55 protein-coding genes (1 of these 55 running past the window's edge) are annotated in these 56,489 nt (G+C 71.1%); 19 read left to right on the top strand and 36 right to left on the bottom strand.

Annotated features, from left to right (window positions below):
* Positions 1–119: 119 nt before the first annotated feature.
* The gene (locus tag ACWD4B_RS08950) at positions 120–416 is read right to left on the bottom strand and encodes an MTH1187 family thiamine-binding protein (RefSeq protein ID WP_414167928.1); all 297 of its coding nucleotides are present in this window, start codon (positions 414–416) and stop codon (positions 120–122) included.
* Positions 413–757, bottom strand: coding sequence for a DUF3817 domain-containing protein (locus ACWD4B_RS08955; protein ID WP_336413518.1), 345 nt, complete (start codon positions 755–757; stop codon positions 413–415). The genes ACWD4B_RS08950 and ACWD4B_RS08955 overlap by 4 nt, the downstream gene beginning before the upstream one ends.
* Positions 758–1,009: 252 nt before the next feature.
* Between ACWD4B_RS08955 and ACWD4B_RS08960 the strand changes: the two genes are divergently transcribed.
* From ACWD4B_RS08960 to ACWD4B_RS08975, 4 genes are all read left to right on the top strand, one after another.
* Positions 1,010–1,603, top strand: a complete 594-nt coding sequence (locus ACWD4B_RS08960) for an AIM24 family protein (protein WP_451420202.1) — start codon at positions 1,010–1,012, stop codon at positions 1,601–1,603.
* Positions 1,603–2,253 carry an AIM24 family protein gene (locus tag ACWD4B_RS08965; protein WP_390776591.1) on the top strand — a complete coding sequence of 217 codons (651 nt, stop codon included), beginning with the start codon at positions 1,603–1,605 and terminating at the stop codon, positions 2,251–2,253. Before ACWD4B_RS08960 ends, ACWD4B_RS08965 begins: the two co-directional genes overlap by 1 nt.
* The gene (locus tag ACWD4B_RS08970; RefSeq protein ID WP_451420148.1) at positions 2,250–3,038 is read left to right on the top strand and encodes an AIM24 family protein; all 789 of its coding nucleotides are present in this window, start codon (positions 2,250–2,252) and stop codon (positions 3,036–3,038) included. Before ACWD4B_RS08965 ends, ACWD4B_RS08970 begins: the two co-directional genes overlap by 4 nt.
* Before the next feature lie 83 nt (positions 3,039–3,121).
* A complete protein-coding gene (locus ACWD4B_RS08975; RefSeq protein WP_451420149.1) occupies positions 3,122–3,610 on the top strand; it encodes a MarR family winged helix-turn-helix transcriptional regulator in 489 nt (162 codons plus the stop codon).
* A 143-nt stretch (positions 3,611–3,753) separates the two neighbouring features.
* Here the strand turns inward: ACWD4B_RS08975 and meaB are convergent, their stop codons facing one another.
* Entirely contained in the window at positions 3,754–4,710 is a 957-nt protein-coding gene (gene meaB, locus ACWD4B_RS08980; protein ID WP_336413521.1) for a methylmalonyl Co-A mutase-associated GTPase MeaB, read from the bottom strand.
* Positions 4,711–4,747: 37 nt separating this feature from the next.
* A complete protein-coding gene (locus ACWD4B_RS08985; RefSeq protein ID WP_390776808.1) occupies positions 4,748–5,941 on the bottom strand; it encodes an acetyl-CoA C-acetyltransferase in 1,194 nt (397 codons plus the stop codon).
* A 173-nt stretch (positions 5,942–6,114) separates the two neighbouring features.
* Between ACWD4B_RS08985 and mce the strand changes: the two genes are divergently transcribed.
* The 8 genes from mce to ACWD4B_RS09025 all read left to right on the top strand — a co-directional run bounded on the left by mce (position 6,115) and on the right by ACWD4B_RS09025 (position 17,254).
* On the top strand, positions 6,115–6,555 hold the full coding sequence (gene mce, locus ACWD4B_RS08990) for a methylmalonyl-CoA epimerase (RefSeq protein WP_451420150.1): 441 nt from the start codon (positions 6,115–6,117) through the stop codon (positions 6,553–6,555).
* A 173-nt stretch (positions 6,556–6,728) separates the two neighbouring features.
* Positions 6,729–11,417 carry a polarized growth protein Scy gene (gene scy, locus ACWD4B_RS08995; RefSeq protein WP_451420203.1) on the top strand — a complete coding sequence of 1,563 codons (4,689 nt, stop codon included), beginning with the start codon at positions 6,729–6,731 and terminating at the stop codon, positions 11,415–11,417.
* A 124-nt stretch (positions 11,418–11,541) separates the two neighbouring features.
* On the top strand, positions 11,542–12,480 hold the full coding sequence (locus tag ACWD4B_RS09000; protein ID WP_336413524.1) for a coiled-coil domain-containing protein: 939 nt from the start codon (positions 11,542–11,544) through the stop codon (positions 12,478–12,480).
* A gap of 167 nt (positions 12,481–12,647) precedes the next feature.
* Complete coding sequence (locus tag ACWD4B_RS09005; protein WP_451420151.1) at positions 12,648–13,622, top strand: ABC transporter ATP-binding protein; 975 nt, start codon at positions 12,648–12,650, stop codon at positions 13,620–13,622.
* A gap of 2 nt (positions 13,623–13,624) precedes the next feature.
* Positions 13,625–14,398, top strand: a complete 774-nt coding sequence (locus ACWD4B_RS09010) for an ABC transporter permease (protein WP_451420204.1) — start codon at positions 13,625–13,627, stop codon at positions 14,396–14,398.
* Between the two features lie 142 nt (positions 14,399–14,540).
* Positions 14,541–15,236 carry a hypothetical protein gene (locus ACWD4B_RS09015; RefSeq protein ID WP_451420152.1) on the top strand — a complete coding sequence of 232 codons (696 nt, stop codon included), beginning with the start codon at positions 14,541–14,543 and terminating at the stop codon, positions 15,234–15,236.
* 45 nt (positions 15,237–15,281) lie between these two features.
* The gene (locus tag ACWD4B_RS09020) at positions 15,282–16,364 is read left to right on the top strand and encodes an ABC transporter ATP-binding protein (protein WP_451420153.1); all 1,083 of its coding nucleotides are present in this window, start codon (positions 15,282–15,284) and stop codon (positions 16,362–16,364) included.
* The gene (locus ACWD4B_RS09025; RefSeq protein WP_451420154.1) at positions 16,361–17,254 is read left to right on the top strand and encodes an ABC transporter permease subunit; all 894 of its coding nucleotides are present in this window, start codon (positions 16,361–16,363) and stop codon (positions 17,252–17,254) included. Before ACWD4B_RS09020 ends, ACWD4B_RS09025 begins: the two co-directional genes overlap by 4 nt.
* Positions 17,255–17,388: 134 nt before the next feature.
* On the opposite strand, the gene ACWD4B_RS09030 is transcribed toward ACWD4B_RS09025, so the two are convergent.
* Positions 17,389–17,721, bottom strand: a complete 333-nt coding sequence (locus ACWD4B_RS09030) for an ATP/GTP-binding protein (RefSeq protein WP_336413529.1) — start codon at positions 17,719–17,721, stop codon at positions 17,389–17,391.
* 206 nt (positions 17,722–17,927) lie between these two features.
* On the opposite strand from ACWD4B_RS09030, the gene ACWD4B_RS09035 reads away from it, so the two are divergent.
* A complete protein-coding gene (locus tag ACWD4B_RS09035; protein ID WP_451420155.1) occupies positions 17,928–18,953 on the top strand; it encodes an LLM class flavin-dependent oxidoreductase in 1,026 nt (341 codons plus the stop codon).
* 101 nt (positions 18,954–19,054) lie between these two features.
* Here the strand turns inward: ACWD4B_RS09035 and ACWD4B_RS09040 are convergent, their stop codons facing one another.
* Positions 19,055–19,447, bottom strand: a complete 393-nt coding sequence (locus tag ACWD4B_RS09040; RefSeq protein WP_336413531.1) for an SCO5389 family protein — start codon at positions 19,445–19,447, stop codon at positions 19,055–19,057.
* Positions 19,448–19,657: 210 nt separating this feature from the next.
* Here ACWD4B_RS09040 and nucS point away from each other — a divergent pair, with 210 nt between their 5' ends.
* Positions 19,658–20,320, top strand: coding sequence for an endonuclease NucS (nucS, locus tag ACWD4B_RS09045; protein ID WP_336413532.1), 663 nt, complete (start codon positions 19,658–19,660; stop codon positions 20,318–20,320).
* Between the two features lie 85 nt (positions 20,321–20,405).
* Here nucS and ACWD4B_RS09050 read toward each other — a convergent pair whose 3' ends face one another.
* The 5 genes from ACWD4B_RS09050 to ACWD4B_RS09070 all read right to left on the bottom strand — a co-directional run bounded on the left by ACWD4B_RS09050 (position 20,406) and on the right by ACWD4B_RS09070 (position 26,772).
* Entirely contained in the window at positions 20,406–23,021 is a 2,616-nt protein-coding gene (locus tag ACWD4B_RS09050; RefSeq protein WP_451420156.1) for an ATP-binding protein, read from the bottom strand.
* 266 nt (positions 23,022–23,287) lie between these two features.
* Positions 23,288–23,614, bottom strand: coding sequence for an STAS domain-containing protein (locus tag ACWD4B_RS09055; protein WP_336413534.1), 327 nt, complete (start codon positions 23,612–23,614; stop codon positions 23,288–23,290).
* A 157-nt stretch (positions 23,615–23,771) separates the two neighbouring features.
* Positions 23,772–24,620 carry a 3-hydroxyacyl-CoA dehydrogenase family protein gene (locus ACWD4B_RS09060; protein ID WP_451420157.1) on the bottom strand — a complete coding sequence of 283 codons (849 nt, stop codon included), beginning with the start codon at positions 24,618–24,620 and terminating at the stop codon, positions 23,772–23,774.
* Positions 24,621–24,833: 213 nt separating this feature from the next.
* On the bottom strand, positions 24,834–25,211 hold the full coding sequence (locus tag ACWD4B_RS09065; protein WP_451420158.1) for a hypothetical protein: 378 nt from the start codon (positions 25,209–25,211) through the stop codon (positions 24,834–24,836).
* Positions 25,212–25,374: 163 nt separating this feature from the next.
* Positions 25,375–26,772 (bottom strand): RNA-guided endonuclease InsQ/TnpB family protein, encoded by a 1,398-nt coding sequence (locus ACWD4B_RS09070; protein WP_451420159.1) that lies wholly within the window; start codon positions 26,770–26,772, stop codon positions 25,375–25,377.
* Between the two features lie 106 nt (positions 26,773–26,878).
* Between ACWD4B_RS09070 and ACWD4B_RS09075 the strand changes: the two genes are divergently transcribed.
* Together ACWD4B_RS09075 and ACWD4B_RS09080 are read left to right on the top strand one after the other, a co-directional pair.
* A complete protein-coding gene (locus tag ACWD4B_RS09075) occupies positions 26,879–27,031 on the top strand; it encodes a hypothetical protein (RefSeq protein ID WP_451420160.1) in 153 nt (50 codons plus the stop codon).
* Positions 27,032–27,044: 13 nt separating this feature from the next.
* Positions 27,045–27,632 carry a cob(I)yrinic acid a,c-diamide adenosyltransferase gene (locus tag ACWD4B_RS09080; RefSeq protein ID WP_451420161.1) on the top strand — a complete coding sequence of 196 codons (588 nt, stop codon included), beginning with the start codon at positions 27,045–27,047 and terminating at the stop codon, positions 27,630–27,632.
* A 3-nt stretch (positions 27,633–27,635) separates the two neighbouring features.
* On the opposite strand, the gene ACWD4B_RS09085 is transcribed toward ACWD4B_RS09080, so the two are convergent.
* Entirely contained in the window at positions 27,636–28,172 is a 537-nt protein-coding gene (locus tag ACWD4B_RS09085; protein WP_451420162.1) for a hypothetical protein, read from the bottom strand.
* A 142-nt stretch (positions 28,173–28,314) separates the two neighbouring features.
* Between ACWD4B_RS09085 and ACWD4B_RS09090 the strand changes: the two genes are divergently transcribed.
* From ACWD4B_RS09090 to ACWD4B_RS09100, 3 genes are all read left to right on the top strand, one after another.
* Positions 28,315–29,496: a sensor histidine kinase gene (locus ACWD4B_RS09090; RefSeq protein WP_451420205.1), complete on the top strand. Its 1,182-nt coding sequence runs from the start codon at positions 28,315–28,317 to the stop codon at positions 29,494–29,496.
* Positions 29,493–30,158: a response regulator gene (locus tag ACWD4B_RS09095; protein WP_451420163.1), complete on the top strand. Its 666-nt coding sequence runs from the start codon at positions 29,493–29,495 to the stop codon at positions 30,156–30,158. Before ACWD4B_RS09090 ends, ACWD4B_RS09095 begins: the two co-directional genes overlap by 4 nt.
* A 79-nt stretch (positions 30,159–30,237) precedes the next feature.
* The gene (locus ACWD4B_RS09100; protein WP_451420164.1) at positions 30,238–32,268 is read left to right on the top strand and encodes a glycosyl hydrolase family 18 protein; all 2,031 of its coding nucleotides are present in this window, start codon (positions 30,238–30,240) and stop codon (positions 32,266–32,268) included.
* A gap of 57 nt (positions 32,269–32,325) precedes the next feature.
* On the opposite strand, the gene ACWD4B_RS09105 is transcribed toward ACWD4B_RS09100, so the two are convergent.
* From ACWD4B_RS09105 to nrtL, 24 genes are all read right to left on the bottom strand, one after another.
* Complete coding sequence (locus tag ACWD4B_RS09105) at positions 32,326–32,775, bottom strand: DUF2550 domain-containing protein (RefSeq protein WP_336413615.1); 450 nt, start codon at positions 32,773–32,775, stop codon at positions 32,326–32,328.
* Positions 32,776–32,894: 119 nt separating this feature from the next.
* Positions 32,895–33,266, bottom strand: a complete 372-nt coding sequence (locus tag ACWD4B_RS09110) for a F0F1 ATP synthase subunit epsilon (RefSeq protein WP_336413542.1) — start codon at positions 33,264–33,266, stop codon at positions 32,895–32,897.
* Between the two features lie 112 nt (positions 33,267–33,378).
* On the bottom strand, positions 33,379–34,821 hold the full coding sequence (gene atpD, locus ACWD4B_RS09115; RefSeq protein WP_451420165.1) for a F0F1 ATP synthase subunit beta: 1,443 nt from the start codon (positions 34,819–34,821) through the stop codon (positions 33,379–33,381).
* On the bottom strand, positions 34,821–35,741 hold the full coding sequence (locus tag ACWD4B_RS09120; RefSeq protein ID WP_451420166.1) for a F0F1 ATP synthase subunit gamma: 921 nt from the start codon (positions 35,739–35,741) through the stop codon (positions 34,821–34,823). Before ACWD4B_RS09120 ends, atpD begins: the two co-directional genes overlap by 1 nt.
* A gap of 2 nt (positions 35,742–35,743) precedes the next feature.
* Positions 35,744–37,318, bottom strand: coding sequence for a F0F1 ATP synthase subunit alpha (gene atpA, locus ACWD4B_RS09125; protein ID WP_336413545.1), 1,575 nt, complete (start codon positions 37,316–37,318; stop codon positions 35,744–35,746).
* Positions 37,319–37,434: 116 nt separating this feature from the next.
* Positions 37,435–38,250 carry a F0F1 ATP synthase subunit delta gene (locus tag ACWD4B_RS09130; RefSeq protein WP_451420167.1) on the bottom strand — a complete coding sequence of 272 codons (816 nt, stop codon included), beginning with the start codon at positions 38,248–38,250 and terminating at the stop codon, positions 37,435–37,437.
* A complete protein-coding gene (locus ACWD4B_RS09135) occupies positions 38,247–38,807 on the bottom strand; it encodes a F0F1 ATP synthase subunit B (protein WP_451420168.1) in 561 nt (186 codons plus the stop codon). The genes ACWD4B_RS09130 and ACWD4B_RS09135 overlap by 4 nt, the downstream gene beginning before the upstream one ends.
* 41 nt (positions 38,808–38,848) lie before the next feature.
* Positions 38,849–39,091, bottom strand: a complete 243-nt coding sequence (locus ACWD4B_RS09140; protein WP_171085095.1) for an ATP synthase subunit c family protein — start codon at positions 39,089–39,091, stop codon at positions 38,849–38,851.
* A 78-nt stretch (positions 39,092–39,169) separates the two neighbouring features.
* Positions 39,170–39,964: a F0F1 ATP synthase subunit A gene (gene atpB, locus ACWD4B_RS09145; RefSeq protein WP_336413616.1), complete on the bottom strand. Its 795-nt coding sequence runs from the start codon at positions 39,962–39,964 to the stop codon at positions 39,170–39,172.
* A 279-nt stretch (positions 39,965–40,243) separates the two neighbouring features.
* Complete coding sequence (locus tag ACWD4B_RS09150; RefSeq protein ID WP_336413548.1) at positions 40,244–40,681, bottom strand: hypothetical protein; 438 nt, start codon at positions 40,679–40,681, stop codon at positions 40,244–40,246.
* Between the two features lie 261 nt (positions 40,682–40,942).
* Positions 40,943–42,235 carry an MraY family glycosyltransferase gene (locus ACWD4B_RS09155; RefSeq protein ID WP_451420169.1) on the bottom strand — a complete coding sequence of 431 codons (1,293 nt, stop codon included), beginning with the start codon at positions 42,233–42,235 and terminating at the stop codon, positions 40,943–40,945.
* A gap of 122 nt (positions 42,236–42,357) precedes the next feature.
* Positions 42,358–43,647: a serine hydroxymethyltransferase gene (locus ACWD4B_RS09160; protein ID WP_451420170.1), complete on the bottom strand. Its 1,290-nt coding sequence runs from the start codon at positions 43,645–43,647 to the stop codon at positions 42,358–42,360.
* A 91-nt stretch (positions 43,648–43,738) separates the two neighbouring features.
* Positions 43,739–44,392, bottom strand: a complete 654-nt coding sequence (locus ACWD4B_RS09165; RefSeq protein ID WP_451420171.1) for an arsenate reductase/protein-tyrosine-phosphatase family protein — start codon at positions 44,390–44,392, stop codon at positions 43,739–43,741.
* Positions 44,389–45,036 carry an L-threonylcarbamoyladenylate synthase gene (locus ACWD4B_RS09170; protein WP_171085088.1) on the bottom strand — a complete coding sequence of 216 codons (648 nt, stop codon included), beginning with the start codon at positions 45,034–45,036 and terminating at the stop codon, positions 44,389–44,391. The genes ACWD4B_RS09165 and ACWD4B_RS09170 overlap by 4 nt, the downstream gene beginning before the upstream one ends.
* A 40-nt stretch (positions 45,037–45,076) precedes the next feature.
* Positions 45,077–45,922, bottom strand: a complete 846-nt coding sequence (prmC, locus tag ACWD4B_RS09175) for a peptide chain release factor N(5)-glutamine methyltransferase (RefSeq protein ID WP_336413552.1) — start codon at positions 45,920–45,922, stop codon at positions 45,077–45,079.
* A 74-nt stretch (positions 45,923–45,996) separates the two neighbouring features.
* Positions 45,997–47,073 carry a peptide chain release factor 1 gene (prfA, locus tag ACWD4B_RS09180; protein ID WP_451420172.1) on the bottom strand — a complete coding sequence of 359 codons (1,077 nt, stop codon included), beginning with the start codon at positions 47,071–47,073 and terminating at the stop codon, positions 45,997–45,999.
* Between the two features lie 101 nt (positions 47,074–47,174).
* Positions 47,175–47,384, bottom strand: coding sequence for a 50S ribosomal protein L31 (rpmE, locus tag ACWD4B_RS09185; RefSeq protein WP_451420173.1), 210 nt, complete (start codon positions 47,382–47,384; stop codon positions 47,175–47,177).
* A gap of 146 nt (positions 47,385–47,530) precedes the next feature.
* Positions 47,531–48,649 (bottom strand): LCP family protein, encoded by a 1,119-nt coding sequence (locus ACWD4B_RS09190; protein WP_451420174.1) that lies wholly within the window; start codon positions 48,647–48,649, stop codon positions 47,531–47,533.
* A gap of 303 nt (positions 48,650–48,952) precedes the next feature.
* Positions 48,953–50,920 carry a transcription termination factor Rho gene (rho, locus tag ACWD4B_RS09195; RefSeq protein ID WP_451420175.1) on the bottom strand — a complete coding sequence of 656 codons (1,968 nt, stop codon included), beginning with the start codon at positions 50,918–50,920 and terminating at the stop codon, positions 48,953–48,955.
* A 416-nt stretch (positions 50,921–51,336) separates the two neighbouring features.
* A complete protein-coding gene (gene thrB / locus ACWD4B_RS09200) occupies positions 51,337–52,251 on the bottom strand; it encodes a homoserine kinase (RefSeq protein ID WP_451420176.1) in 915 nt (304 codons plus the stop codon).
* Between the two features lie 324 nt (positions 52,252–52,575).
* Positions 52,576–53,667, bottom strand: a complete 1,092-nt coding sequence (thrC, locus tag ACWD4B_RS09205) for a threonine synthase (protein ID WP_451420177.1) — start codon at positions 53,665–53,667, stop codon at positions 52,576–52,578.
* An 8-nt stretch (positions 53,668–53,675) separates the two neighbouring features.
* Entirely contained in the window at positions 53,676–54,968 is a 1,293-nt protein-coding gene (locus tag ACWD4B_RS09210; RefSeq protein WP_451420178.1) for a homoserine dehydrogenase, read from the bottom strand.
* 95 nt (positions 54,969–55,063) lie between these two features.
* Positions 55,064–56,455 (bottom strand): diaminopimelate decarboxylase, encoded by a 1,392-nt coding sequence (lysA, locus tag ACWD4B_RS09215; RefSeq protein WP_451420179.1) that lies wholly within the window; start codon positions 56,453–56,455, stop codon positions 55,064–55,066.
* 13 nt (positions 56,456–56,468) lie between these two features.
* On the bottom strand, positions 56,469–56,489 hold the final stretch of the coding sequence (nrtL, locus tag ACWD4B_RS09220) for an ArgS-related anticodon-binding protein NrtL (RefSeq protein WP_451420180.1). The gene runs 810 nt beyond the window's last position; 21 of the gene's 831 nt are visible here — the last part of the coding sequence; its start codon lies off the right edge, out of view; its stop codon occupies positions 56,469–56,471.

Consider the following 56,489-nt stretch of genomic DNA (forward strand, 5'->3'; position numbering starts at 1 on the left):
CCGCAGCCGACGCACCACCCCAGGGGTCCGGGGCGCAGCCCCTGGGGGCACCCCCAGCGGTAGCTGGGGGAACCTCGACTGCGGGCGCGTCGTGGCTGATCGCGCAGTTCCCCGCGCCCCTACGGGGCGGCCAGGTACCGCTCGACCGTCTCGACCTTCGACGTCAGCCCGTCCGTCACGCCCGGGCGGATGTCCGCCTTGAGGACGAGCGAGACCCGGCCGCAGCGCGCCTCGACGGCGGCGACGGCACGCTTGACGACGTCCATGACCTCGTCCCACTCGCCCTCGACGGACGTGAACATCGCGTCCGTACGGTTCGGCAGGCCCGACTCGCGCACGACGCGCACCGCGTCGGCCACATACTCGCCGACGTCCTCGCCCACGCCCAGCGGGCTCACGGAGAAGGCGACGATCATGCGTTGACCACACCCTCCTTGCGGGCACGGGCGGCGATGACGCTCGCCTCGCCCTCACGGCGCAGCATGCGGTCGCCGAAGAAGCCGCCGGTGGGCAGCACGGAGAGGACGAAGTAGAGGGCGGCGCGCTTCAGCGGCCACTTCGCCTTGTTCCAGGCGTCGATCCAGAAGATCACGTAGAGGATGAAGAGGATGCCGTGCACCGCGCCCATCACCGGCACCGCGTTGAAGTCGGTGGTCCGCTTGAGGATCGAGCAGACGAGCAGGAGCAGGAAGGAGACGGCCTCCGGGGCGGAGACCAGTCGGAGCCGGCGCAGAGATTCGGCGGTCTTGATGTCCACGGGGGCGCACCTTCGGTCGCAGTGGCGGATCGGTCACCGCTTGTGACGGTATTCACAAGCGGTTCCCCATTGTCGCAGCCCGGAAATCGATCACAGGATCCGGGTCCGGTACGGGATCCGGTACGGGATCCGGTACGGGATGCGCCGGGAGCCGCTGGGGCCCAAGGGCCTGTTCGAGCGGTATGTCCTGCCGATAGCGTCTGCCGCGTGGCTCAGTTTCGGCTCCAGGGGAGCAAGGTTCTCGCTGTCGACATGGCAGGTGATGCGGTCAAGGCCAAGAACGGCTCGATGGTCGCGTACGAGGGCGAGATGACGTTCAAGAAGATGACCGGCGGAGGCGACGGTCTGCGCGGCATGGTGACGCGCCGGCTCACCGGCGAGCAGATGGAAGTGATGGAGGTGAAGGGCCACGGCACCTGCTACTTCGCCGACCGGGCGAGCGAGATCAACCTCGTGGCGCTGCACGGCGAGACGCTGTACGTCGAGTCGAGCAATCTGCTCTGCACCGACGCCTCCCTGCGCACCGGCACCACGTTCACCGGCCTGCGCGGCGCCTCGCAGGGCAACGGCTTCTTCACGACGACCGTCGAGGGCACGGGCCTGGCGGCGGTCCTCTCCGACGGCACGGCGATCGCCCTGCGGGTGACGCCGCAGACGCCCCTGCAGGTCGACCCGGGCGCGTACATCGCGCACACCGGCAGCCTCCGCCAGCACTTCCAGTCCGGCGTGAACTTCCGCACGTTCATCGGCGAGGGCTCGGGCGAGGCGTTCCAGATACGTTTCGAGGGCGACGGGCTCGTCTACGTCCAGCCCAGCGAGCGGAACACGATCGGCGGTGACCTCTGATGCCGTTCCGGCTCCTGAATTCGCGCATGGTCGAGGCCCAGGTGCTGCCCGGGCAGCGGCTGTTCAGCCAGCGCGGGGCGATGCTCGCCTACCGCGGCGACGTCTCCTTCACCCCGAGCATCGCCGGCGGCCAGGGCGGCGTGATGGGGATGATCGGCCGTCGCGTGGCGAACGAGGCCACGCCGCTGATGACCGTCGAGGGCCACGGCACCGTGATGTTCGGCCACGGCGGCCACCACTGCCACGTGATCGAACTGTCCGGCGAGACGCTGTACGTGGAGGCCGACCGGCTGCTCGCCTTCGACGGCACGCTGCAGCAGGGCACGATGTTCATGGGGTCGCAGGGCGGCGTGATGGGCATGGTGCGCGGCCAGGTGACCGGGCAGGGCCTGTTCACCACCACCCTCCAAGGGCACGGCGCCGTCGCGGTGATGGCGCACGGCGGCTTCATCGAGCTGCCGATCGTGCCGGGCCGCCCGGTGCACGTGGACCCGCAGGCCTACGTGGCGCACCGCGGCGACGTGCGCAACAAGCTTTCCACGGCGCTCGGTTGGCGCGAGTTCGTGGGCCGCGGCTCGGGCGAGGCGTTCCAGCTGGAGCTGTCGGGCAGCGGCACGGTGTACGTCCAGGCGTCGGAGGAAAAGCTGTGAACGGTTCCGTCAACGGCCCTGTCGTGCACGACGCGCACAGTCTGCCCGTCAACGACAACGTCAATCCGTACGCCTTCTCCGTGGACCTCGACGGGCAGTGGTTCCTGCAGAAGGGGAAGATGATCGCCTACTACGGGCACATCGACTTCCACGGCATCGGCCACGGCCCGCTGGACCGGCTGATCGCGGCCTGTTTCCACTCCCCGCTGCACGCCTCGGACTGGGTGGTGGCCGAGGGCCGCGGCAAGATGCTGCTCGCGGACCGCTCGTTCGACGTCAACTCCTACGACCTCGAGGACGGCAACCTCACGGTGCGCTCGGGGAACCTGCTGGCCTTCCAGCCGACGCTGGCGCTGAAGCAGTCGATCGTCCCGGGCTTCCTGACGCTCATCGGCACGGGCAAGTTCGTGGCCGCCTCCAACGGCCCGGTCGTCTTCGCCGAGCCGCCGATCCGGGTGGACCCGCAGGCGCTGGTGGGCTGGGCGGACTGCCCGTCGCCGTGCCACCACTACGACCACCACTACCTGCGCGGGGTCATGGGCGGGGTGCGGCGGCTGACCGGGCTCGGGGGCACCTCCGGCGAGGAGCACCAGTTCGAGTTCACCGGCGCGGGTACGGTGCTGCTGCAGTCGACCGAGCAGCTGCTGGAGGAGCGGGCCGTCGGCGAGGAGGCGCCGGAGCAGGAGGGCGTGCCGCACGCGCATCCGGGTAACCACGGAAACCAGCCAATGAACCCGCGGCTGCCGGGCCAGCTGGGGGACCTCCAGCGCCGCTTCGGGCTGTGAGCGGTACTCTGCGGAGTGTGACGGTCGAACGCATGACCTCTCGTTATTAATTAAACATTCAACTTCTTAGGTAGAATCCATTCATGGACACCGAGGACACCCAGGACAACGGCACCCGCTGGCTCACCGACGAGGAGCAGCGCGCCTGGCGCACTCACCTGGACGTGAGCCGGCTCCTGATGCACCAGCTCGAACGGGACCTGCAGCCGTTCGGCCTCACCAACAACGACTACGAGATCCTGGTCAACCTCTCGGAGTCGAAGGACCACCGCATGCGGATGAGCGATCTCGCGACCGCCACCCTGCAGTCCAAGAGCCGGCTCTCCCACCAGATCACGCGCATGGAGAACGCGGGGCTGGTGCGGCGGGAGAACTGCGAGTCGGACCGCCGCGGGCTGTTCGCGGTCCTCACGGACCACGGGTGGGAGGTCATGCGGAAGGTGGCGCCGCACCATGTCGCCTCGGTGCGGCAGCACTTCATCGACCTGCTGTCGGCGGAGGAGCTCAAGACCCTTCACGCTTCGCTGACGCCGGTGGCGCAGCATCTGCGGGCGACGCGGGGGCGGGTGTAGGGGTTCGGGGCCCCAACCCCCCGTCGCAAGTGCGGACCGTCCGTGGCTGGTCGCGCCCACACGGCGGAGCCGCTGGGGGTACCTCCCAGCGGTAGCTGGGGGAGTAACAGTCCCGCGCCCCTTACGAGGCGCGGGACCGGGGCCTACTCCCCCGTCAGCCCAGCCACCAGCTCGTCCGCAGCCGCATACGGGTCCAACTCACCATTCACCACCCGCTCGGCGAGCGCCGGCAGATGCCGGTCCCCCCGCAGGTCCCCGATCCGCTCCCGCAGCGCCGTGACGGCGATCGTCTCGACCTCGTGCGCGGCCCGCCGTCGGCGCCGGTCCGCGAGGACGTCCCGTTCCTCCATCCACGCCCGGTGCTTCTCGAGCGCCTCGACGACCTCGTCGATGCCCTCGCCGCGGGCGGCGACCGTCTTCACGATCGGCGGGCGCCAGTCGCCCGCCGCCCTGGCCTCGCCCAGGCCCAGCATGTGGTTGAGCTCGCGCGCCGTCGCGTCCGCGCCGTCCCGGTCGGCCTTGTTGACGACGTACACGTCGCCGATCTCGAGGATGCCCGCCTTCGCGGCCTGGATGCCGTCGCCCATCCCGGGCGCCAGCAGCACCACGGACGTGTCCGCCTGCGAGGCGATCTCCACCTCCGACTGCCCGACGCCGACCGTCTCGACGAGCACCACGTCGCACCCTGCCGCGTCCAGGACGCGGATCGCCTGCGGGGCGGCCCACGCGAGGCCGCCGAGGTGGCCGCGGGTGGCCATGGAACGGATGTAGACGCCCGGGTCCGAGGCGTGCTCGGACATCCGGACCCGGTCGCCCAGCAGCGCACCGCCCGAGAAGGGCGAGGACGGGTCCACGGCCAGCACCCCGACCCGCTTGCCCATCCGGCGGTAGGCGGTCACCAGGGCCGAGGTCGAGGTCGACTTGCCGACGCCCGGCGAGCCGGTGAGCCCGACGACGTACGCACCGCCCGTCAACGGGGCGAGCGCCGCCATCACTTCGCGCAGTTGCGGCGACGCCCCCTCCACCAGTGAGATCAGCCGGGCCACGGCACGCGGCCGGCCCTCCCGTGCCTGCTCGACCAGTGCGGGGACGTCCGCCATGGCTGCTCCGTTCCGTCGGATCCGTGGGTTCGGAAGGTCAGTTGCCCGGCACCCGGATGATCAGCGCATCGCCCTGGCCGCCGCCGCCGCACAGCGCCGCCGCACCCACGCCGCCGCCGCGCCGCTTCAGTTCCAGCGCGAGGTGCAGCACGATACGGGCGCCGGACATGCCGATGGGGTGGCCGAGGGCAATGGCCCCGCCGTTGACGTTCACCTTTTCCGGGGAGACCCCGAGATCCTTCATTGACTGCACGGCGACGGCCGCGAACGCCTCGTTGATCTCGATGAGATCGAGGTCCGCGACGCCGAGGCCTTCCTTGCCGAGCGCGTGGTTTATGGCGTTGGAGGGCTGGGACTGCAGGGAGTTGTCGGGGCCGGCCACGTTGCCGTGGGCGCCGATCTCGGCGATCCACTCCAGGCCCAGCTCCTCGGCCTTGGCGCGGCTCATCACGACCACGGCGGCGGCGCCGTCGGAGATCTGCGAGGACGTGCCGGCGGTGATGGTGCCGTCCTTGGCGAAGGCGGGGCGCAGCTTGCCGAGCGACTCGGCCGTGGTCTCCGGGCGGATGCCCTCGTCCTTGCTGAAGAGCACCGGCTCGCCCTTGCGCTGCGGGCCCCCCTTACCTGAATAAACGGCCACCGGGGTGATCTCCGCCTCGAAGAGGCCGTTCTTCTGGGCGGCGGCCGCGCGCTGGTGGGAGAGGGCGGCGAACTCGTCCTGCTCGGGGCGGCGCAGGCCCAGGCGGGTGTTGTGCTTCTCGGTGGACTCGCCCATGGCGATGTTCTCGAAGGCGTCGGTCAGGCCGTCGTGGGCCATGGCGTCGAGCATCTCGACGGCGCCGTACTTGTAGCCCTCGCGGGACTTGGGGAGCAGGTGCGGGGCGTTGGTCATCGACTCCTGGCCGCCGGCCACGACGATGTCGAACTCCCCTGCGCGGATGAGCTGGTCGGCCAGCGCGATGGCGTCCAGCCCCGACAGACATACCTTGTTGATCGTCAGCGCCGGCACGTTCATCGGGATGCCGGCCTTGACTGCCGCCTGGCGCGCGGGAATCTGCCCGGCGCCGGCCTGGAGCACCTGCCCCATGATCACGTACTGCACCTGGTCGCCGCCGATGCCGGCGCGGTCGAGCGCGGCCTTGATGGCCACGCCGCCGAGGTCGGCCGCGGAGAACGAGCGCAGCGAGCCCAGCAGCCTCCCCATGGGCGTCCTGGCGCCCGCGACGATCACTGAGCTGGCGGCGGTTTTTCCGTTCGTACCGGACATGGGCGCGACCCCTTCGAGCGGAGGAGGTTAACGATGGTTTCCGTCAATGTACTGACGGGTTGCCTCCGGGTCACCGGGCGGAAGATGTGATCGCGCGCACGTTGCGTGACGGTGCGTGCGAGCGGTGCACTGGACTCATGCTGACGCGTATCGACCACATCGGGATCGCCTGCTTCGACCTCGACAGGACTGTCGAGTTCTACCGTGCCACGTACGGCTTCGAGGTGTTCCACACCGAGGTCAACGAGGAGCAGGGCGTCCGCGAGGCCATGCTGAAAATCAATGGGACCTCCGACGGCGGGGCCTCCTACCTGCAGCTGCTGGAGCCGACCCGGGAGGACTCCGCGGTCGGCAAGTGGCTGGCCAAGAACGGCGAGGGCGTCCACCACATCGCCTTCGGCACCGCCGACGTGGACGGCGATGCGGAGGCGATCCGCGGCAAGGGGATCCGGGTGCTCTACGACGAGCCGCGCCGCGGATCCATGGACTCCCGCATCACCTTCCTGCACCCCAAGGACTGTCACGGCGTGCTGACGGAACTGGTCACCTCCGCGCCCCGCCCCGCGGCGGAGCACTGACCCTCCCCTTCCCCGGCCGGTAGAGTGCAGGTTCGGCCGGGTACGGGTGGGCCCCGGACCGGGCTGTACCGATGATCTGACACCATTTCTTCGGAAGGGCGGGCTCCGGGTTCCACCACGACGCATGACTGGGGCCGGCCGCCGACGCGACCAGGGGACGGATGGACCGCGCTGTGCGGGGCTACGAGCGCCAGGAGAGTCAACGGGCCGAGGCCGACCATCTCTCGAAGTTCGAGGCCGAGATGGAACGGCTGAAGACCGAGCGGGAGAAGGCGGTCCAGCACGCCGACGACCTCGGCTACCAGGTCGAGGTGCTGCGCGCCAAGCTCCACGAGGCGCGCCGCAGCCTCGCCCACCGTCCTGCCTATGACACGGCCGACATCGGCTACCAGGCCGAACAGCTGCTGCGCAACGCGCAGATCCAGGCCGAGCAGCTGCGCAGCGACGCCGAGCGCGAGGTGCGCGAGGCCCGCGCCCAGACGCAGCGGCTGCTGCAGGAGCAGGCCGAGCGGCAGGCCCGCATGGAGGCGGAGCTGCACGCGGAGGCGGTGGCCCGCCGGCAACGGCTGGACGAGGAGCTCAACGAGCGCCGCCAGACCGTCGAGTCGCACGTCAACGAGAACGTGGCCTGGGCCGAGCAGCTGCGCTCGCGCACCGAGGCGCAGGCCCGCCGCTTGCTGGACGAGTCCCGGGCGGAGGCCGAGCAGTCGCTGACGGCCGCCCGCACCGAGGCCCAGGTGCTGACCGAGCAGGCCCGTGGCCGGCTCGGGGCGGCCGCCGAGGAGGCCCGCGCCGAAGCCGAAGCGATCCTGCGCCGGGCCCGTACCGACGCCGAGCGGCTGCTGGCCGCCGCCTCCGCGCAGGCGCAGGAGGCCACCGACCACGCCGAGCGGCTGCGCACCGCCGCCGGCACCGAGAGCGACCAGGCCCGCACGGCCTCGGCGGAGCTGACGCGCACCGCCGAGGCGCGGATGCAGGAGGCCGACACGGCGCTGCGCGAGGCGCGGGCCGAGGCCGAGAAGGTGCTCGCCGAGGCGAAGGAGACCGCTGCCAAGCGGCTGTCCGAGGCCGAGTCGGACAACGAGCAGCGCACCCGTACCGCCCGGGCGGAGATCGCCCGGCTGGTGAGCGAGGCCACCAAGGAGGCCGAGGCCCTGCGGGCCGAGGCGCAGCAGCTGCGCGACGACGCGGCCGCCGCGGCCGAGCGGGCCCTGGCCGAGGCCACCGAGAAGGCCCGCAGCGCCGTCGCCGAGGACTCGGCGGCGCAGCTGGCCAAGGCCGCGCGCACGGCCGAGGAAGTGCTGTCCAAGGCGACCGAGGACGCGCAGGCGACCACCAAGGCGGCCGCCGCGGAGGCCGAGCGGATCCGCAAGGAGGCGGAGGCCGAGGCCGCGCGGCTGCGCGAGGAGGCCGCGGACACCGCCGAGCAGCTCAAGGGCGCCGCGCAGGACGACACCAAGGAGTACCGGGCCAGGACGGTCGAGCTCCAGGAGGAGGCACGGCGGCTGCGCGGCGAGGCCGAGCAGTTGCGGTCCGAGGCCGTGGCCGAGGGCGAGCGCATCCGGGGCGAGGCCCGCCGCGAGGCGCTGCAGCAGATCGAGGAGGCGGCCAGCACCGCCGAGGAGCTGCTGGCCAAGGCCAAGGCGGATGCCGAGGAGACGCGCGGCACCGCGACCGCGGACGGCGAGCGGCTGCGCGCGGAGGCGGCCGAGCGGGCCGCGGCCCTGCGCAAGCAGGCCGAGGAGGCGCTGGAGCAGGCCCGCACCGAGGCCGAGGAGATGGCCGAGGAGGCCGAGGACCACTCCGAGCGCACCCGCACCGAGGCCGCCGAGGCCGCGCGGCAGCTGCGCGAGGACGCCGAGCGGGCCGCGGAGGCGCGCCGTGCGGAGGCCGACGCCGAACTGACGCGCCTGCACACCGAGGCCGAACAGCGCGTGGAGGCCGCCGAGTCGGCGCTGCGCGACGCCCGTGCGGAGGCCGAGCGGCTGCGCCGGGAGGCGGCCGAGGAGGCGGAGCGGCAGCGGACGGAGGCCTCGGAGCGGGCCCGTGCGCTGCAGGCGCAGGCCGAGGAGGAGTCCGAGCGGCTGCGTGCCGAGGCGGCGGAGGAGGCGTCCGCCTCCCGCGCCGAGGGCGAGGAGGCCGGTGCGCGGCTGCGCAGCGAGGCCGGTGCGGAGGCGGAGCGGCTGCGCGCCGAGGCGCAGGAGACCGCGGACCGGATGCGGGCCGAGGCGAATGCGGCGGCCGAGCGCACCGCGGCCGAGGCCGCGGAGGCGCTGGCGGCCGCCCAGGAGGAGGCCGCGCGGCGCCGCCGGGAGGCCGAGGAGACGCTCGGGGACGCCCGTACGGAGGCGCAGGCCGAGCGCGAGGCGGCGCGCGAGCAGAGCGAGGAGCTGCTGGCGTCGGCGCGCAAGCGGGTCGCGGAGGCGCAGGAGGAGGCGCGGGAGCTGGTCGAGGAGGCCGAGCAGCGCGCTGCGGAGCTGGTGGCCGCCGCCGAGCAGACCGCCCAGCAGGTGCGGGACTCCGTCGCCGGGCTGCACGAGCAGGCCGAGGAGGAGATCGCGGGCCTGCGCTCGGCCGCCGAGCACAATGCCGAACGGACCGTCACCGAGGCCCAGATCGAGGCCGACCGGGTCCGTGCCGAGGCCTACGCCGAGCGCGAGCGGGCCGACGAGGACGCGTCCCGCACCCGCACCGAGGCCGCGGCGCTGCGTGCCGAGGCCGAGGCCGAGGGCGAGCGGCTGCGCGCCGAGGCGGCCGCCACGGTCGACCAGGCCCGCGAGGCTGCGGGTGCGCTGCGCGCGGACGCCGCGAGCCAGGCCGACGAGCTCGTGGCCGAGGGCAGGGCCGAGGCCCAGCGCCTGACGGCCGAGGCCGAGCAGACCCTCGACCAGGCGCGCGAGGCCGCGAACGCCCACCGCACGGAGGCGGCCGCGCAGGCGGACGAGCTCATCGCCGAGGGTGCGGCGGAGGCCCAGCGTCTGATCACCGAGGCCGAGGCCGCGCTGGAGCAGGCCCGGGACGACGCGGACCGGCTGCGCGCGGAAGCCGCGAAGACGGTCGACGACGCCCGCGAGGCCGCAGGCGTCCTGCGCACCGAAGCCGCAGGCCAGGCAGACGAACTCATCGCCGAAGGCAAAGCCGAGGCACAACGCCTCACCACCGAGGCCGAGGCCGCGCTGGAACAGGCCCGCGAGGACGCGGAGGCCCTCCGGGCCGAGGCGGCGCGGACCGTGGACCAGGCGCGCAAGGACGCCGACGGGCACCGGGCCGAGGCCGAGGAGCAGGCCGAGCAGGCGCTGGACGAGGCCGCCGCGGAGGCGGACCGGCTGCGCGCCGAGGCCGAGCGGCTGGTGTCGGACGCGTCCGCGCGGGCCCAGCAGATGCGTACGGACGCCTCCGACGCGCTGGCGGCCGCCGAGCAGGACGCGTCCCGCACCCGGGCCGAGGCCCGCGAGGACGCCAACAAGATGCGGGCCGACGGGCACGCCGAGGCCGAACGCATCGTCAACGAGGCGGCGGAGCTGACCTCTTCGGCGCAGGACGACGCCGACCTCATCGTCGCCACGGCCAAGGAGGAGGCCGAGGTCCACCGCGCCGAGGCCGCGCAGCAGGCCGACGAGCTGCTCGCCGAGGCGGTGCAGCGGGCCGACGCGCACCGCGCGGAGGCCGAGGGCCAGGCGGAGCGCACCGTGGCCGCGGCGAACGCGGAGGCGGAGCGGCTGCGGGCCGACGGCGCGCGGGCGCTGGACGAGGCCCGTGAGGCGGCCGACGGTCTGCGGGCCGAGGGCGCCGAGGCGCTGGAGGCCGCCCGCCGCGAGGCGGAGCGCACCCTGGACGAGGCCCGCGAGGCCGCGGGCACCCGCCGTGCGGAGGCCGCCGAGCAGGCGGACGCGCTCGTGCTGGAGGCCACGGTCGAGGCCGAGCGGATGGCCACGGAGGCCGCGGAGGCCCTGGCGGCGGCGCAGGAGAACGCCAACAGCACCCGTGCGGACTCCGCGCGCATCAAGGCCGACGCCGTCCAGGAGGCGGAGCGGCTGCGCGCCGAGGCGCGGGCCGAGGGCGAGCGGACGGTCGACGAGGCGCGGGACGCCGCCGCCCAGCGGCGCACCGAGGCCGCCGAGCAGGCGGACGCACTCATCGCCAAGGCCCAGGAGGAGGCCGTCCTCACGGCCACCATTGCCGAGGAGCAGGCCGACACGATGGTCGCCGCGGCCCGCAAGGAGGCCGAACGGATCGTCAAGGAGGCCACCGGCGAGGGCAATGCGCTGGTGGAGCAGGGCCGTACGGACGCCAACACCCTGCTCGCCGAGGCGCGCGGGGACGCGACGGCCATAAGGGACCGGGCCGAGGAGCTGCGTTCGCGCATCGAGGGCGAGGTCGAGGAGCTGCACGACCGGGCGCGCCGGGAGGCCTCCGAGGCCATGCAGTCGGCGGGCGAGCGCTGCGACAAGCTCGTCGCCGCGGCGACGTCCCAGCTCGCGGAGGCGGAGGAGAAGGCGAAGAAGCTGCTCTCCGACGCCAGCAGCGAGGCGAGCAAGGTCCGCATCGCCGCGGTGAAGAAGGCCGAGGGGCTCCTGAAGGAGGCCGAGCAGAAGAAGGCCGCCGCCGTACGCGAGGCGGAGCGCCTGCGCACCGAGGCCACGGACGAGGCCACGCGCCTTCTCGACGACGCGAAGCGGGAGTTGGAGGTGCTGGTCCGCCGGCGCGAGGACATCAATGCGGAGATTTCCCGTGTCCAGGACGTGTTGGAGGCGTTGGAATCATTTGAGTCCCCTGGGGCAGGCGGCTCCAAGGACGGCGGGGTGAAGGCGGCGGCGGGTGTCGGCGCTACTCGATCGGGTGGCAAGCAGTCCGAGAAGTAGCCACTCAATCGAGGGGGCATTTTCCGGATTTCCCAACCGTCTACCATCGTCCACTCGATGACACGCCGCTCACACCCCTAGGATTCCCTCTAACACCTCACCGGTCTCTTATGACAGGAACCCCATGAGCGACACTTCCTCCCCCTTCGGCTTCGAGTTGGTGCGGCGTGGATACGACCGCGGCCAGGTGGACGACCGCATTACCAAGCTCGTAGCGGACCGTGACAGCGCACTGGCACGGATCACCTCGCTGGAAAAGCGCATCGAGGAGTTGCACCTCGAAACGCAGAACGCTCAGGCCCAGATCAACGACGCGGAGCCGTCCTACGCAGGTCTCGGTGCGCGGGTCGAGAAGATCCTCCGGCTGGCCGAGGAGGAGGCCAAGGACCTGCGTGAGGAGGCCCGCCGGGCCGCCGAACAGCACCGGGAGCTGGCCGAGTCGGCCGCTCAGCAGGTGCGCAACGACGCCGAGTCGTTCGCCGCCGACCGCAAGGCGAAGGCGGAGGACGAGGGCGCGCGCATCGTCGAGAAGGCGAAGGGCGACGCGGCGGCGCTGCGGGCCGAGGCGCAGAAGGACGCCCAGTCCAAGCGCGAGGAGGCGGACGCCCTCTTCGAGGAGACCCGCGCCAAGGCCGCCCAGGCGGCAGCCGACTTCGAGACGAACCTGGCCAAGCGCCGCGAGCAGTCCGAGCGCGACCTGGCCTCCCGTCAGGCGAAGGCGGAGAAGCGGCTGGCGGAGATCGAGCACCGGGCGGAGCAGCTGCGCCTGGAGGCGGAGAAGCTGCGCACGGACGCCGAGCGCCGGGCGCGGCAGACGGTGGAGACGGCGCAGCGCCAGGCCGAGGACATCGTGGCCGACGCCAACGCCAAGGCGGACCGTATCCGCAGCGAGTCCGAGCGCGAGCTGGCGGCGCTCACCAACCGCCGCGACAGCATCAACGCCCAGCTGACCAACGTCCGCGAGATGCTGGCCACGCTGACCGGTGCGGCGGTGGCCGCGGCCGGTGTGCCGAGTGACGACGAGCCGATCTCGCGGGGCGTTCCGGCCCAGCAGAGCCGCTGACCCGGGGGCACATCGACAGCACGTCATACGTTCGGGGGAACCTGTCGCTCAGCGCGTCGTATGCCGCCTTCACGGCGGCGTGCGGCGCGCCGAGTCGTTTCTCCCCCTGGTCTTCCCCCGTTCCTCCCCGGCTGGCGGGGCCCTGCGGGCGCTCTTACCGTGAGTGGATGATCGAGCTCGAGGGGCTGACGAAGCGCTACGGCGACAAGCTCGCCGTGGACCACCTCACCTTCTCCGTGCGGCCCGGCGTCATCACCGGCTTCCTGGGCCCCAACGGCGCGGGCAAGTCGACCACGATGCGCATGGTCCTCGATCTGGACAACCCGACCAGCGGCACGGTGCTCATCGACGGCCGGCACTACCGGCAGCTGCACAACCCGCTGCGGGTCGTCGGCGCCCTGCTGGACGCCAAGGCGATGCACGGCGGCCGCAGTGCCTACCACCACCTGCTGTGCCTGGCGCAGAGCAACGGCATCCCCCGGGCCCGGGTGCGGGAGGTGCTGGACACGGTCGGCCTGACGGCGGTGGCCGGGAAGCGCACCAAGGGCTTCTCGCTGGGCATGGGCCAGCGCCTGGGCATCGCGGCGGCGCTGCTGGGCGACCCGCAGATCCTGATGTTCGACGAGCCGGTCAACGGGCTCGACCCCGAGGGCATCCACTGGATCCGCAACCTGATGAAGAGCCTGGCGGCGCAGGGCCGGACGGTCTTCGTCTCGTCCCACCTGATGAGCGAGATGGCGCTGACCGCCGACCACCTGGTCGTCATCGGCCAGGGCCGGCTGCTGGCCGACACCTCCATGTCCGGCTTCATCGCCGAGAACTCCCGCGGCTACGTCCGGATGCGCTCCCCCGACCAGGAACGGCTCAAGGACGTGCTGTCCGGCGCGGGGATCACCGCGGTGGCCGGCACGGAGGGCGTGCTGGAGGTGCACGGCGAGGACGCGGCGCACCTGGGCGAGCTGGCGGCGCGGCACCGGATCGTGCTGCACGAGCTGAGCCCGCAGCGGGCCTCGCTGGAGGAGGCCTTCATGCGGCTGACGGCCGGCGCGGTCGAGTACCACGCCCACGCGAACCACCAGACGCCGCCGCCCGCTGCGCCGGGGGCGGGCTGGGGGGCCGACCGGCAGAGGAAGGGATCGTGACGATGGCGGTGGCGGCGCAGGTCCTGCAATCGGAATGGACGAAGATCAAATCCGTCAGCTCGACGGTGTGGACCCTGGGTATCGCGGTCGTGGTGACGGTCGGTCTCGGCGCCCTGATCAGCGCATTGTCCAAACGGGACTTCGACCGGCTGTCCCGGCAAAGCAAGATCGAATTTGATCCTACGTTCACGAGTTTCGCGGGGATGGGACTCGGCCAGCTGGCATTGATCGTCTTCGGTGTGCTGGTGGTCTCGAATGAATACAGCACGGGAATGATCCGCACCTCGCTCGCCGCCGTTCCGCAGCGCGGCACCTTTCTCTTCAGCAAGATCGCCGTGGCCGCGGCGCTCGCATTCGCCGTCGGCATGATCACGAGTTTTGCCGCGTTCTTCCTCGGCCAGGCGATGCTGGGCGACCACGGGGCCCACCTCGGCGACCCGGGCGTGCTGCGGGCGGTGATCGGCGGCGGTCTCTACATGACGCTCATCACCGTCTTCTCGATGGGCGTCGCGACGATGCTGCGCAGTCCGCTGCTGTCGCTCGGCATTCTCATGCCGTTCTTCTTCCTGATCTCCAGCATCCTGGGCAACGTCCCGGCGACGCAGAAGGTCGGCCGCTACCTGCCGGACCAGGCGGGCCAGAAGGTCATGCAGGTGGTGACCCCCCTGGGCGACCAGGCGCCGTACGGCCCGTGGGGCGGCTTCTCGATCATGGTCCTGTGGGTGGTGGCGGCACTGGCGGGGGCATACATCCTGTTGGCGCGGCGCGACGCGTGACGGCTGCGCCGGCCGGGCCGAGCTTCGACTGCGGGCCGGCTGTGGCTGGTCGCGCAGTTCCCCGCGCCCCTGACGGGGCGCGGACCGCATTCAGCCCGTCCTGGGGGCACAACCCAGCGGTAGCTGGGGGAGGGACCGGGGCATGACACCGACCGACCTCGGCCCCGTACCGGCCGAGCAGCCGCTGACGTACCCCGGACGCCCCGTCACCGAGCCGTGCCTGCTGGCAGGGGACGAACTCCTCCCCTGGGACCCGCAGGCCCTCGCGAACCGCCACCCGGTCATCGCCGTGGGCTCCAACGCCTGCCCGGCCCAGCTGCGCCACAAGCTGCGTCAGGCCGACCTCCCGTGCCTCGTCCCCATGGCCCCCGCCGAGGTCCACGGCATCGAGGTCGGCTGCTCGGCCCACATCGGCGTTCACGGCTACGTGGCGGCCGCGCCGTACGCGGCCCCCGGCACCGTCCGGACGCTGGTGATCACCTGGCTCGATGCGGAGCAACTGGCCTCCGTGGACCGTACGGAGTTCAACTACCAACGGGTCCTGGTGCCCGGTACCGGATTTCTCTACGTCAGCCGCCACGGCGTCCTCGCCGACCCGGACACCGGCCGCCCCCGCCCCGGCGCGCACGACCAGCGTGCGCTCCTCACCGCGCTGCTGGCCGCCTCTCCGCGCCTCCGTGCGCTGCTCGGCCCCGGACCGGAGCACTGGGTCGCCCGGGCCCGCGCCGGGCCGGAGGTGCGGGAGGCCGGGAAGCGGATCTTCGTCGAGGAGGGCTGGGTCCGGCCCGCCGGACTGGTCATCGCTGGGGAACCGTCAACCCCTCGTCTATCCTCCTAACCCTTACGGAGGCATTTGCCCGGACGAACTCGCGAGGGGCGGAGAATGATCGAGGCAGTCGGCCTCACCAAGCGCTACGGCGCCAAGACGGCCGTGCACAATCTGTCGTTCCAGGTACGGCCGGGGGCCGTCACCGGCTTCCTGGGCCCCAACGGATCCGGCAAGTCGACCACGATGCGCATGATCCTCGGCCTGGACATGCCCACTTCGGGCCGGGTGACGATCGGCGGCCACCCGTACCACCAGCTGCCCAACGCGCCCCGCCAGGTGGGCGCCCTGCTGGACGCCAAGGCCGTGCACGGCGGGCGCAGCGCCCGCCTGCACCTGCTCTCGCTCGCCCAGCTCGCCGGCATCCCGGCCCGCCGGGTGGACGAGGTGCTCGGCGTCGTCGGCCTCCAGGACGTGGCCCGCAAGCGCTCCAAGGGCTTCTCGCTGGGCATGGGCCAGCGCCTCGGCATCGCGGCGGCGCTCCTCGGCGACCCCGCGGTGCTGCTCTTCGACGAGCCGGTCAACGGTCTCGACCCCGAGGGCATCCTCTGGGTCCGCAACCTCATGAAGCGGCTCGCGGCCGAGGGGCGGACCGTCTTCGTCTCCTCGCACCTGATGAGCGAGATGGCGCTGACCGCCGACCACCTCATCGTCATCGGGCGCGGGCAGCTGCTCGCCGACATGAGCGTCAAGGACTTCATCTCCGCGAACTCCGCGGACTTCGCGCGCGTCCGCGCCCCCGAGCCGGAGAGCCGCGACAAGCTCACCACCGCGCTGGTCGAGGCGGGCGCCCAGGTGCTGCAGGAGCCGGACGGGGCGCTGCGGGTGACGGGCCTGACGCTCCCCCGCATCAGCGACATCGCCCACGGCGCGGACATCCGCCTCTGGGAACTGTCCCCGCACCAGGCCTCGTTGGAGGAGGCCTACATGCGGATGACGCAGGCGGCGGTGGACTACCGCTCCACGGCGGACCAGCGCCACGGCTTCCAGGCCCCGCCCGCCCCGTACGGCGCGCAGCCACTGCCGGGCGCGGTCCCGCCCAACTGGGGCGAGGCGTACCCGGTGTTGCCGGGCGAACAGCCCAACCGGCACGCGCAGCCCGCATCCGCCCCCCAGCGTGACAACGAGGACGCCCGATGAGCACGCCCCAGCAGCAGCACTCCGCGACGCCCCAACTGCCCTCGCAGGCACCGGGCTACTGGCCGGGCACCGCACCCGCGGCGGGCGGTTTCGTCTCGCCCGTCCCCGTGCGCAGGGCCACGCTCGCCGACGCGGTCCTCGCCGAGTGGACCAAGATCCGCTCCGTCCGGTCCACGATGTGGACGCTCGGCGTCATGGTGGCGCTCATCGTCGGCATCGGCCTGCTCATCGCCGCGGCCGTCGACACCAGCGGCCCCACCGAGATGAACGGTGCCTCCCCGCTGACGCTCGGCTTCATCGGTGTGCTCCTCGCCACCATCTGTGTGATCACGCTCGGCGTGCTGACGATCTCCTCCGAGTACGGCACCGGACTCATCCGCACCACGCTGACCGCCTGCCCCAGCCGGTCCCGCGTGCTGACGGCCAAGGCGATCGTCTTCTCCCTGCTGACCCTGGTGATCACGACCGTCTCGACGTTCGTCGTCGCCGCGGTGCACTCCTCGGTGCTCGGCAGCCGGAGCACCTACGAGCCGACGGGCGGGGACTGGCTGCGGGCGACGGTGGGCGTGAGCCTGTTCATGGCGCTGCTGGGCCTGCTGTCGCTGGCCGTGGGCGCGATGGTGCGGCACTCCGCCGGGGCGATCACGATCATGCTGGGTGTGGTGATGCTGCCGATGGTGCTGGCGCTGTTCCTGATGCTGGATTCCCTACGGGACGTTCGTCAGGCCCTGCTCCAGTACTCGATTCCGGCGGAGTTGGCCGCGATGTACGGGACGACGTCGGGTTCCGGAACCGGGCCGACCGGCTGGGAGCCGGTCCTGATCATGGCCGGCCTGGCGGCCGTTGGCCTGGGCGGCGCCTATGCCGCGTTGGCTCGGCGCGACGCCTGAGCGCTGCGCCGGCTGCGGGTCGACTGTGGCCGATCGCGCAGTTCCCCGCGCCCCTGACGGGGCGCGCGACTTCAGCCCGGTGCCGGGCACTATCAGCCCGTCTGGGGGCGGCAGCCCCCAGGAACGGCCCGCCCTCAGTACCTCGGCGCATTCCTGGACCGCTGGAGCTTCGCGCTCCGGCGGTCCCGCGCGTTCCAGCAGGCCTTGTGCCAGTGCCGTCGGTCCTCCACGCCGGCGCCGTACTGCGGCCACGCCACCAGGTGCGGGACCCCGGGCGGGATCTCCTGGTCGCAGCCGGGGCACCGGTACCGCTTGGCGGCCGCGCCGCCGCTGATCATGCGGACCGACCACTCCTCGCCCTGCCAGCTCTCGGTGCGCTCCAGGCCGTAACGCTCGCCGTTCATGTCGTAGGGCGCTTCGGCCGGTTTCTCAACACCGCCTCGCGGGCGGTTTCGGCGCGGGGACACAGGGCACCTCGGGGAGTCGGAAGAGCGACGGACCGTGACCCAGCGTACGCGGCACGGCCGCCCGGCCGGGCGGGCATCCCCATGGCGGCATCGCGCTTGCTCTCCGATCATCATGAAAACTTCACGCCCGGCCGTACCTTTGGCACGTGTCGGCCGTTATTGCCTCCAGGGGGATGCCGCGTCGGTCGCTAGGAGGAACAAGAGCGATGCGCATTGGAGCATTTGTCCTGGCCGCCCAGTTTCCGGGCCAGGGCCACGGGGAGGCGCTGTACCGGGCCGTCCGCTCGGCCGAGGTCGCCGAGGAGGCCGGGCTGGACGCCGTCTGGCTCGCGGAACACCACTTCGTGCCCTACGGGGTCTGCCCCTCGGCGGTGACGCTGGCCGCGCTGCTGCTGGGCCGCACCCGGCGCATCGACGTGGGCACGGCGGTGAGCGTCCTGCCGACGACGCACCCGGTGGCCCTCGGCGAGCAGGCCGCGCTGCTGCATCTGACGTCCGGCGGCCGGTTCGTGCTGGGCGTCGGCCGAGGCGGCCCCTGGGTCGATCTGGAAGTCTTCAACTCAGGCCTGGGGGCGTACGAAGAGGGGTTCCCGGAATCCCTCGAACTGCTGATGCGCTGGCTGCGCGAACCCCGCGTGGGCGCGGCCGGGGAGCGGTTCGCGTTCCGTGAAGTCCCCGTTGTACCAAGGCCGGACGAGCTGCTGGACCGTTCCGCCCCGGGGGTCGTCGTCGCCTGCACCTCGCCCACCAGCGTCCGGCTGGCGGCCCGGCACGGGCTGCCGATGCTGCTGGGGATGCACAGCACGGACGAGGAAAAGGCGGAGATGGTGGCGCTGTGGCGCAAGTGTGCGCTGGAGGCGGGGAGTTCACCGGAGGCGGTCGCCGCGGCCGGTCATGTGTCGGCCGGTGTGGTGCAGATCGCGGACCGTCGCGAGGAGGCCGCCGAGACACTGCTCAAGGCGATGCCGGGATGGCTGTACGAGGGGCTCTCGGCCCATGTGACGGTCGACGGGCGGCTGCGCCGGATGCGCGATCCCCACGCCTACACGGAGCTGCTCTGCTCGCTCCATCCGGTCGGCTCGCCCCGGCTGTGCGCCGAGCGGCTTGCGGTCACGGCGGAACGTACCGGCATCACCCGCTTCGCTCTGCTCGCCGAGGGCTCCGGGGACCTCGCCGCCACCGAGGAGAACCTCCGCCGCCTCGGGGCGGACGTGCTGCCGCAGCTCGCCTGATCTCCCCCGTCCCCCCTCCGTCACTCACCGGGCTCCGCCCGGGGAGCTGCCGCTCCTGTCGGTCCACGTACCTGAAAGCCTGCGGAGCGGCAGCAAGAACGTCAGCAGTCCCGCAGCTCCGGGGACTGGTTCAGCAACTGGCCCCGGACCGATGTGAAACGGGCGAGGCGCTCGTCCACGGAAGGGTCCAGCGGGAAGACCGCGACCCGGTGGCAGTTCTGGAACGCCAGGCGTACCCCGAAGTGTCGCTGCAGTGCACCACGGATCGCGTCACTCGCCAGGGCACGCAGGAGTTGGCCGCGCGCCTGCTCGTCCGGCGGCGGTGTCCGGTTGTCGGCGAACGCGCCGCCTTCGCACTCGAGCCGGGCCACCAGAGAGCTGATCATCTCCCATGCGTAGGGCAGGGAGGTCCGGACGCAGTCGACAAAATCGGCTTCGTCGACCTCGCCTCGCTCGGCCTGTTCGAGGAGGGCCGGTGAGACGTCGAGCGACATGGGTTCTCCTCTCGCGACCCCGCGAGCGGGGTCTCACGGTTGGGCGAGCGGACGACGACACGCTGTACTCGCACGACGACCGCCCGGGTTCAACGGTAATCCGGCCACTGCGGCCCCACCAGGAGAACGCACATACAACTGGCCAATGCCGAACGGGCCGATCCAGGGCGAATCGCGTCGAGTGGCAGGAGTCGAGTAGCGTGGCTCACCATGCGTCTCGTCATCGCCCGTTGCTCCGTGGACTACGCGGGCCGGCTCACCGCCCACCTGCCCTCCGCCCCCCGGCTCATCCTGGTCAAGGCCGACGGCAGTGTCTCGATCCACGCGGACGACCGGGCCTACAAGCCCCTCAACTGGATGTCCCCGCCGTGCACCCTGAAGGAGGGGGACGGCAGCGTGTGGACGGTGATCAACAAGGCGGGCGAGAAGCTCATCATCACCATGGAAGAGGTGCTGCACGACTCCTCGCACGAGCTCGGGGTCGACCCCGGCCTCATCAAGGACGGCGTGGAAGCACACCTTCAGGAACTGCTCGCGGACCGCATCGAGACCCTCGGCGAGGGCTACACCCTGATCCGCCGCGAGTACCCCACGGCCATCGGCCCGGTGGACATCCTCTGCCGCGACGCGGACGGGGCGACGGTGGCCGTCGAGATCAAGCGCCGCGGCGAGATCGACGGCGTCGAGCAGCTCACGCGCTACCTGGAGCTGCTCAACCGCGATCCGCACCTCGCCCCGGTGCGCGGCGTCTTCGCGGCCCAGGAGATCAAGCCGCAGGCCCGCGTCCTGGCCACGGACCGGGGCATGGACTGCGTCGTCCTGGACTACAACGGCCTCCGCGGCATCGAGGACGACAAGCTGCGCTTGTTCTGAGACCGCGCCCCGGTTCCCCGCGCCCTTCAGGGGCGCGGGGAACTGCGCGACCAGCCGCACACAACCCGCAGCCGGGCAGCCGCCCCTAGGAGGCAGACGCCCCCGGCTTGGCCGGCGTCGAACCGCCCCCGGTACCCCCGGTACCGGTCCCGCCCCCGGTGGTCGACGGCTTCGTCGGGTCGTCCGACGGCTTGGTCGTCGGAGACGACGTCGACGGCGTCGGCTTCGGCGAATCCCCGCCCCCGCTCGGCGACTGGGACGGCGAGTGCGAGGGCGACTTCGACGGCGTCGGATCCGTCGGCACATCCGGCGACGACGGCGTCGCACTCCCGTGCCCCGTCCCCGACGAAGGCCCCGCACTCCGAGACGCCCCCGGCGCACCCGGACCCCCGGGCGCCCCGCTGCGTTCGGGCGCACCGGCGCCCGAACGGCCCGGCGCCCCGGGCGCCCCGTTCTGCACCGCCGCAGGCTGGTCCGCGTTCAGCCCGTCGCCCCCGTCCTGCTGGGACGCACTGCGGCCCGGCTTGACGGTGCCGGAGTGCTGCCCGCTGCCGCCGGAGGCCGCACCGAGCGTGACGACGGTGCCCAGCACCGCCGCCAGCAGTGCCCCCGCACCGGCGGCCGCCATGTTGCGGTGGGTGCCGGCGGCCACCAGCCGTCTGGTCCACGGCTGCTTGGCGGCGGGCCGCGGCGCCGGCACCCGGCCGATGACCGCGGTGGTCACGTCGTCCGGGTTCCGGCCGGCCGGCCGCGCCGGCGGCACGGTCACCGACAGCGGTGCCGACACCGGACCCTTCGCCACGGCGGGCGGCGCAGCCGACTCCTCGCTGCGCGCGTCCGGCACCTCCTCCCCCGCCTGGGTGGCCGGCTCGAACCCGGAGAGCAGCGGTGCCGCCTTCGCGAAGTCGGTGCGCGGGGCGACCGCGGGCACGCCGCGCGCGCCCATGGCCAGCCCGGTGCGGTCGGCGACCAGGGCCAGCGCCCGTCGCCCGGCGACCGCTCCGCGCTTGTCGGCCAGCACTCCGCGCAGCCCGATCGAGGCCTCCAGCGCGGCACGTGCCCGGTCGAGGTTGCCGGTGCAGAGCGCCAGAACGCCCAACTCGTGGTGGAAATACGCTTCTTCGCCGACCTCCCCGGCGAGTCTGGCCGCCTCCTGGCCGTGCCGGAGGCTGCGCTCCCAGGCACCCCAGTGCTGCGCGGCCGCGAAGGCCGGGGCCGCCGTGCGGGCCAGCAGGACGGCCGCGGCCGGGTGTCCGGCTTCCCCGTCCGCGACGAGCGCGGACAGCGCGGCGAGGATCGCGTCGGCCTCCTGGGCGATGCGCTCCGGGGCGACCGAGGGGTGCCCCGCCCACCAGGCGTAGTGCTGGGCGGCGGTGTGCGCCCGGGCGGCGGCGTCGGCGCCGTAGCCCTCGGCCGTCAGCTGGTCGGCGACGCCGGCGGCCAGCCGGTAGTGCGCCCCGGCGGCGGTGACCAGGCCGCAGGCGAGCAGTTCGCCGACGGCCGCGTCGGCGTGCGTGTCCCCGGCGAGGGCGGGCAGGTGGGCCTGGTGCGGGAGTTCGCCGCCGAGGGCCACGGCGAAGCGCAGGGTGTCCCGTGCGGCCTCGCCGAGCCGGGAGGCGAGCAGCGCGGCGGGCGCGGCGGCCTGGGCGAGACTCGGCAGCGCGGGGCGGCGCACGCCGTCCGGGTCGCTCTCCGTCGAGGCGACGTAGGGCCGTTCCGCAGTGACGCCGAACTCGTCGGTGGCGCCGGGCTCTTCGCCCGCATCCGGCACGTTCTGCCCGTCCCGGTGCCGCAGCAGCGCACCGGCCTGGACGAACCGCAGCGGCAGGCCCTCGGACTCGAACCACAGGTCCGCGGCCCAGCTCGCCTCCTCGTCCGTGAGCGGCCGGTCCACGGCCGGCTCCAGCAGCTCCAGGCAGCCGGTGCGGTCGAGGCCGCCGAGGAAGACCTCCTCCACGTGCGAGTCGGCGGAGGGGGCCGCCACGTCCGGCGTCGCGGCGAGCAGGAAGGCGCATTCGGGGGTCGCGTCGAGCAGTTCGTCGAGCGCGGTGCCGCCGAACTCGAGGTCGTCCAGGACGACCACGGCCCCGACCTCCGCGACGGCCGCCAGCAGCGCGGCCCGGTCGGGCCGGTACTGCGGTGCGTCGTGCACGGCGGCGTAGAGCTCGTGGAGCAGATCGGTCGCAGTGCGGTGATATCCGTTCAACCGGACGACACCGTCGGGCGCGAGGCCCGCACAGTCCTCGGCGACGGCGTCCAGCAGGGTGCTGCGCCCGGAGCCGGACGGACCGGTCAGCCGGACGGAACGGCCGCGCGAGAGCAGCCGGGAGAGCCGCTCGCGCTCCTCGCCCCGGTGCAGCAGGGGCAGTTCGGGGCCGACGGGCCGGGCGGGCGGTGTCGGTGCGGCGGCCCGGCGCCGCGCCTCGCGCTCCTCGGGCCCGTGGCGCTCGGGCCGGGCGGCGGGGAGCCGGCCGGGCGGGCAGGGCTCTATCTCGCTGCCGTCCAGGGGGTTGACGGTGAGCAGATAGTCACCGGCGACGAGTTGGACGACGCGGACGGGGCCCGGGGCGCCGGACTCCTGCGCCCCGACGAGTTCGGAGCGCGCCGGCCGGCGCGGGCCGCTCCCGGTGCCGGGAGTGCGTTCGTCGTCGTGGACTGCGTCGTCGCGGAATTCCTCGGATGCCCGGTTCGTCGGGTCCATGGTTCAGAGCCCCCAGATGCGTGGCGTGCCGTCGTGCCCTCCGGCCTGTCCGCACTCCTTCGACCTCCGGCGGACATGGTGACGCCCGGCCGTCGATACCGGTCCGGTGCCCGCCGTGGGCTTTCGTGGCGGCGGGAAACCGAACAGACCTTGGCACAGTATCTACGAACAAGAGGGTGCCGCGTCGCCCAGGACGTCACAGTCTTATGAGCATTGGGGGTGCTCGGCGGCGCAGGGGGCTCATCCGGCCCGCCCGGCGCCCCGTTTCACACGCGGGGTCGGCTGCCGTCCGCGAGGTTCTCGCCCTCGATCGCGAGGATGCGGTGCAGCCGGGTGGCGACCAGCAGTCGCTGCATCCGGTCCGGCACGCCCCTCAGCACCAGCCGGCGCCCGGTGCGCCCGGCGCGGCGGTGGGCGCCCATGATGACGCCGAGTCCGGTGGCGTCCCAGGAGTCGAGCTCGGTCAGGTCGAGGACGAGGTCGCCCCGGCCGCCGTCGAGGGCGGAGTGCAGGACCGTACGGGCGTTCGCCGCGCTGCGGACGTCGAGGCGCCCCCCGACGACCAGTTCGGCGTGGTCGCCCCTGATGTGCATATGCGCTCCCGGGAGTGGTGCGTGAGATGACCGGCGGAACGAGGTTGTCTTCCGAGGTTCTAAAGAACTGACTGCCTTTCGCACGGCAAAGTTGCCGCCTGTAAGCGAATTGCTACCGAATTCACCCCACGGGGTGAACCCGGTAGCCGATGGAGCCTCAGTGCTGGTAAAAGCCCTGGCCGCTCTTGCGGCCCAGGTCGCCCGCGTCGACCATGCGGCGCATGAGCTCCGGCGGGGCGAACTTCTCGTCCTGGCACTCGGTGTAGATGTTCTCGGTCGCGTGCAGCAGGATGTCGACGCCCGTCAGGTCGGCGGTCGCCAGCGGGCCCATGGCGTGGCCGAAGCCCAGCTTGCAGGCGATGTCGATGTCCTCGGCGCTGGCCACCCCGGACTCGTACAGCTTGGCCGCCTCGACGACCAGCGCCGAGATCAGGCGGGTGGTGACGAAGCCGGCGACGTCTCGGTTGACGACGATGCAGGTCTTGCCGATGCCCTCGGCGAACTCCCGCGCGGCGGCGAGGGTTTCGTCGCTGGTCTTGTGCCCGCGCACCAGCTCGCACAGCTGCATCATCGGCACCGGCGAGAAGAAGTGGGCGCCGACCACGCGCTCCGGGCGGGCGGTGGCGGCGGCGATCTTGGTGATCGGGATGGCGGAGGTGTTGGAGGCGAGGACGGTGTCCTCCTTCACCAGCCCGTCCAGGGTGCGGAAGATGTCCCGCTTGGTGTCGACGTCCTCGAAGACGGCCTCCACGACGATGTCGGCGTCGGCGGCCGCGTCCAGGTCGGTGGTCGGGGTGATGCGGGCGAGCGCCTGCTCGGCCGCGGCCGCCTCCAGCTTCTCCTTCGCCACGAACCGGTCCAGCGAGGCCCGGATGCCGTCCGTGCCGCGCTGCAGCGCCGCATCGGTCACATCGCGCAGCACGACGTCCCAGCCGGCCTGCGCGGAGACCTGCGCAATGCCGGACCCCATCAGTCCGGCACCGATGACGGCGAGCTTCTTGGCCACGGCTGTCCCCTTACTCCCTGTACACCTGCGTGTTCTTACTGCTCTTGGCCGGACCTTAGCGCCCGGGAGCGCGCCGTTGGGAGGGAAGAGATGCGCGTCACGTCCCGAATGACGGACATCACACCGAGACGGCCACCGGCCGGGCCACACGCTGCAGTTGAGCCACTCGGGCCCCAGGGATCACACCGGGACCACCCCGGGATCACGCCGGGTTCACGCTGTGGGGCGGATGCCGTACTCCAGCAGACGGTCGCTCAGCAGCCCCTCGATCTCGTCCAGCAGGCCGAGCGCGGCACGCGAGGTCTCCGCGGCGGTGCGGCCCGCCACCAGCTCGGCCTGGATGTACTCGGTCACCTGTGCCTGGACCCAGCCCAGCTGACCGGCCACCAGTACGGGCAGCGGCCCGGCGTCCTCCCCCGCCTCCTCGGCGAGCACGGCGGCGAGCCGGTCGACGGCGCGGCGCCGCATACCGAAGACCCGGGAGCGCAGGGCCGGCGACTCCTCGATGACGCGCATGAACCGCTCGAACCCGTCGACCAGCCCCATCCGCGGCGAGACCGTCACGACCTCCGCGCGCAGGGTGCGCAGCACGGTCGCGGCGGGGGACTCGCCCGCGGGACGGCCGCGGACGGCCCTGGCGACCCAGTCGACGGCGTCGTCCTCGCGGTCGAGGAAGAGGTCCTCCTTCGAACCGAAGTAGTTGTGAAGTCTCCCCAGCTGTGCACCAGGGCTCCCACCGCCCGTGCTACCGCTGTCATGCGGCCTCCGGACGGTTCGGTTGACGATTCGGCCACAGCCAACGCCGCGGCCTGCGTTTCCGCCAGGCGGGAACGCTGCGTCCGTCCACCCTGCTTCCCAGGGCGGCCAAGCTCGCCACACCACGCGGCCACGAGACCGCTTGAATGGCGTCGGTTTTGATGTTGTATGCAGCATTCACATCCGCATTGACCGGCCCGTACCCGCATTCAGGGTTCTTGCAGGCAAAGATCGCTTGGCTCTCGCGGTTCTTTGCATCCGCTTCCCCGCACGCGGAGCACCTCTGTGAGGTGTAGGCAGCCGGAACCTGGACGACCACCCCTCCACGTTGGGTTGCCTTGTACTCCAGCATCGCCAGCAGGGCTGACCAGCCCTCGCCAAGGATGGCCCGGTTCAGTGCTCTCTTTTGCGCCACGCCCCTGCCGTGCTGCTCCCGGGAACCCCGCGCAGACGCAGTCATGGCCTGCACGTTGAACCGCTCGACCCCGATCAGGCCGTAGCGGGAGGCCAGGAGCGTGGTGGTCTTATGTTGCCAGTCCGTGCGACGCCGCTTCTCTCGTCCCCGGAGATCTGCGATCTGCGCATTCGTGCGTTGCAACCGGCGGGGCGCCGGCTGCCCAGGAAGAGCGGCTCGCCGTTGGCGAGCGGCCTTCCGCTGCAGACGCGTCAGCCGTTCCCCTTCTTTGGGGCTCAGCCACGGTCCATGAGTGAGGTACGCCTCATCCGGGTCGGAGGTCGCCAGTGACACTGTCACGCCTCGGTCCAGTCCGACAGCGGGACCCTGGTGCGTCCCCTTTGCCGGTACCTCGCACTTGAAGGCGCAACGGAAGGCGATGTGCCAGCCGTTGGAGTCCCTCACCAGCCGGGCGCCCGTGACCCTGCCCTCCGGTGCGTCCTTTCCGATGCCTGGCAGCTCGCTCGAGTACCGAAACCGGACGCGCCCCACGAGCGTCAGGTTGGCTTCTCCCCATTTCCGGCTCAGGCGCGCGACCTTGAGTGCTTGAGCTTGCGGCATGTCGACCGAGAGCCGCCTGCGTCCACGCACCTGAAATCCGGGACAACCGCGCAAGCCTTTCCAATGCGCCTGCCATGCCTCGATGTACTGCTTGAGCACTTGCTGACACGCCTGAGCCGGGAGGATCGACAGCCACTCGAGCTCTCGCCTGGCCTGCCGGATCACTTCATCCGCTTCTTTGAACGATGGCCAACGGTGCGGAGCGTAGAAGGTGTACCAATCATGAAGCAGGTTCCACAGTGCCCGGGCTGCATGCCCCTGCCCGGCCAGCCGCAGCTCCTGCTCGGAGGTCGGATACAGCCGGAGCTTCACCACGCGCCGCACAAGCACCTGCTCGCCCGACTCTTCGGCTCGTTCGCACTGCCGCTCCGTATCCCCCATGCACACAGCTTGTCGCCGCGTCCGGGCCCGCCCGGCAGATTTCCTCCAGAGCAACCAGAACGAGTGAACCACGCACACGCGACGCAAACATACGTACGGATGCGTGATGCCGCTGCGCTATCTGGTGGACGCCGTCCGCGCCGCGTTCATCGGGCACTACTCCGACCCGGCGCTGCTGCGCGGCACGTTGGCGGCCCTGGCTCTGCTGGCCGTCTCGGTGACGGCCGGGACGCGGTACTTCCGGAAAGCCGGAGCCTGACTACGCTCGGGGCATGGTCAACCTGACGCGTATCTACACCCGCACCGGCGACGACGGCACCACCGCCCTCGGCGACATGAGCCGGACCGTGAAGACCGACACCCGCATCGCGGCGTACGCCGACGCGAACGAGGCCAACGCCGCGATCGGGGTGGCCATCGCGCTGGGACAGCTCCCGGAGGACGTCACCGCGGTGCTGGTCCGGGTCCAGAACGACCTCTTCGACGTGGGCGCCGACCTGGCGACCCCCGTCATGGAGAACCCCGCGCTTTCAAAAAAAATGGCCCCGCCGCTGCGCGTCGAGCAGTCCTACATCGACCGCCTGGAGGCGGACTGCGACCACTTCCTGGAGCCGCTGGAGAAGCTGCGCAGCTTCATCCTGCCGGGGGGCACGCCGGGGGCGGCGCTGCTGCACCAGGCGTGCACGGTGGTACGGCGCGCGGAGCGCTCCACGTGGGCCGCGCTGGAGATGCACGGCGACATCATGAACCACCTCACCGCCACCTACCTCAACCGGCTGTCGGACCTGCTGTTCATCCTGGCGAGGACCGCCAACCGGGAGGTCGGGGACGTCCTTTGGGTACCGGGCGAGAACCGCTGAGGCCTACGCCTTCTCCTGTTTCGGCCAGATCGTGTAGCTCAGTGCGATGACCACGTTGATGCCCATCACCAGCAGCATCTTCGACTGCCACGCCCGCAGCGAGCTCACATCACCGCCGTCGCCCACGTACCAAACCGCCGCCTGCAACAGCGCAGCGGCCACGGCCGCGGCCAGGATCCAGCGGCCCGCCGTCTTCCACTCGTGGACCGTGCGCGCCGTCCCGTACCGGGGCGGCGCGACCGGTGGCGGGCCGCCCGCGAAGCGGTGGGCGAAGCGGGCGTCGGCCCAGCGGAGCGTGGAGTGGCCGAGGCCGACCGAGAAGCCGATGTAGACGGCCGCGAGGCCGTGCTTCCAGTCGGCGGCGGCCCCGTTCTTCAGGTCGACCGCGGTCGCGATCAGCAGGACGAGCTCCAGTACGGGTTCCAGCAGCAGTACCGCGACCCCCGCGCGCGGCATGCGGGCCAGATAGCGCAGGCTCAGTCCGCCGGCCAGCAGCACCCAGAAGCCCACCTCGCAGACGACGATCAGCGTGACGATCACGGCTCCGCTCCTTCCCTCGCCTCACCTCCCCTCCAGCGTCACCTGCCGCGGCCGCCCCCGCCTCGTCGCAGAAGACGATCCCCGACTGCATCGTTCGATGTACTGACCTGCGGCGACGGCATGCTGTGATGGACCCGTGCAGATCGCCCTCCCCCGCCGCCCCGATCGCGATGCCGTGCTCGTCGCGGTCGCCGGGGTGCTCGGCGGGGTCCTGCTCTACGCGCTCGGGCTGCGCAGCACACCCGCGCTGCCGCTGCCGCCGTGGCTCGCCCTCGTCGCACTGGCCGTCATGGCCGGTGCCGAACTGCTGCGCCGCAACGCCCCGCTGGCGGGGCTCGCCCTCGGCACGGGGGCGCTCGTGCTCGACCTGTGCGCGGGCAGTCTCATCGCGAACGTGGGCATGTTCACCGATCTCGTCTACGCGGCGGTGCTGTACGGGCCGCAGGCCGCGTACCGGTTCATCCCGCGGGCGACCGAAGTGCTCACCGTCCTGGGCACGTTGCTGGCCGTCGCCCTGGTCCGCAAGCCGGAGGCGCTGCTGGTCGGCATCGGGCTGGGCCTGGTGACCATCGCGCCGGCCTGGACCGGCGTGGGCGTCCGCGTGCACCGCGACGCCGCCCGGTCCGCGCGGCTGGCGGCCGAGCGGACGGCACTGCTGGCGGAGCTGGACCGGCGCGAGGCGGTGGGCGCGGAGCGGGCCCGGATGGCGCGGGAGCTGCACGACATGGTGGCGGGGCACCTGTCGGCCATCGCGATCCACTCCACGGCGGCGCTGTCGATCGGCGAGCCGGAGACGTCCCGGGAGGCGCTCGCGGTGATCCGCGAGAACAGCGTCCAGGGGCTCGCCGAGATGCGCCGTCTCATCACCCTCCTGCGCACCGGGGAGGAGGGACCGGCGGCCACGCCCACGCTGGACGGTCTCGATGCGCTGCTGGTGCAGGCGCGCAGCACCGTGCCCGACGAGGGCAGGTTCCGCTTCGTCCTGCACGACGAGCGCGACTCCGGCCCGCTGCCCGCGCCCGTCGAACTGGCCGCGTACCGCATCGTGCAGGAGTCGCTGACCAACGCGGTCAAGCACGCGGCGCCGGGCGAGGTGGCGGTGCGCCTGACGCGCACGGCGGACGGTCCGCTGACCGTCCGCGTCACCAGCCCGCTGGGCGAGCGGCCGGCGCCGCGCGCCCCGGGCTCGGGAGCGGGCATCGTCGGCATGCAGGAGCGCGTCGCCCTCCTGGGCGGCCGGCTGGAGACGGGACCGCAGGGCGGCGGAACGGCGTTCTGGGAGGTACGGGCCGAACTGCCCGTGGAGAGCGAGGAGACGCGATGAACATCCGGGTCCTGGTCGCCGAGGACCAGGCCGCCGTCCGGTCCGGCCTGGTCCTCATCCTGCGCTCCGCGCCCGGCGTCGAGGTCGTCGGGGAGGCGGCGGACGGCGAGGAGGCGGTGCGGCTGACGCGGGCGCTGCGGCCCGATGTGGTCGTCATGGACGTGCAGATGCCCCGCCTGGACGGGGTCTCGGCGACCCGGCAGATCACCGCGGAGCAGTTGTCCGACGTGCTCGTCCTGACCACCTTCGACCTCGACGAGTACGTGTTCGGGGCGCTGCGCGCGGGCGCGGCGGGGTTCCTGCTGAAGGACAGCGAGGCCGCCGATCTCGTCGCCGCCGTGCGGACCGTGGCCCGGGGCGAGGGGCTGATCTCCCCGGCCGTCACCCGCCGCCTGATCGCCGAGTTCGCCCGCCCGGCGCCGCGGGCGACGGCACGCCCGTCCGCCGACCTGGCCCTCCTGGACGTGCTCACGCGCCGCGAGCGCGAGGTGCTGGTCTGCCTCGGCGAGGGCCTGGCGAACGCGGAGATCGCGGTCCGGCTGCAGATGGCCGAGGCGACGGTGAAGACGCACGTGAGCCGCCTGCTGGGAAAGCTGGAGCTGCGCAGCAGGGTGCAAGCTGCCGTACTGGCCCAGGAGTTGGGTCTGGTCCAGACCTCTTGACCGTTGGTACGGACCTTCTTACGCTCCCCACAAAACTGCGCACCCCCCACCCTGTACGGACTCCACTCGAGGAGCACCCTTGAACACAGGAACAACGGGACACGGCAGATACAGCAGACGCTTCACCCTCACCGCGGCGTTCGCCGCCTTCCTCCTCCCCCTCGCCGCACTGATCGGGCTCGCGGCCCCGGCCCATGCCGCGGCCTCGGCGACGGCGGCCTTCGCCAAGACCTCCGACTGGGGCACCGGTTACCAGGGCGAATGGACGATCAAGAACACGGGCTCGACGACCGTCGACGGCTGGACCGTCGAGTGGGACTTCCCCTCCTCCACCACCGTCGGCTCGTACTGGGACGCCCTGATCAGCAACAGCGGCACCCACTACACCGCCAAGAACCGCGACTACAACGGCAGCATCGCCCCCGGCGCCTCCGTCACCTTCGGCTTCGTCGCCGCGGGCGACAACGCTCCCACCGGGTGCAAGCTCAACGGCGGCTCCTGCGACGGCAGTTCCCAGGGCAATCCGCCGGGCGCCCCCGGCACCCCGCAGGCCACTGCCGTCACCGACACGACCGTCTCCCTGAAGTGGACGGCGTCCGCGTCCGACACGGGCATGAAGAACTACGACGTCTACCGCGGCGGCAGCAAGGTCACGACCGTCGCCAAACTCGCCTGGACCGACACCGGGTTGACCCCCGGCACCAGCTACACGTACACCGTCGTCGGCCGCGACACCGCCGACCGGACCGGACCCGCCGGCCCGGCACTGACCGTGAAGACCACCGGCGGGGGCGGCACCCCGCAGCCCGGCAACGGCTACGCCAAGGTGGGCTACTTCGTGCAGTGGGGCATCTACGGCCGCGCCTACACCGTGAAGTCCTTGGACGCCACGGGCGCCGCCGCCAAGCTCACCCACCTCAACTACGCCTTCTCCAACATCGATCCGGTCAACCTCACCTGCCTCAACGGCGTCACCAAGGCCACCACGTCCAACCCCGAGGACCCCAGCCAGGGCGACGGCGCGGGCGACTCGTGGGCCGACTACGAGAAGGGCTTCGCGGCCGGCGAGTCCGTCGACGGCATGGGCGACACCTGGGACCAGCCACTCGCGGGCAACTTCAACCAGCTCAAGAAGCTCAGGGCCAAGTACCCCGACCTCAAGACCCTGATCTCGGTGGGCGGCTGGACCTACAGCAAGTACTTCTCGGACGTCGCGAAGACCGACGCCTCCCGGCAGAAGTTCGTCCAGTCCTGTATCGACATGTACATCAAGGGCAACCTGCCGGTCAGCAACGGCCGCGGCGGCCCCGGCACGGCGGCCGGCATCTTCGACGGCTTCGACATCGACTGGGAATGGCCGGGCTCCGACGGCCACCCCGGCAACCACGTCTCCGCGGACGACAAGGCGAACCTCACGCTGCTGATGGCCGAGTTCCGCAAGCAGCTCGACGCACTGGGCGCCACGACCGGCAAGCACTACCTGCTCACCGCCTTCACCCCGGCCGACCCGGCCAAGATCGCGGCAGGCTGGCAGATCGGCGGCAAGCCGAACGTCTTCGAATCCATGGACTACGCCAACGTCCAGGGCTACGACTTCCACGGCTCGGGCAGCGACAACAGCTGGGAACCCAACCGCACCGGCCACCAGGGCAACCTGTACGCCGACCCCAAGGACCCGTACTCCACGAAGTTCAGCGTGGACAAAACCGTCCAGACCTATCTCGACGCGGGCGTCGACCCCCGCAAACTGGCCCTGGGCCTGGCCTTCTACGGGCGCGGCTGGCAGCAGGTCGCCGACGGCGGGGCGCGGGGTGTCTGGCAAACGGCGAATGGGGCTGCGACCGGGCAGTTCCCCGAGGAGGCGGGTACGCGGGGCTACGACAACCTGGTCGCCTCGGTTCCCAACATGACCTTCTACCACGACGATCAGGTGGTGGCCACGTATGGCTACACCGGGGACGGCGGGCAGTGGTGGACATTCGACGACGCCTGGTCGATCGGCAAGAAGACGGCCTGGCTTCGCCAGAAGAATTTGATGGGCGTGATGATCTGGGAGATGTCCGGTGACAGTGGCACGCTGATGACTGCCGTCACTGACGGTCTGTCCTGAACTGCGGGTTGTTCGTGGCTGGTCGCGCAGTTCCCCGCGCCCCTTCGGGGCGCGGCACTACGCCACGTTGACCCGCTGCCCCGGAGGGGCCGCCTCCAGCCACGCCAGGAAGCCCGTCAGGGCGTCCTCGCTCATCGCGAGTTCCAGGCGCGTGCCCCGGTGCAGGCAGACCAGGACCACGGCGTCGGACAGCAGGGCCAGTTCCTCCTCGCCCTGCGGCGTCCGGCGCTCCAGGACCTCGATCGAGGCGCGCTCCAGGATCCGCCGAGGGCGCGGCGCGTACGAGAAGACCCGGAACCACTCGATCCGGTCACCGCTGTAGCGGGCGACGCCGTAGACCCAGCCCTTGCCGAGGGGTTCGGGGTCGTCCTCGGGGATGTTCCACCGCAGACTGCAGTCGAAGGTCCCGCCGGACCGCTGGATGAGCCGCCTGCGCAGCCCGAAGACGAAGAGCCCCAGCACCACCAGCAGTACGACGATGCCGCTCACGAGCAGAGCGAGGACCATCTCCACCGACCTCCTCGCATCATCTAGAGCAACCGCACCTGTATTGCCTCAGCCGCGGACCGCCCTGGAAGATCCAGTGCGGCCCGCGGCTGAGGGTCGTTCTTCGGTCGGTCGCGGTCCTAGTGCCCCGCGACCGCACGCAGCCGGACGTCCGCGCGCCGCTCGGCGGCGGCGTCCGCCTCCGACTGGGCCCGCTCCAGCGCACGCTCGGCGCGCTGGACGTCGATCTCGTCGGCCAGCTCCGCGATCTCGGCGAGCAGCGAGAGCTTGTCGTCGGCGAACGAGATGAACCCGCCGTGCACCGCGGCGACCACGGTGCCCTCGGCGGTCTTGATGGTCACCGGGCCGGACTCCAGCACACCGAGCAGCGGCTGGTGGCCGGGCATGACGCCGATGTCACCCGATGTGGTACGCGCGATGACCAGAGTGGCCTCGCCGGACCAGACGCTTCGGTCCGCCGCGACCAGCTCGACGTGCAGCTCAGCAGCCAACGTGGCTCCTCGGGTCTCCACCTGCCGGGTACGGCAGGTGTTGGGTCAAAGAATAGGGGACGTGACGTCCGGGGGCGGGACTGCCCCACCCCCGGACGTCAGAGCACGGGGCTCAGGAGACGCCCAGCTCCTTGGCGTTCTTCTTCAGGTCCTCAAGGCCACCGCACATGAAGAAGGCCTGCTCCGGGAAGTGGTCGAACTCACCGTCGCAGATCGAGTTGAACGCGGCGATGGACTCGTCCAGCGGAACGTCCGAACCGTCGACACCGGTGAACTGCTTCGCCGCGTGGGTGTTCTGCGACAGGAAGCGCTCGACACGACGGGCGCGGTGGACGACCAGCTTGTCCTCTTCGCCCAGCTCGTCGATACCGAGGATCGCGATGATGTCCTGGAGGTCCTTGTACTTCTGCAGGATTCCGCGGACCCGCATGGCGGTGTCGTAGTGGTCCTGCGCGACGTAGCGCGGGTCCAGGATGCGGGACGTCGAGTCCAGCGGGTCGACCGCCGGGTAGATGCCCTTCTCCGAGATCGGACGCGACAGAACGGTGGTGGCGTCCAGGTGGGCGAAGGTGGTCGCCGGGGCCGGGTCGGTCAGGTCGTCCGCGGGGACGTAGATCGCCTGCATCGAGGTGATCGAGTGACCACGGGTCGAGGTGATGCGCTCCTGCAGGATGCCCATCTCGTCGGCCAGGTTCGGCTGGTAGCCCACCGCGGAGGGCATACGGCCGAGCAGGGTCGACACCTCGGAACCGGCCTGGGTGAAGCGGAAGATGTTGTCGATGAAGAACAGCACGTCCTGCTTCTGCACATCGCGGAAGTACTCCGCCATGGTCAGACCGGCCAGGGCCACGCGCAGACGGGTGCCCGGGGGCTCGTCCATCTGACCGAAGACCAGCGCGGTCTTGTCGAGAACGCCGGCCTCCTCCATCTCGACCATGAGGTCGTTGCCCTCACGGGTGCGCTCACCGACACCGGCGAAGACGGAAACGCCCTCGTGCAGCTTCGCCACACGCATGATCATTTCCTGGATCAGAACGGTCTTGCCGACACCGGCACCACCGAACAGACCGATCTTGCCGCCCTTGACGTACGGGGTCAGCAGGTCGACGACCTTCAGGCCGGTCTCGAACATCTCGGTCTTGGACTCGAGCTGGTCGAAGGCCGGGGCCTTGCGGTGGATCGACCAGCGCTCGGCGTCGGCCACCGTGGACTCGTCCTCGTTGAGGACCTGGCCCAGGGTGTTGAACACCTTGCCCTTGGTCACGTCGCCGACCGGGACGGAGATGGCCGCACCCGTGTCGGACACCGGGGCCTGGCGGACCAGACCGTCGGTGGGCTGCATGGAGATGGAGCGCACGAGGCCCTCACCGAGGTGCTGGGCGACCTCGAGCGTCAGGGTCTTCCGCCCGCCCTCGACGGCCGGGTCGTCGACCTCGACGTGCAGGGCGTTGTAGATCTCCGGCATCGCGTCGACGGGGAACTCCACGTCGACGACCGGGCCGATCACCCGGGCGACGCGGCCCGTGGCGGCGGCCGTCTCAACAGTGGTCGTCATTACTTGTCACTCCCCGCGGTCGCGTCGGCCAGGGCGCTCGCGCCACCGACGATCTCGCTGATTTCCTGGGTGATGTCGGCCTGTCGGGCCGCATTGGCAAGCCGCTTGAGCGACTTGATGAGCTCTTCGGCGTTGTCGGTCGCGGACTTCATCGCGCGGCGGCGGGCGGCGTGCTCGGAAGCAGCGGCCTGCAGCAGCGCGTTGTAGATCCGGGACTCGACGTACCGCGGCAGCAGCGCGTCGAGCACGCCCTCCACCGACGGCTCGAACTCGTAGAGCGGAAGGATCCGCCCCTGAGCAGCTTCGGTCTCCTCCGGCGTCGCCGTGAGGCTCAGCGGCAGCAGACGGTTGTCCACCGGCGTCTGCGTCATCATCGAGACGAACTCGGTGAAGACGATGTGCAGCTCGTCCACGCCGCCCTCGGCCGTGTCCCGCTGGACGGCCTCGATCAGCGGACCCGCGATGCGCTTGGCATCGGCGTAGGCCGGGCTGTCGGTGAAGCCGGTCCAGGACTCGACCACCGGGCGCTCACGGAAGCCGTAGTACGCGACGCCCTTGCGGCCGACGATGTACGTGACGACGTCCTTGCCCTCGGCGCGGAGCCGCTCGGTGAGCTGCTCCGCCGCCTTGATGGCGTTGGAGGAGTAGCCGCCGGCCAGACCACGGTCGCTCGTGATGAGCAGCACCGCGGCCCGGACCGGGTTCTCCGCCTCGGTGGTCAGGGCGTGCTTGGCGTTGGAGCCGGTGGCAACCGCGGTGACTGCCCGGGTGAGCTCACTGGCGTACGGAGTGGATGCGGCCACCTGGCGCTGCGCCTTGACGATGCGCGAGGCGGCGATCATCTCCATCGCCTTGGTGATCTTCTTGGTCGCAGTGACGGACTTGATCCGCCTCTTGTAGACCCGGATCTGGGCACCCATGCTCAGCCCTCGCCCAGCAGCTTGCCGTCCGCCGTCTCGAACTGCTGCTTGAAGGACGCGATCGCGTCGCCCACGGCCTGCAGCGTGTCGTCGGACATCTTGCCGCCCTCACGAATGCTGGTCATCAGGCCCTTGTGCTCGCGGTGCAGGTAGTCCAGCAGCTCGCGCTCGAAGCGGCGGATGTCCTCGACCGGGACGTCGTCCATCTTGCCGGTGGTGCCGGCCCAGATGGAGACGACCTGGTCCTCGGTGGAGTACGGAGCGTACTGCGTCTGCTTCAGCAGCTCGACCATGCGCTTGCCGCGCTCCAGGGAGGCCTTGGAGGCCGCGTCCAGGTCGGAACCGAAGGCGGCGAACGCCTCCAGCTCGCGGAACTGGGCGAGGTCCACACGGAGGCGGCCGGAGACCTGCTTCATGGCCTTGTGCTGGGCGGAGCCACCGACACGGGAGACCGAGATACCGACGTTCAGCGCGGGGCGCTGACCGGCGTTGAACAGGTCCGACTCCAGGAAGCACTGGCCGTCGGTGATGGAGATGACGTTGGTCGGGATGAACGCCGAGACGTCGTTCGCCTTGGTCTCGACGATCGGCAGACCGGTCATCGAGCCGGCACCCATCTCGTCGGAGAGCTTGGCGCAGCGCTCCAGCAGACGGGAGTGCAGGTAGAAGACGTCACCCGGGTAGGCCTCACGGCCCGGCGGGCGGCGCAGCAGCAGCGAGACGGCACGGTAGGCGTCGGCCTGCTTCGACAGGTCGTCGAAGACGATCAGGACGTGCTTGCCCTGGTACATCCAGTGCTGGCCGATGGCGGAACCGGTGTACGGGGCGAGGTACTTGAAGCCCGCCGGGTCGGACGCCGGAGCCGCGACGATCGTCGTGTACTCCAGGGCGCCGGCCTCCTCCAGCGCACCGCGCACGGACGCGATGGTGGAGCCCTTCTGGCCGATGGCGACGTAGATGCAGCGAACCTGCTTCTTCGGGTCGCCGGTGCGCCAGTTGTCGCGCTGGTTGATGATCGTGTCGACGGCCAGCGCGGTCTTGCCGGTCTGCCGGTCACCGATGATCAGCTGACGCTGGCCACGGCCGACCGGGGTCATGGCGTCGACGGCCTTGTAGCCCGTCTCCATCGGCTCGTGGACCGACTTGCGCTGCATGACCGTGGGGGCCTGCAGTTCGAGGGCGCGGCGGCCCTCGATGCCGGTGATCTCGCCGAGGCCGTCGATCGGGTTGCCCAGCGGGTCGACGACGCGGCCGAGGTAGCCCTCGCCCACCGCGACGGAGAGCACCTCACCGGTGCGCTGCACCGGCTGGCCCTCCTCGATGCCGCTGAACTCGCCGAGGACGACCGCACCGATCTCGCGCTCCTCGAGGTTGAGGGCGAGACCGAGGGTTCCGTCCTCGAACCGCAGCAGCTCGTTCGCCATGGCCGAGGGAAGGCCCTCGACCTTCGCGATGCCGTCGCCGGCAACGCTGACCGTACCGACCTCCTCGCGCGAGGCCGCGTCCGGCTTGTACGCCTGGACAAAGTTCTCCAGCGCGTCCCGGATCTCCTCCGGCCGGATCGTGAGCTCCGCCATCTGGGTTCCCTGCTCTCCTTGTTGGGCCCGAAGTATTTCTTCCCCGGGGGAGTTCCCCCGGAGGACACCGTCGGCCCAACCCGGGCCGTCAGTCATGCTCTTGAGTTGGTCGCCGGTCAGCCGGCCATCCGCCGTTCCGCCTCGGCGAGGCGGTCCGCGATGGTGCCGTTGATGACCTCGTCGCCGATGCGCACCTGGATGCCGCCGATGATCTCGGGGTCGACGTCCATGTTGAGGTGGACGCGTCGCCCGTACAGCTTGGCCAGCGCATCGCCGAGGCGCTGCTTCTGCCGGTCGTCCAGCGGCACTGCCGAGGTGACCACCGCGACCGTACGGTCCCGGCGCTCCGCGGCGAGCTTGGAGAGGGCGTTGAGCCCTGCCTCCAGGCTACGGCCACGCGGCGCCGTCACCAGGCGGACGACGAGCCGCTCGGTGACCGGGTTGGCCCGGCCGCCCAGCAGCTGGTGCACCAGGCCCGCCTTCGCGGCCCGGTCGGCGACCTTGTCGGTCAGCGCGGAGCGCAGTGCGGAGTCCGAGGTGACGATCCGTCCGAAGCGGAACAGCTCGTCCTCGACGTCGTCCAGGACGCCCTGCCGCTCGGCGGCGACCAGGTCGGCGCTGCTCGCCAGCTCCTCGGTCGCGTCCACCAGGTCGCGAGAGCGCGACCAGCGCAGGCGCACCATGCCGGCCAGCAGGTCGGCGCACTCGCCGCCGACCTGACCGCCCAGCAGACGCTTCGCCAGCTCGGCCTTGGCCTCGCCGGGCTGCGCCGGGTCGGTCAGGACCCGGCGCAGCGACACCTCGCGGTCCAGCAGTGCGGTGACGGAGGCAAGCTCGTCCGCCAGCTTCGCCGCGTCCACGGACGTGTTGTCCGCCAGCGCGTCGAGGCTCTCCCGTGCAGAGGCCAGGGCCTCACGGCTCGCAAGGCTCATCGCTTCGCCTCGGCCTTCGCCACGTCCACCGGCTGCTCCTCAAGGGCGTCGAGGAAGCGGTCGATGGTCCGGCCCTGACGGGCGGAGTCCTGGAGGGACTCGCCCACGATCCGGCCCGCCAGGTCGATGGCCAGCTGGCCGACGTCCTGACGGAGGGAGGCCGAAGCGGCCTTGCGGTCGGCCTCGATCTGGGCGTGACCGGCAGCGATGATCTCCTCACGCTGCCGCTGGCCCTCAAGCCGCATCTCGGCGATCAGCGCGACGCCCTGCTCCTGCGCCTCCTGGCGCAGACGCGCGGACTCGTGGCGGGCGTCGGCGAGCTGGGCCCGGTAGTCCTCGAGTACCTGCTGAGCCTCGGCCTGGGCGGCCTCGGCCTTCTCCATGCCGCCCTCGATGGCCGCCCGGCGCTCGTCCAGAACCTTGTTGATGTTCGGGAGGAGCTTCTTGCCGAGGAACAGGAAGACGATGAGGAAGGCGACAAGGCCGATGACAAGCTCTGGGATCGGCGGGAGGAGAGGGTTCTCCATCTCCTCGGCCGCCATCGTCAGGGCGTTCACATCAGTGCCTTTCGTCGAAAAGGGGTGTCAGCAAGCAGTGATTACTTACCGAACACGAACGGCATGACGATGCCGATCAGGGCGAGCGCCTCACAGAAGGCGAAGCCCATGATCTGGTTGGCGCGGATCAGGCCGGCCGCCTCGGGCTGGCGGGCCAGCGCCTGGGTGCCGTTACCGAAGATGATGCCGACGCCGACGCCGGGGCCGATCGCGGCGAGGCCGTAGCCGATGGAGCCGAGGGAGCCGGTGACACCGTCGGCGGCAAGGGTCTGGAGAGCGGACATGCCGGTTCTTCCTTCTCTTTCACGGACCGGTGGGGGTTGGCCACCGGACGGTCAGTGGGTCTGGGTGGGGCTGGGGGCTCAGTGGTGCTCGGAGAGCGCGCCCTGCACGTAGTTGCAGGCCAGCAGCACGAACACGTACGCCTGGACGGCCTGGATGAAGAGCTCGAAGGCGGTCATCAGGATGGTCATCACGAACGAGACACCGGCGTAGGCGATGCCGATGCCGTTCAGCAGGTACCAGCTGGCGATGGTGAACATCAGGATCAGCAGGTGGCCGGCGAACATGTTGGCGAAGAGCCGGACCGCGTGGGTGAACGGCCGGACCAGGACGTTCGAGAAGAACTCGAGGACGACGACCATCGGCAGGATGCCGCCGAGCGACTTGTCGTAGCCGGTGATGTTCTTCAGGCCGCCGACGAAGCCGTGCTTCTTGAAGGTCAGGTACATCCACAGGACGTAGACGATCAGGGCGAGGCCCGCCGGGAAGGCGATGATCGACGTGACCGGGAACTGGGCGACCGGAATGACCGACCACAGGTTCATGATCCACACGAAGAAGAACAGGGAGACCATGAAGGGGACGTACTTGTCGCCCTCCTTCTTCCCGAGCGCCTCGTAGACGATGCCGCGGCGGACGAAGTCGTAACCGGCCTCACCGACCATCTGCAGCTTGCCCGGCACCACCTTCGCCTTGCCGAAGGCCACCCAGAAGAAACCGACGATGGCGATCGAGCCCAGCAGGGCGAGCAACATCGGCTTGTTGAAGTCGTATCCGCCGATCGAGAAGAGCGGCTCGAAGACGAACGAGTGGAGCCCTGGGGCCGGGAAGCCGCACCCATCGAAGATGTGGCAATCGGTCTCGAAGGCGAGCATCTGGTCAGCACTCACCGCGAGCTCCTTCAGCGTGGCGCATAGGTACGGCAACCTCGTTGTGTCGGCGCGGCGTGCAGCCACGGAACGGCACTGGACTGGTCTTACGGATAGGGGTGCGGCAGGTCGGCCGGTGGCCGGAAGACATCGCAGGCGTCAGCTGCACGGGCGGCCGATCCTCTCCCCTGGGACTCGGGGGTCCGGCTGCCTTCGTCCGCTGCACCTCAGATGGCACCGGACGATAGCAGGTGAGCACAGGAGCCTTTATCGCGGCCCTACCTCTCATGACGGAGAACCGGCGGGCGCAGCCTTCTGCGCATCGCCGGACTCCGGATCCACGTACAGGACCTTGGCCTTCATGTAGGCACGCGTCTGCGCCCCGATCCACACGAGGACCGCGGCGAGCAGGGCGAAGGCGAAGGCCTTGGTGTCGAACAGCGTGGTGTGCTTGAAGACGCCGAGGAAGACGGCGACGAGCAGGAACTGCGCCATGAAGAGCACGAGGCCCATCGACTGGAAGAGGTGCGGAAGGTGCTTCGCGGTCCGCTGCAGGACGATCAGGCCCATGGCCATGACACCTCCTGCGAGGAGCGTGCCGACGGCGGCACCGATGCCGCCCTTGCCACCGGCGAACACCAGGGCCACGGCAACGGCGACGATCCCGCTCACGGCGGTCGGGACGGCGCACTGAAGAAGGGTTCGGGCGTCGTTGGACTGCATGAAGGGTTCTCCGGCGAAGGTCGGAAGCAACGATTCGTCGTGGGCGAGCGTATCCCCGGGAATCAGAGGCGACTCTGCGACGAAGGTCCGCCGCACAGTATTTTCGACGGGACCTTCGGCTCTACCACCGGGTTTAGTGAACGGTATCACAAACTATTTGATGAGGTCTTTACCTGGTTCGTGTGCCCCGCGTCACACTCACGGGTCAACCCCCTGGTCGACGGGCTGACGGACCGCCAATTCGTCTGCTAGAGGCGGACTTTACCCGTGGTGCGTGCTGGTGCGCGTGAAACGTGAGCGGTCCCCGACGGCTGTTGCGCCGTGCAGGCCGGCCGGTACGGGCTCGCGCTGCTCCTCCGGAACGGCGCCCTCCGCGATGGGCACCACCCGCCGGCGGTAGCGCGGCGGAACGAACCGCTCCGCCCAACGGGGAGCCCGCGGGGTGAACCTCGGCATCAGCAGCAGGCCCAGGCCGACCGCGCTCAACGCGGTGATCACCAGCAGGATCCAGACACTGGCCGACTGCACCGAGTAGGCCACCGTGCCGAAGGCGATGAGCGCCGACCAGAAGTACATGATGAGCACCGCGCGGCTGTGCGAGTGGCCGATCTCCAGCAGCCGGTGGTGCAGATGCCCGCGGTCGGCGGCGAACGGCGACTGGCCCTTCCAGGTGCGCCGGACGATGGCCAGCAGCAGGTCCGCGACCGGCACCGCGATGACCGTCAGCGGCAGCAGCAGCGGGATGTAGACCGGCACCGTGGCCTGCACAGCGGCCCGTTCGGAGCCCTCGAAGAGCTTGAGGGCGTCCGGGTCGAGCTGCCCGGTCAGGGAGATGGCGCCGGCCGCCAGCACCAGGCCGATCAGCATGGAGCCGGAGTCGCCCATGAAGATCCGGGCGGGATGCATGTTGTGCGGGAGGAAGCCCAGGCACATGCCCATGAGCACGGCCGCGAACAGCGCGGCCGGAGCGGCCGCCTCCAGATTGTGTCCGTACCAGAGCCGGTAGGCGTAGACGAAGAACGCGGCGGCGGCGATGCAGACCATGCCGGACGCCAGGCCGTCGAGACCGTCGACGAAGTTCACGGCGTTGATGGTGATGACGACCAGCGCCACCGTGAGCAGCGTGCCCTGCATGGGCGTCAGCGAGACATTGCCGACGCCGGGGACGGGGATCCACAGGATGGTCAGACCCTGCAGGACCATCACGCCGGCGGCGATCATCTGGCCGCCCAGCTTGACCAGGGCGTCCACGCCCCACTTGTCGTCGAGCACGCCGAGCAGCCAGATCAGCCCGGCTCCCGAGAGCAGCGCGCGCGGCTCGTTGGACAGCTCGAAGACGGGCTTGAGATTGGCCAGGTGCGCGGCGACCAGCAGGCCCGCGCAGAGCCCGCCGAACATGGCGATACCGCCGAGCCGTGGCGTCGGTTCCCGGTGCACGTCACGGGCGCGGATCTCCGGCATTGCGCCGGCCGCGATCGCGAACTTCCGCACCGGACCCGTCAGCAGATAGGTGACTGCCGCGGTGACGCACAACGTCAGCAGGTATTCACGCACGGGCTGCCCCAGGAATCTCGCCGGACATCACAGCCCCACACCATATTCGCGTCCGCCCCCGATCCGTGAATGCCGGGGAAGACGCGGGGGCCCTGCGGGTGGTTGCCGGGGGCGCCAAATGATCACATGTGCGGCGGATACGGGGGGAAGTTTCCGGCCAGCTCGGCGACGGCCGCCCTGACCTCGGACTCCTTCCCCTCCCCGCGCAGTGCGGCGCCCAGCAGGGCGGCGACCCGGATCATCTCGGGCTCCCGCATGCCCTGGCTGGTGAGGGCGGCGGTGCCCAGCCGCAGGCCGCGGGCCCGGCCGTGCGGCAGGCCGCAGGTGTCCAGCACGATGCCGGCGGCGGCGAGGCGCCGGCGGGCCGTCACGGCCTCCAGGGCGAGCGGGGAGACGTCGGCGGTCACCAGGTGCGTGTCGGTGCCTCCCGTGGCGATGACGAGGCCTTCGGAGGCCAGGGCGGCGGCAAGGGCGCGGGCGTTGGCCACGACTTGGTGGGCGTAGGCGGTGAAGGCCGGGGTCGCGGCCTCCCCGAAGGCGACCGCCTTCGCGGCGACGGCGTGCATCTGGGCGCCGCCCTGGGTGAACGGGAAGACCGCCCGGTCCGCCCGCTCCGCCAGCCGGGCGCCGCAAAGGATCAGCCCGCCGCGGGGCCCGCGCAGCACCTTGTGCGTGGTGGCGCAGACGATGTCGGCATACGGGACCGGGTTCGGTGCCGCTCCCCCGGCGACCAGTCCGATGGGGTGTGCCGCGTCGGCGATGAGGGCGGCGCCCACCTCGTCTGCGATCTCCCGGAAGGCGGCGTAGTCGGGGTGCCGCGGGTAGGACATCGAGCCGCACACGATCGCGGCGGGCCGGCGGTCGCGGGCCAGGTCGCGCACCTGGTCGTAGTCGATGAGCCCGGTGTCCCGGCGGACCCCGTAGCCGACGAAGTCGAACCAGCGGCCCGAGAAGTTGGCCGGGGAGCCGTGGGTGAGGTGTCCGCCCTGCTGGAGGGACATGGCCAGCACCGTGTCGCCCGGGCGCAGCAGCGCGGCGTAGGCGGCCAGCACGGCGGAGGAGCCGGTGTGCGGCTGGACGTTGGCGTGCTCGGCGCCGAAGAGGCCCCTGGCGCGTTCGACGGCGATGAGCTCGGCGAGGTCGACCAGTTCGCAGCCGCCGTGGTGGCGGGCGCCGGGATAGCCCTCGGCGTACTTGTTGGCCAGCGGCGAGCCGAGGACGGCCAGGACCGCGGGTGAGGTGAAGTTCTCGGCGGCGATCAGCTGCAGCCCGGTCGCCTGCCGGTCGGCCTCGCCGAGGAGGAGTCCGGCCAGTTCGGGGTCCTGGCGCACCAGCGCCTCGAAGCCGGTGCCCCAGGCGGGGAGCCGGGATACCGGGGCGCTGCTCCGGGCCGGTGCGGGGGTGACGGACATCGCCGGCTCCTAGCGGTGGGCGGCGGGTCTGCCACCACTGTATGTCCGTATTGCCTTGCATGCCCGCCTGCGGGCGCAGTTCCCGCGTCCCTTATCGGGGTCGGGGCACTCCCGTAAGAGCCGTGACGACCGGGTCCAGGGCCTGGTCGATCTCGTCGCCGATGGAGCGGAAGAAGGTGATCGGGGCGCCGTAGGGGTCGTGCACCTCGTCGGCCTCCGCGCTGGGCGCGAGCAGCCAGCCGCGCAGGGCGGCGGCGGCCTGCACCAGGGCGCGGGCGCGGTCGACGACGCCGCCCGCCTGCGCGGGGTCCGGCAGGGTCGCGGGGTCTATGGCCCGCACCAGCCGGGTGAACTCCTTCAGCGTGAAGGTGCGCAGGCCCGCGGAGTGGCCCATGGAGATGACCTGGGCGCGGTGGTCGCGGGTGGCGGTGAGCACCAGGTCGGCGCGGATGACGTGCTCGTCGAGGAGCTCACGGCCGGTGAAGCCGTGCGCGTCCGCGCCGAAGTCGGCCAGGACGGTGGCGGCGTGCGCCTCCATGGGCGCTCCCTCGTGTCCCCAGGTGCCGGCGCTCTCGACCACCAGGCCGCCCGTGGAGGGGTCGCCGAGCCGGTGCGCGAGGGCATGCCGGGTCAGCCGCTCGGTGATCGGCGAGCGGCAGACGTTGCCGGTGCTGACGTGGAGGATGCGGAAGGTGTCGGCGAAAGTGACCGGTCCCGCTATGCCACGCCCCTGTGGGGCGATCAATTCGCCACCTCGAGGTCGGGTACCACCTCGCGGAGCTGCTCGGCGCTGACCGCACCGGCGCGCAGCAGCACGGGCACCGGACCGGTGACGTCCACGATGGAGGACGGCACGTCGGCCGGGGTGTGGCCGCCGTCGAGGTAGACGGAGACGGAGTCGCCGAGCATCTCCTGGGCGGCGTCGCAGGACTGCGGCGCCGGGTGGCCGGTGAGGTTGGCGCTGGAGACGGCCATGGGGCCGAACTCGGTGAGCAGCTCGATGGCCACCGGGTGCAGCGGCATCCGCACGGCGACGGTGCCGCGGGTCTCGCCCAGGTCCCAGGTGAGCGAGGGCTGGTGCTTGGCCACCAGGGTCAGCGCGCCGGGCCAGAAGGCGTCGACGAGCTCCCAGGCCTGCTCGGAGAAGTCGGTGACCAGCCCGTGCAGGGTGTTGGGGGAGCCCACGAGGACGGGCGAGGGCATGCCGCGGCCACGGCCCTTGGCCTGGAGCAGGCCGCCGACGGCCTCGCGGCTGAAGGCGTCCGCACCGATGCCGTAGACGGTGTCGGTGGGCAGCACGACCAGCTCGCCGCGGCGGACCGCGGCGGCCGCTTCGCGCAGACCGGTCTTGCGGTCGGTCGCGTCGCTGCAGTCGTATCGCCGTGCCATCACATCTCCTTCGCGAAGCGGTCGGTTCCCTGCACCCCGGTCACGGCATGGCCTTACGGGCCGTCGCGAACCGCGGGCGGTTGTTGAGGTCGGGGTGGTCGGCCGCGTCCGCCCAGCCCGACTCCTCGGAGAAGATCCACGGCACCTGGCCGCCCTGGGTGTCGGCGTGCTCGATGACGACGACGCCGCCGGGGCGCAGCAGGCGGTGGGCCGTGCGCTCCAGGCCACGGATGGTGTCGAGGCCGTCCTCGCCGGAGAACAGGGCGAGCTCCGGGTCGTGGTCGCGGGCCTCGGGGGCGACGTACTCCCACTCGGTGAGCGGGATGTACGGCGGGTTGCTGATGACGAGGTCGACCTGGCCGTCGAGCTCGGGGAGGGCGGTCAGGGCGTTCCCGTGGTGCAGGGTGACCCTGGAGCCCTCGACGTTCTTCGCGGCCCAGCCGTGCGCGGTCTCGTCCAGCTCGACGGCGTGCACCCGGGAGCGGGGCACCTCCTGCGCGAGGGCGAGGGCGATGGCCCCGGAGCCGGTGCACAGGTCGACGATGAGGGGCTCGACCACGTCCATCGCCCGGACGGCGTCTATGGCCCAGCCGACCACGGACTCGGTCTCCGGGCGGGGCACGAACACGCCGGGGCCCACCTGGAGTTCGAGGTAGCGGAAGAACGCGCGGCCGGTGATGTGCTGCAGCGGCTCGCGGGCCTCGCGGCGGGCCACGGCCTCCCAGTAGCGGGCGTCGAAGTCCGCGTCGGCGACGTTGTGCAGCTCACCCCGCTTGACGCCGTGCACGAAGGCGGCCAGCTCCTCCGCGTCGAAGCGCGGGGAGGGCACGCCGGCGTCGGCCAGCCGCTGGGTGGCCTGCGCCACCTCGGCGAGCAGCAGGTTCACGGTGTTCCCTCTCGCATCGTCACGGTCGTCCCGGGGGCTTCCGGGCCGGGCCTTCGACAAGGCCCGGTGGGTGGTCAGCTGGTGGCCGCGAGCTTCGCGGCCGAGTCGGCGTCGACGCAGGCCTGGATGACCGCGTCCAGTTCGCCGTCGAGCACCTGGTCCAAGTTGTACGCCTTGAACCCCACGCGGTGGTCGGAGATCCGGTTTTCCGGGAAGTTGTACGTCCGGATCTTCTCGGAGCGGTCGACGGTGCGGACCTGGCTGCGGCGCGCGTCCGCGGCCTCGGCCTCGGCCTTCTCCTGCGCGGCGGCCAGCAGCCGGGAACGCAGGATGCGCAGGGCCTGCTCCTTGTTCTGGAGCTGGCTCTTCTCGTTCTGGCAGGAGGCGACGACACCGGTCGGCAGGTGCGTGATGCGCACGGCCGAGTCGGTGGTGTTGACGGACTGGCCGCCGGGGCCGGACGAGCGGTAGACGTCGATCCGCAGGTCGTTGGGGTTGACCTCGACGTCGATCTCCTCGGCCTCGGGCGTGACGAGCACACCGGCCGCGGAGGTGTGGATACGGCCCTGGGACTCGGTCGCGGGCACGCGCTGGACGCGGTGCACCCCGCCCTCGTACTTCAGCCGGGCCCAGACGCCCTGGCCGGGCTCCGGGGTGACGTTGCCCTTGGTCTTCACCGCGACCTGGACGTCCTTGTAGCCTCCGAGCTCGGACTCGGTGGAGTCGATGATCTCGGTCTTCCACCCGACGCGCTCGGCGTAGCGCAGGTACATGCGCAGCAGGTCGCCGGCGAACAGGGCGGACTCGTCGCCGCCCGCGCCCGCCTTGATCTCCAGGATGACGTCCTTGTCGTCGCTGGGGTCGCGCGGGATGAGCAGCAGGCGCAGCTTCTCGGTCAGCACCTCGCGCTGCGCCTCCAGGACCTTGACCTCGGCGGCGAAGTCGGGATCGTCGGCGGCGAACTCGCGCGCGGTGTCGATGTCGTCCGCGGTCTGCTTCCAGGCGCGGTACGTGCCGACGATCGGGGTCAGCTCGGCGTAGCGCTTGTTGAGCTTGCGGGCGTTCGCCTGGTCCGCGTGCACGGCGGGATCGGCGAGCCGCTTCTCGAGGTCGGCGTGCTCACCGATCAGTTCCTCGACTGCCTCGAACATCAAGATTCCCTAAGCGAAGGTGACGGGCCTGCAGGACGCGAAAGCGCCGGTCCGGTCGCCCAGCCTGAACTGGGCGACCGAGGACCGGCGCCTGCGGGTCGCTACTTCTTGGCTCCGTAGCGGGCCTCGAACCGCGCCACACGGCCACCGGTGTCGAGGATCTTCTGCTTGCCCGTGTAGAACGGGTGGCACTCGGAGCAGACCTCGGCACGGATGGTGCCGGCCTCGATCGTGCTACGGGTGGTGAAGGAGGCACCGCAGGTGCAGCTGACCTCGGTGTCCACGTACTCCGGGTGGATGTCGCGCTTCAAGGGGTTCTCCTAGGTTCAGGGAGGGCACCGGGTCGTAGAGGCGGGATTGCCTTACGTGAACCGGGGCCGACGTACCAGTTTGCCAGTACTGGCCGCATCCCCCAAAACGGGGGGTGGGGCCCCGGTATTCCCGGGGCCCCCGGCTGCTACTTCACCGCGTTGTCGGCTTCCGTCCTGGTGCCCGCGCCGTCCTTGAGGGCGGACTCGGGGATCTCCTTGTCCTCCCGGAGCGCGTCCCAGACCTGCTGGGAGGCGGCCTTCATGGGGGCCACCCGGTTGCTGTCGACCGGGTCGGTGCCCACGGGCAGCGTCACCATGTGCATGTCCTCGGCGCCGATGCCCTTGAGGCCCTCGGCGAAGCCCAGCAGCTTGTCCACGGAGGCCAGCTCGGAGTCGGTGGTCAGCGCCTTGGTGGCGGTGTCGGCGATTCCGTACAGCTTGGTGGGGCTGGTGAACAGGCCGATGGACTTCACCTGCTTGATCAGCGCCTTGATGAAGGCCTGCTGCACCTTGATCCGGCCCAGGTCGCTGCCGTCGCCGACGCCGTGCCGGGTACGGACGAGGCCCAGCGACTGCTCACCGTTGAGCTTGTGGGTGCCCGCCTTCAGATTGAGGTGGCTGTACTTGTCGTCGATGTCCTGGGTGGTGGTGACCTCGACGCCGCCGAGCTGGTCGATCAGCTTCTGGAAGCCGGCGAAGTCGACCTCCATGTAGTGGTCCATGCGGATGTTCGTCATGGCCTCGACGGTCGCGACGGCGCAGGGCGCGCCGCCCACCGAGTAGGCCTCGTTGAACTGCGCCCGCTGAGTGGCGGGGACGGTCTTGCCGCCGGGCGACTTGCACGCGGGCCGGGGGACCATCAGGTCCCGCGGGATGCTGACCACGCTGGCCTTCTTGTGGCCCGCATAGATGTGGACGATCATCGCGGTGTCGGAGCGGGCGCTGCCCTCGTCCCGGCCGTACTCGCTGTTGGCGCCGGCCCGGGAGTCGGAGCCGAGGACCAGGATGTCCTGCGAGCCGTTGTCGATGTTGGCCGGGCGGTTCTTGCCGAGCGCGGCGTTGATGTCGACGCCGTTGATGTTGCCGTTGAGCTTGAAGTAGGCGAAGCCGAGTCCGGAACCGCCCACCAGCAGCACGGCGGCGGCGGTCCAGCCGGCTATTCGCCAGCCCTTCCTGCGCTCCGGGGGCTTGCGTCGCCGGCCGCGCTTCCCGCCGGCACGGCGGCGGCCCGATGCCGCCCTCGTGCTCCTGCTCTCGTCGGCCATGCGCTCCTCAGTCCTTCGTGCTGGTTCGGCTGCCCCATTCAGACGGGGAAGCATGCGCCAGGGTTGCACAACGGGTTCTGAGGACCTTTTAAGAAAACCGGAGGCCACTCCCCCGCCCGGGGCACTGCCACCACCCCCTGCCACCTGCGGTTTCGGCCAGATTGGCGGGATTGCTGCCGGCTGTTTACCGCTGGTGCGCCTGTGGCGGATGTCTCAAAAGGTCACAGAGAGATCACAAAAGGGCCGGGCCCCCGCCACGGCTGTGGCGGGGGCCCGGAATGCGCTGCAGTGCTGCGCGGCAGATCAGTCGTTGCCGTTGCCCGGGGCGGGCGTGGTCTTGGCGATCTGCATCAGGAACTCGGCGTTGGACTTCGTCTGCTTCATCTTGTCGAGAAGCAGCTCGATGGCCTGCTGCGAGTCGAGCGCGTGCAGCACCCGGCGGAGCTTCCAGACGATCGCCAGCTCCTCGCCGCCCAGCAGGATCTCCTCCTTGCGGGTGCTGGAGGCGTCCACGTCCACCGCGGGGAAGATGCGCTTGTCCGAGAGCTTCCGGTCGAGCTTGAGCTCCATGTTGCCGGTGCCCTTGAACTCCTCGAAGATCACCTCGTCCATCCGCGAGCCGGTCTCGACCAGCGCGGTGGCCAGGATGGTCAGCGAGCCGCCGTCCTCGATGTTGCGCGCGGCACCGAAGAACTTCTTCGGCGGGTAGAGCGCGGTCGAGTCGACACCACCGGACAGGATGCGGCCCGAGGCCGGGGCGGCCAGGTTGTAGGCACGGCCCAGACGGGTGATCGAGTCCAGCAGGACGACCACGTCGTGACCCAGCTCCACGAGGCGCTTGGCGCGCTCGATGGCCAGCTCGGCGACGGTGGTGTGGTCCTCGGCCGGGCGGTCGAAGGTCGAGGAGATGACCTCGCCCTTGACCGACCGCTGCATGTCGGTGACCTCTTCCGGACGCTCGTCGACCAGGACGACCATCAGGTGGCACTCGGGGTTGTTGGTGGTGATCGCGTTGGCGATCGCCTGCATGATCATGGTCTTGCCGGTCTTCGGCGGGGCCACGATCAGACCGCGCTGGCCCTTGCCGATGGGCGCGACCAGGTCGATGATGCGGGTCGTCAGCACGCCCGGGTCCGTCTCCAGCCGCATGCGGTCCTGCGGGTAGAGCGGGGTGAGCTTGCCGAACTCGGGGCGGCCGCGGCCGGTTTCGGGCGCCATGCCGTTCACCGAGTCGAGGCGGACGAGGGCGTTGAACTTCTCGCGCCGCTCGCCGTCCTTGGGCTGACGGACCGCACCGGTGACGTGGTCGCCCTTGCGCAGGCCGTTCTTGCGGACCTGGGCGAGGGAGACGTAGACGTCGTTCGGGCCCGGCAGGTAGCCGGACGTACGGATGAAGGCGTAGTTGTCGAGGATGTCCAGGATGCCCGCGACGGGGATCAGGACGTCGTCCTCGGCGACCTGCGGCTCGTTGCCGAAGTCGTCACGGCCGCGACGGCCACGACGGTCGCGGTAGCGGCCGCGACGGCCACGACGGCCACCGTCGAAGTCGTCTTCCTCCTGCTGCTGCGGACGGTTGTCCCGCTGCTGACGGCCCTGGCCGCCCTGCTGGCCGGCCTCGCCGTCGCGGTTGCCGCGGCGGTCGCGGTCGCGCTGACCGCGCTCCCGGCGCTCGCCCTTCTGGCTGCGCTCGGCGCGCTCGCCGCGCTCCTGGCGCTCGCCGCCCTTGGCGGCCTTGCCCTCGGCGCTGTCCAGCGCCGCCTCGGCCTTGACCTCCTTGGCCTCGGCGCGGTCCTCGCCGCCGGCGGCCTGCTCGGCCTGCTCCGGGCTGCCGGCGGGCGCGGTGGCGCGCCGACGGCGGCGCTCGCCGGCCGGGGCCTCGTCCCCGCCGGGCTGGCCGGGAATCTCGATCTGCTGCTGGGCAGCGGCCTTCTCGGCGGGCTTCTCCGCGTCACCGGTGCGGGCACGGGAGGTCGTACGGCGCTTCGGCTTCTCGGCGGCTGCGTCGGCCTCGGTCTTGGCGGGCGCCGCGGCACTGCCGCCGGCCTGCTTCTCCTTGATGACCTCGATCAGCTGGCCTTTGCGCATCCGCGCGGTGCCCTTGATGCCGAGGCTGGAGGCGAGCTGCTGGAGCTCGGCCAGGACCATGGCGTCGAGGCCCGTGCCCGAGCGGCGCCGCCTGGGGGCGGTGGTGGCACCGGTGGCAGACGCGGCGGGAGCGTCCGTGGCGGGCGCGGAGGCATTCACGCCCATCAGATCGGTGGTGTCGCTCACGAAGGGGTCCTTCCCTGGAGCGGGCGTCGGCCTGTCTTGGCTCGGCGACCGGTTGTGCTGTCCGGCTGCGGTCCTGATGTGCGGACCGTGCCGGGGCGGTGGTCCGCCGGTACGGCGGAAGAATCAGTTCATTGGTTCCGGCGTGAAGAAATCAGTGAAGACAAGACGACCAACTTCACTCATGTCGCCCACGCCGATTCCGGAGCGTGCTCGAATCTGCTCAGGCAGGCTGCTCAGGCAGTTTGGGAGGCTCCCGGAAGAAAAGCGGTCCCTGATCGGGACACAGAGCACCGAGCCGATGTGACTTCGGGTGCAGACTTGAGGTTAACACTACCGGATCCCACAAACATTCCCCCTCTCCAAGACCGGCAACCGCGTTTTTCGTGGCCCCGGGGCCCCTCCCCGGAACGCACAGGTCAAGCGAGCGGCAGCACGCTCGTCCCCCCGGCGTCGAGGGACAGCCGATTGGCCGCCCATCCCTCGCCCGCCAGCCGTGCGACCTTGTCGGCCGCACCGTTCTCGACCAGCGCGAGCACCGTCGGGCCCGCACCGGAAATGACTGCGGCGACCCCGTCCGCACGCAGTCGGTTGACCAGGGCGATGCTCTCCGGCATGGCCGGAGTGCGGTATTCCTGGTGCAGCCGGTCCTCGGTGGCCGGCAGCAGCAGCTCGGGACGCCTGGTCAGGGCCTCGACAAGCAGTGCGGCACGGCCCGCGTTGGCCGCGGCGTCCACATGGGGGACGGTGCGCGGCAGCAGCCCCCGAGCAGTTTCGGTCAGCACCGGGTTCGCCGGCACGAAGACCACCGGAACGATGGAATCCGCAGGGTCCATCCGCACGGCACGGGCCACTCCCGACTCCATCCAGGCCAGGGTGAATCCGCCGAGCAGACAGGCCGCGACATTGTCCGGGTGACCCTCGATCTCGGTGGCCAGCTCCAGCATCGCCGCATCGTCGAGCCGGGCGTCGCCGCCTATGGTCACCGCGCGGGCGGCCACGATGCCCGCGCAGATCGCCGCCGAGGAGGAGCCCAGGCCCCGGCCGTGCGGAATCCGGTTGGCGCAGACGACCTCCAGGCCGCGGGGCTGGCCGCCCAGCAGGTCGAAAGTGGTGCGCAGGGACCGTACGAGCAGATGACTCTCGTCGCGCGGGAGGGTCTCGGCGCCCTCTCCGGCGATGTCGATGTGCAGCCCTGATTCCGCCACCCGGACCACGACGTCGTCGTAGAGGCCCAGGGACAGGCCGAGGGCGTCGAAGCCGGGACCGAGGTTTGCGCTGGTGGCGGGGGTGCGCACTCGGACGGCGGCGGCGCGGAAGGCGGGACCGGCCATCGCTCGATGACTCTCCTTGGTGTGGCCTTGGCAGGACGTGCGACTACCGCAAGGGCCGTGACGGCGATGCCGCGTGGGGGCGGCAGCGGTCTGCGACGGGGCGGAGTGAGCACAGCCTATCGAAGGAAGGTTCTGTGGCGACATAGGGCGCACGGGAGGCGCACGATGCGTTTCGCCTGCGGCGTGCCTGGATTATGGGGGGTTACCCCGGTTCAGGCGGGGTGGTGCGCCCCGTAAGGGGCGCGGGGAACTGCGCGACCGGCCACCGACGGCCCGCAGCCGTCGGACCCGGGGACCCGGGGGCGGAGCCCCCGGGAATACCCCTTACGCCAACCCGAGCTGCTGCGCAGCAGCGTTGGCGTCCACCGGAACGGTGATCGGCTGCGGGGCGCCCGCCACCGCCCAGTCCGGGTCCTTCAGGCCGTTGCCCGTGACCGTGCAGACGATGCGCTGGCCCGGGTCGACGAGGCCCTGTTCGGCCGCCTTGAGGAGGCCGGCCACGCTCGCCGCCGAGGCGGGCTCGACGAAGACGCCCTCCTGGGAGGCCAACAGGCGGTAGGCGGCGAGGATCTGGCGGTCGGTCACCTCGTCGATGAGACCGCCGGACTCGTCGCGCGCCTGCTCGGCGAACTGCCAGGAGGCGGGGTTGCCGATGCGGATCGCGGTGGCGATGGTGTGCGGGTCCTTCACCGGCTCGCCGCGCACGATCGGCGCCGAACCGGAGGCCTGGAATCCCCACATCCGGGGGTTGTGCGTGGACACCGCGTCGGCGGCGTACTCGCGGTAGCCCTTCCAATAGGCGGTGATGTTGCCCGCGTTGCCCACCGGGAGGACGTGGATATCGGGGGCGTCGCCGAGGGCGTCGACGATTTCGAAGGCCGCGGTCTTCTGGCCCTCGATGCGCACCGGGTTGACCGAGTTGACCAGCGCCACCGGGTAGTTGTCGGAGAGCGAACGGGCCAGCGTCAGGCAGTCGTCGAAGTTGCCGTCGACCTGGAGGATGCGGGCGCCGTGCACCAGCGCCTGGCCCATCTTGCCGAGCGCGATCTTGCCCTGCGGGACCAGCACGGCGCACACCATGCCGGCGCGCACCGCGTAAGCGGCCGCGGAGGCCGAGGTGTTGCCGGTGGAGGCGCAGATGACGGCCTGCGCGCCCTCCTCCTTGGCGCGCGAGATGGCCATCGTCATCCCGCGGTCCTTGAAGGAGCCGGTGGGGTTGGCGCCCTCGACCTTGAGGTGAACCTCGCAGCCGGTGCGCTCGGAGAGGACCTGCGCCGGGACGAGCGGCGTACCGCCCTCGCGAAGGGTCACCACCGGGGTGCTGTCCGTGACCGGAAGGCGGTCGCGGTACTCCTCGATGATGCCGCGCCACTGGTGAGTGCCCGCGGAACCGCGGGAGTTGCTGTTACCGGACATTGTTCTCGTTACTCCCCTTCAACCCGCATGATGCTCGCGACATCGCGGACCGTGTCCAGCTTGCGCAGCGCCTCGACGGTCGCCTGCAGGGCGGCGTCGGCGGCGCGGTGGGTGACCACGACGAGGGACGCCTCGCCGTCCTTGCCCTGCTGGCGGACCGTGTCGATCGACACGCCGTGCTCGGCGAAGACGGTGGCGACCTGGGCCAGGACACCGGGCTTGTCGGCCACGTCGAGGCTGATGTGGTAACGCGTGACGACCTCGCCCATGGGGCTCACGGGCAGCCGGGTGTAGGCGGACTCGCCGGGGCCGGTGGTCTCGGCGACCTTGTTGCGGCAGACGGCGACGAGGTCGCCGAGGACCGCGGAGGCGGTCGGCGAACCGCCCGCGCCGGGCCCGTAGAACATCAGCTGGCCGGCCGCCTCGGCCTCGACGAACACCGCGTTGTACGCCTCGCGGACGGAGGCGAGCGGGTGGCTGAGCGGAATCATGGCCGGGTGCACGCGGGCGGTGACCGACTTCCCGTCCTTTGCACGCTCGCAGATGGCCAGCAGCTTGATGGTGCAGCCCATGCGCTTCGCGGAGGCGAAGTCCGCGGACGTGACCTCCGTCATGCCCTCGCGGTGCACGTCGTCGAGGCGGACGCGGGTGTGGAAGGCGATGCCGGCCAGGATCGCGGCCTTGGCGGCCGCGTCGAAGCCCTCGACGTCGGCGGTCGGGTCCGCCTCGGCGTAACCGAGGGCCGTGGCCTCGTCGAGCGCCTCGGAATAACCGGCGCCGCTCGTGTCCATCTTGTCGAGGATGAAGTTGGTCGTGCCGTTCACGATGCCCAGCACGCGGTTGACCTTGTCGCCCGCGAGGGACTCGCGCAGCGGGCGGATCAGCGGGATGGCGCCGGCCACGGCGGCCTCGTAGTAGAGGTCGGTGCCGTGCGTCTCGGCGGCCGCGTGCAGTTCCGCGCCGCCCTGGGCGAGCAGCGCCTTGTTGGCGGAGACGACGCTCGCGCCGTGCTCGAAGGCCGTGGTGATCAGCGTGCGGGCGGGCTCGATGCCGCCGATGACCTCGACGACCACGTCGATGTCGCCGCGTTTGACCAGCGCGGTGGCGTCGGTGGTGACGAGCTCCGCGGGGATCCCCGCCCGGACCCGGTCCGGGCGGCGCACGGCGATGCCGGCCAGCTCGACCGGTGCACCGACGCGGGCGGCGAGGTCGTCCGCGTGCGTCGTCATGATGCGCGCCACCTCGGAGCCGACCACTCCACAGCCCAGCAGCGCCACTTTCAGCGGACGCGTACGCATCATCCGACCTCGTTTCTCGCTCATCTTCGGTAGCACCAGTCTCACTCACTGGACGGGGCTTTTCGGACCCCGTCCACTATTCGAGATCTCTTTCGACCTCAGCCGACATCGAGCCGCAGAAGGTCTTCTTCCGTCTCGCGCCGGACGATCACCCGCGCCGTACCGTCCTTCACCGCGACGACCGGCGGGCGCAGCGCGTGGTTGTAGTTGCTCGCCATCGAGCGGCAGTACGCGCCGGTGGCCGGGACGGCGAGCAGGTCGCCGGGGGCCGTGTCGGCGGGCAGGAAGGCGTCGCGCACGACGATGTCGCCGGACTCGCAGTGCTTGCCGACCACGCGCGCGAGCATCGGCTCGGCGGTGGAGGCGCGGGACGCCAGCGCCACGCTGTACTCGGCGTCGTAGAGCGCGGTGCGGATGTTGTCGGACATGCCGCCGTCCACGCTGACGTAGGTGCGCAGGCCCGGCAACTCCTTGACCGTGCCCACCTCGTACAGCGTGAAGGCCGTCGGGCCGACGATCGCGCGGCCCGGCTCGACGGACAGCCGCGGCACGGTGAGCCCGGCGGTCCGGCACTCGCGGGTGACGATCTCGCGCAGCGCGGTGGCGATCTCCTGCGGCTCGCGCGGGTCGTCCTCGGCGGTGTAGGCGATGCCGAGGCCGCCGCCGAGGTCGATCTCGGGCAGCTCGACGCCGTGTTCGTCGCGGACCTGCTTCAGCAGTCCGACGACGCGGTGGGCGGCGACCTCGAAGCCGGAGGTGTCGAAGATCTGCGAGCCGATGTGCGAGTGGATGCCGAGCAGTTCCAGCCCGTCGAGCTTGAGCGCCCGGCGCACGCCCTCGGCGGCCTGCCCGCCGTTCAGGGCGAGTCCGAACTTCTGGTCCTCGTGGGCGGTGGCGATGAACTCGTGCGTGTGCGCCTCGACGCCGACCGTCACCCGGATCAGGACGCGCTGCCGCTTGCCGAGCCGCTCGGCGATGTGCGCGACGCGCGCGATCTCCTGGAAGGAGTCGAGCACGATCCGCCCGACGCCGGCCTCCACGGCGCGGGTGATCTCCTCGGTCGACTTGTTGTTGCCGTGCAGGGCGATGCGCTCGGCGGGCATTCCCGCGTCGAGGGCGGTGAGCAGCTCGCCGCTGGAGCAGACGTCGAGGTTGAGGTCCTCCTCGTGGATCCAGCGCACGACGGCGCGGGAGAGGAAGGCCTTGCCGGCGTAGAAGACGTCGGCCTCCGTGCCGAAGGCGTCGCGCCAGGCGCGGCAGCGGGTGCGGAAGTCCTCCTCGTCGAGGAAGTAGGCCGGGGTGCCGAACTCCTCGGCGAGAGCAGTGGCCTTGAGGCCGGCGACGGTGATGACGCCGTCCGCGTCGCGGGTGACCGTGCGGGACCACACGTGCGCGTCGAGCACGTTGAGGTCGGCCGGGGGCGCCGTGTAGTGGCCCTCCGGAAGGACGTCGGCGTAGCGGGGGCCGGCGGGGTGGGCGGAACGGCTCATGACTCTGATCCCCTCAGAGGTGTGCGGGTGCGGT

It is taken from the genome of Streptomyces sp. NPDC002536 (assembly GCF_053594995.1).

Bases quoted from the DNA above. Each gene is read 5' to 3' on its own strand.
- thrC (WP_451420177.1), bottom strand. From the start codon at position 53,667: ATGTCCGGTAACAGCAACTCCCGCGGTTCCGCGGGCACTCACCAGTGG.
- ACWD4B_RS09055 (WP_336413534.1), bottom strand. From the start codon at position 23,614: ATGCACATCAGGGGCGACCACGCCGAACTGGTCGTCGGGGGGCGCCTC.
- ACWD4B_RS09015 (WP_451420152.1), top strand. From the start codon at position 14,541: ATGACACCGACCGACCTCGGCCCCGTACCGGCCGAGCAGCCGCTGACG.
- ACWD4B_RS09080 (WP_451420161.1), top strand. From the start codon at position 27,045: ATGGTCAACCTGACGCGTATCTACACCCGCACCGGCGACGACGGCACC.
- lysA (WP_451420179.1), bottom strand. From the start codon at position 56,455: ATGAGCCGTTCCGCCCACCCCGCCGGCCCCCGCTACGCCGACGTCCTT.
- ACWD4B_RS09025 (WP_451420154.1), top strand. From the start codon at position 16,361: ATGAGCACGCCCCAGCAGCAGCACTCCGCGACGCCCCAACTGCCCTCG.
- ACWD4B_RS09005 (WP_451420151.1), top strand. From the start codon at position 12,648: ATGATCGAGCTCGAGGGGCTGACGAAGCGCTACGGCGACAAGCTCGCC.
- ACWD4B_RS09035 (WP_451420155.1), top strand. From the start codon at position 17,928: ATGCGCATTGGAGCATTTGTCCTGGCCGCCCAGTTTCCGGGCCAGGGC.
- mce (WP_451420150.1), top strand. From the start codon at position 6,115: ATGCTGACGCGTATCGACCACATCGGGATCGCCTGCTTCGACCTCGAC.
- ACWD4B_RS09000 (WP_336413524.1), top strand. From the start codon at position 11,542: ATGAGCGACACTTCCTCCCCCTTCGGCTTCGAGTTGGTGCGGCGTGGA.
- ACWD4B_RS09070 (WP_451420159.1), bottom strand. From the start codon at position 26,772: ATGGGGGATACGGAGCGGCAGTGCGAACGAGCCGAAGAGTCGGGCGAG.
- ACWD4B_RS09170 (WP_171085088.1), bottom strand. From the start codon at position 45,036: ATGGCACGGCGATACGACTGCAGCGACGCGACCGACCGCAAGACCGGT.
- ACWD4B_RS09120 (WP_451420166.1), bottom strand. From the start codon at position 35,741: ATGGGTGCCCAGATCCGGGTCTACAAGAGGCGGATCAAGTCCGTCACT.
- ACWD4B_RS09075 (WP_451420160.1), top strand. From the start codon at position 26,879: ATGCCGCTGCGCTATCTGGTGGACGCCGTCCGCGCCGCGTTCATCGGG.
- prfA (WP_451420172.1), bottom strand. From the start codon at position 47,073: ATGTTCGAGGCAGTCGAGGAACTGATCGGTGAGCACGCCGACCTCGAG.
- ACWD4B_RS09130 (WP_451420167.1), bottom strand. From the start codon at position 38,250: ATGAGCCTTGCGAGCCGTGAGGCCCTGGCCTCTGCACGGGAGAGCCTC.
- ACWD4B_RS08950 (WP_414167928.1), bottom strand. From the start codon at position 416: ATGATCGTCGCCTTCTCCGTGAGCCCGCTGGGCGTGGGCGAGGACGTC.
- nucS (WP_336413532.1), top strand. From the start codon at position 19,658: ATGCGTCTCGTCATCGCCCGTTGCTCCGTGGACTACGCGGGCCGGCTC.
- ACWD4B_RS09050 (WP_451420156.1), bottom strand. From the start codon at position 23,021: ATGGACCCGACGAACCGGGCATCCGAGGAATTCCGCGACGACGCAGTC.
- ACWD4B_RS09095 (WP_451420163.1), top strand. From the start codon at position 29,493: ATGAACATCCGGGTCCTGGTCGCCGAGGACCAGGCCGCCGTCCGGTCC.
- ACWD4B_RS09190 (WP_451420174.1), bottom strand. From the start codon at position 48,649: ATGGCCGACGAGAGCAGGAGCACGAGGGCGGCATCGGGCCGCCGCCGT.
- ACWD4B_RS09010 (WP_451420204.1), top strand. From the start codon at position 13,625: ATGGCGGTGGCGGCGCAGGTCCTGCAATCGGAATGGACGAAGATCAAA.
- ACWD4B_RS09210 (WP_451420178.1), bottom strand. From the start codon at position 54,968: ATGATGCGTACGCGTCCGCTGAAAGTGGCGCTGCTGGGCTGTGGAGTG.
- ACWD4B_RS09105 (WP_336413615.1), bottom strand. From the start codon at position 32,775: ATGGTCCTCGCTCTGCTCGTGAGCGGCATCGTCGTACTGCTGGTGGTG.
- ACWD4B_RS09040 (WP_336413531.1), bottom strand. From the start codon at position 19,447: ATGTCGCTCGACGTCTCACCGGCCCTCCTCGAACAGGCCGAGCGAGGC.
- atpB (WP_336413616.1), bottom strand. From the start codon at position 39,964: ATGCTCGCCTTCGAGACCGATTGCCACATCTTCGATGGGTGCGGCTTC.
- ACWD4B_RS08975 (WP_451420149.1), top strand. From the start codon at position 3,122: ATGGACACCGAGGACACCCAGGACAACGGCACCCGCTGGCTCACCGAC.
- meaB (WP_336413521.1), bottom strand. From the start codon at position 4,710: ATGGCGGACGTCCCCGCACTGGTCGAGCAGGCACGGGAGGGCCGGCCG.
- ACWD4B_RS09150 (WP_336413548.1), bottom strand. From the start codon at position 40,681: ATGCAGTCCAACGACGCCCGAACCCTTCTTCAGTGCGCCGTCCCGACC.
- ACWD4B_RS09140 (WP_171085095.1), bottom strand. From the start codon at position 39,091: ATGTCCGCTCTCCAGACCCTTGCCGCCGACGGTGTCACCGGCTCCCTC.
- ACWD4B_RS09160 (WP_451420170.1), bottom strand. From the start codon at position 43,647: ATGTCCGTCACCCCCGCACCGGCCCGGAGCAGCGCCCCGGTATCCCGG.
- ACWD4B_RS08965 (WP_390776591.1), top strand. From the start codon at position 1,603: ATGCCGTTCCGGCTCCTGAATTCGCGCATGGTCGAGGCCCAGGTGCTG.
- thrB (WP_451420176.1), bottom strand. From the start codon at position 52,251: ATGGCCGGTCCCGCCTTCCGCGCCGCCGCCGTCCGAGTGCGCACCCCC.
- atpA (WP_336413545.1), bottom strand. From the start codon at position 37,318: ATGGCGGAGCTCACGATCCGGCCGGAGGAGATCCGGGACGCGCTGGAG.
- ACWD4B_RS09020 (WP_451420153.1), top strand. From the start codon at position 15,282: ATGATCGAGGCAGTCGGCCTCACCAAGCGCTACGGCGCCAAGACGGCC.
- ACWD4B_RS08960 (WP_451420202.1), top strand. From the start codon at position 1,010: ATGGCAGGTGATGCGGTCAAGGCCAAGAACGGCTCGATGGTCGCGTAC.
- atpD (WP_451420165.1), bottom strand. From the start codon at position 34,821: ATGACGACCACTGTTGAGACGGCCGCCGCCACGGGCCGCGTCGCCCGG.